Annotated in this window: 46 protein-coding genes; 36 read left to right on the top strand and 10 right to left on the bottom strand. The window is 71.3% G+C overall.

Annotated features, from left to right (window positions below; genetic code table 11):
- Nucleotides 1–89 precede the first annotated feature (89 nt).
- The 14 genes from uvrC (at nucleotide 90) to ABD347_RS23915 (ending at nucleotide 14,726) form a co-directional block, all read left to right on the top strand.
- A complete protein-coding gene (uvrC, locus tag ABD347_RS23980; protein WP_344364845.1) occupies nucleotides 90–2,087 on the top strand; it encodes an excinuclease ABC subunit UvrC in 1,998 nt (665 codons plus the stop codon).
- The gene (rapZ, locus tag ABD347_RS23975; protein ID WP_344364842.1) at nucleotides 2,080–3,048 is read left to right on the top strand and encodes an RNase adapter RapZ; all 969 of its coding nucleotides are present in this window, start codon (nucleotides 2,080–2,082) and stop codon (nucleotides 3,046–3,048) included. Before uvrC ends, rapZ begins: the two co-directional genes overlap by 8 nt.
- Nucleotides 3,045–4,064, top strand: coding sequence for a gluconeogenesis factor YvcK family protein (locus ABD347_RS23970; RefSeq protein ID WP_344364841.1), 1,020 nt, complete (start codon nucleotides 3,045–3,047; stop codon nucleotides 4,062–4,064). The genes rapZ and ABD347_RS23970 overlap by 4 nt, the downstream gene beginning before the upstream one ends.
- A complete protein-coding gene (gene whiA, locus ABD347_RS23965; RefSeq protein WP_344364839.1) occupies nucleotides 4,055–5,044 on the top strand; it encodes a DNA-binding protein WhiA in 990 nt (329 codons plus the stop codon). Before ABD347_RS23970 ends, whiA begins: the two co-directional genes overlap by 10 nt.
- Before the next feature lie 167 nt (nucleotides 5,045–5,211).
- The gene (locus ABD347_RS23960) at nucleotides 5,212–5,652 is read left to right on the top strand and encodes a hypothetical protein (RefSeq protein WP_344364837.1); all 441 of its coding nucleotides are present in this window, start codon (nucleotides 5,212–5,214) and stop codon (nucleotides 5,650–5,652) included.
- A gap of 148 nt (nucleotides 5,653–5,800) precedes the next feature.
- A complete protein-coding gene (gene gap / locus ABD347_RS23955; RefSeq protein WP_344364835.1) occupies nucleotides 5,801–6,805 on the top strand; it encodes a type I glyceraldehyde-3-phosphate dehydrogenase in 1,005 nt (334 codons plus the stop codon).
- Nucleotides 6,806–6,927: 122 nt separating this feature from the next.
- Nucleotides 6,928–8,139 carry a phosphoglycerate kinase gene (locus ABD347_RS23950; RefSeq protein ID WP_344364832.1) on the top strand — a complete coding sequence of 404 codons (1,212 nt, stop codon included), beginning with the start codon at nucleotides 6,928–6,930 and terminating at the stop codon, nucleotides 8,137–8,139.
- Between the two features lie 6 nt (nucleotides 8,140–8,145).
- A complete protein-coding gene (gene tpiA, locus ABD347_RS23945) occupies nucleotides 8,146–8,922 on the top strand; it encodes a triose-phosphate isomerase (RefSeq protein ID WP_344364830.1) in 777 nt (258 codons plus the stop codon).
- A gap of 258 nt (nucleotides 8,923–9,180) precedes the next feature.
- The gene (gene secG / locus ABD347_RS23940; protein WP_064073089.1) at nucleotides 9,181–9,411 is read left to right on the top strand and encodes a preprotein translocase subunit SecG; all 231 of its coding nucleotides are present in this window, start codon (nucleotides 9,181–9,183) and stop codon (nucleotides 9,409–9,411) included.
- 110 nt (nucleotides 9,412–9,521) lie between these two features.
- The gene (locus ABD347_RS23935; RefSeq protein ID WP_003957010.1) at nucleotides 9,522–9,857 is read left to right on the top strand and encodes an RNA polymerase-binding protein RbpA; all 336 of its coding nucleotides are present in this window, start codon (nucleotides 9,522–9,524) and stop codon (nucleotides 9,855–9,857) included.
- A gap of 187 nt (nucleotides 9,858–10,044) precedes the next feature.
- Nucleotides 10,045–11,697, top strand: coding sequence for a glucose-6-phosphate isomerase (gene pgi, locus ABD347_RS23930; protein ID WP_344365031.1), 1,653 nt, complete (start codon nucleotides 10,045–10,047; stop codon nucleotides 11,695–11,697).
- A 4-nt stretch (nucleotides 11,698–11,701) separates the two neighbouring features.
- Entirely contained in the window at nucleotides 11,702–12,202 is a 501-nt protein-coding gene (locus ABD347_RS23925) for a PH domain-containing protein (RefSeq protein ID WP_344364827.1), read from the top strand.
- A gap of 152 nt (nucleotides 12,203–12,354) precedes the next feature.
- Entirely contained in the window at nucleotides 12,355–13,821 is a 1,467-nt protein-coding gene (locus ABD347_RS23920; protein ID WP_425575753.1) for a PH domain-containing protein, read from the top strand.
- A 56-nt stretch (nucleotides 13,822–13,877) separates the two neighbouring features.
- A complete protein-coding gene (locus ABD347_RS23915) occupies nucleotides 13,878–14,726 on the top strand; it encodes a poly-gamma-glutamate hydrolase family protein (RefSeq protein ID WP_344364821.1) in 849 nt (282 codons plus the stop codon).
- A gap of 73 nt (nucleotides 14,727–14,799) precedes the next feature.
- On the opposite strand, the gene pgl is transcribed toward ABD347_RS23915, so the two are convergent.
- Genes pgl through tkt form a run of 5 tightly spaced genes read right to left on the bottom strand, consistent with a single transcriptional unit; the run spans nucleotide 14,800 to nucleotide 21,432 of the window.
- Nucleotides 14,800–15,582 (bottom strand): 6-phosphogluconolactonase, encoded by a 783-nt coding sequence (gene pgl, locus ABD347_RS23910; protein WP_344364818.1) that lies wholly within the window; start codon nucleotides 15,580–15,582, stop codon nucleotides 14,800–14,802.
- Complete coding sequence (gene opcA / locus ABD347_RS23905; RefSeq protein WP_344364816.1) at nucleotides 15,579–16,658, bottom strand: glucose-6-phosphate dehydrogenase assembly protein OpcA; 1,080 nt, start codon at nucleotides 16,656–16,658, stop codon at nucleotides 15,579–15,581. The genes pgl and opcA overlap by 4 nt, the downstream gene beginning before the upstream one ends.
- Nucleotides 16,655–18,187, bottom strand: a complete 1,533-nt coding sequence (gene zwf / locus ABD347_RS23900) for a glucose-6-phosphate dehydrogenase (RefSeq protein WP_344364813.1) — start codon at nucleotides 18,185–18,187, stop codon at nucleotides 16,655–16,657. Before zwf ends, opcA begins: the two co-directional genes overlap by 4 nt.
- 3 nt (nucleotides 18,188–18,190) lie before the next feature.
- On the bottom strand, nucleotides 18,191–19,309 hold the full coding sequence (gene tal / locus ABD347_RS23895; protein ID WP_344364810.1) for a transaldolase: 1,119 nt from the start codon (nucleotides 19,307–19,309) through the stop codon (nucleotides 18,191–18,193).
- A 35-nt stretch (nucleotides 19,310–19,344) separates the two neighbouring features.
- Entirely contained in the window at nucleotides 19,345–21,432 is a 2,088-nt protein-coding gene (tkt, locus tag ABD347_RS23890) for a transketolase (protein ID WP_344364808.1), read from the bottom strand.
- A gap of 356 nt (nucleotides 21,433–21,788) precedes the next feature.
- Here tkt and ABD347_RS23885 point away from each other — a divergent pair, with 356 nt between their 5' ends.
- The 3 genes from ABD347_RS23885 to ABD347_RS23875 all read left to right on the top strand — a co-directional run bounded on the left by ABD347_RS23885 (nucleotide 21,789) and on the right by ABD347_RS23875 (nucleotide 24,321).
- The gene (locus tag ABD347_RS23885) at nucleotides 21,789–22,730 is read left to right on the top strand and encodes a heme o synthase (protein WP_344364806.1); all 942 of its coding nucleotides are present in this window, start codon (nucleotides 21,789–21,791) and stop codon (nucleotides 22,728–22,730) included.
- A 94-nt stretch (nucleotides 22,731–22,824) separates the two neighbouring features.
- Complete coding sequence (locus tag ABD347_RS23880) at nucleotides 22,825–23,172, top strand: hypothetical protein (RefSeq protein ID WP_344364804.1); 348 nt, start codon at nucleotides 22,825–22,827, stop codon at nucleotides 23,170–23,172.
- A 69-nt stretch (nucleotides 23,173–23,241) separates the two neighbouring features.
- Nucleotides 23,242–24,321, top strand: a complete 1,080-nt coding sequence (locus tag ABD347_RS23875; RefSeq protein ID WP_344364801.1) for an amidohydrolase family protein — start codon at nucleotides 23,242–23,244, stop codon at nucleotides 24,319–24,321.
- A gap of 75 nt (nucleotides 24,322–24,396) precedes the next feature.
- Here the strand turns inward: ABD347_RS23875 and ABD347_RS23870 are convergent, their stop codons facing one another.
- Genes ABD347_RS23870 through ABD347_RS23860 form a run of 3 tightly spaced genes read right to left on the bottom strand, consistent with a single transcriptional unit; the run spans nucleotide 24,397 to nucleotide 27,102 of the window.
- Nucleotides 24,397–25,377: a COX15/CtaA family protein gene (locus ABD347_RS23870; RefSeq protein ID WP_344364799.1), complete on the bottom strand. Its 981-nt coding sequence runs from the start codon at nucleotides 25,375–25,377 to the stop codon at nucleotides 24,397–24,399.
- A 34-nt stretch (nucleotides 25,378–25,411) separates the two neighbouring features.
- Nucleotides 25,412–26,179 (bottom strand): ABC transporter permease, encoded by a 768-nt coding sequence (locus ABD347_RS23865; RefSeq protein WP_344364797.1) that lies wholly within the window; start codon nucleotides 26,177–26,179, stop codon nucleotides 25,412–25,414.
- Complete coding sequence (locus ABD347_RS23860) at nucleotides 26,176–27,102, bottom strand: ABC transporter ATP-binding protein (protein ID WP_344364794.1); 927 nt, start codon at nucleotides 27,100–27,102, stop codon at nucleotides 26,176–26,178. The genes ABD347_RS23865 and ABD347_RS23860 overlap by 4 nt, the downstream gene beginning before the upstream one ends.
- Before the next feature lie 294 nt (nucleotides 27,103–27,396).
- Here ABD347_RS23860 and ABD347_RS23855 point away from each other — a divergent pair, with 294 nt between their 5' ends.
- The 17 genes from ABD347_RS23855 to ABD347_RS23775 all read left to right on the top strand — a co-directional run bounded on the left by ABD347_RS23855 (nucleotide 27,397) and on the right by ABD347_RS23775 (nucleotide 39,452).
- Nucleotides 27,397–28,125 (top strand): helix-turn-helix transcriptional regulator, encoded by a 729-nt coding sequence (locus ABD347_RS23855; protein WP_344364792.1) that lies wholly within the window; start codon nucleotides 27,397–27,399, stop codon nucleotides 28,123–28,125.
- On the top strand, nucleotides 28,122–29,537 hold the full coding sequence (gene sufB / locus ABD347_RS23850; protein WP_344364789.1) for a Fe-S cluster assembly protein SufB: 1,416 nt from the start codon (nucleotides 28,122–28,124) through the stop codon (nucleotides 29,535–29,537). Before ABD347_RS23855 ends, sufB begins: the two co-directional genes overlap by 4 nt.
- Before the next feature lie 139 nt (nucleotides 29,538–29,676).
- On the top strand, nucleotides 29,677–30,858 hold the full coding sequence (gene sufD / locus ABD347_RS23845) for a Fe-S cluster assembly protein SufD (protein ID WP_344364786.1): 1,182 nt from the start codon (nucleotides 29,677–29,679) through the stop codon (nucleotides 30,856–30,858).
- Nucleotides 30,858–31,175, top strand: a complete 318-nt coding sequence (locus ABD347_RS23840) for a non-heme iron oxygenase ferredoxin subunit (RefSeq protein WP_344364785.1) — start codon at nucleotides 30,858–30,860, stop codon at nucleotides 31,173–31,175. Before sufD ends, ABD347_RS23840 begins: the two co-directional genes overlap by 1 nt.
- A 7-nt stretch (nucleotides 31,176–31,182) precedes the next feature.
- The gene (sufC, locus tag ABD347_RS23835; protein ID WP_344364784.1) at nucleotides 31,183–31,947 is read left to right on the top strand and encodes a Fe-S cluster assembly ATPase SufC; all 765 of its coding nucleotides are present in this window, start codon (nucleotides 31,183–31,185) and stop codon (nucleotides 31,945–31,947) included.
- Complete coding sequence (locus ABD347_RS23830) at nucleotides 31,944–33,200, top strand: cysteine desulfurase (protein WP_344364783.1); 1,257 nt, start codon at nucleotides 31,944–31,946, stop codon at nucleotides 33,198–33,200. The genes sufC and ABD347_RS23830 overlap by 4 nt, the downstream gene beginning before the upstream one ends.
- 8 nt (nucleotides 33,201–33,208) lie before the next feature.
- Complete coding sequence (gene sufU, locus ABD347_RS23825; RefSeq protein WP_344364782.1) at nucleotides 33,209–33,673, top strand: Fe-S cluster assembly sulfur transfer protein SufU; 465 nt, start codon at nucleotides 33,209–33,211, stop codon at nucleotides 33,671–33,673.
- On the top strand, nucleotides 33,670–34,008 hold the full coding sequence (locus ABD347_RS23820; RefSeq protein ID WP_344364780.1) for a metal-sulfur cluster assembly factor: 339 nt from the start codon (nucleotides 33,670–33,672) through the stop codon (nucleotides 34,006–34,008). Before sufU ends, ABD347_RS23820 begins: the two co-directional genes overlap by 4 nt.
- A gap of 340 nt (nucleotides 34,009–34,348) precedes the next feature.
- Nucleotides 34,349–34,669, top strand: coding sequence for a DMT family transporter (locus tag ABD347_RS23815; protein ID WP_344364777.1), 321 nt, complete (start codon nucleotides 34,349–34,351; stop codon nucleotides 34,667–34,669).
- Complete coding sequence (locus tag ABD347_RS23810) at nucleotides 34,669–35,208, top strand: TetR/AcrR family transcriptional regulator (protein ID WP_344364774.1); 540 nt, start codon at nucleotides 34,669–34,671, stop codon at nucleotides 35,206–35,208. The genes ABD347_RS23815 and ABD347_RS23810 overlap by 1 nt, the downstream gene beginning before the upstream one ends.
- 61 nt (nucleotides 35,209–35,269) lie before the next feature.
- Nucleotides 35,270–35,866: an RNA polymerase sigma factor gene (locus tag ABD347_RS23805; RefSeq protein ID WP_344364772.1), complete on the top strand. Its 597-nt coding sequence runs from the start codon at nucleotides 35,270–35,272 to the stop codon at nucleotides 35,864–35,866.
- Nucleotides 35,859–36,806, top strand: coding sequence for a hypothetical protein (locus ABD347_RS23800; protein ID WP_344364770.1), 948 nt, complete (start codon nucleotides 35,859–35,861; stop codon nucleotides 36,804–36,806). Before ABD347_RS23805 ends, ABD347_RS23800 begins: the two co-directional genes overlap by 8 nt.
- A gap of 145 nt (nucleotides 36,807–36,951) precedes the next feature.
- Complete coding sequence (gene dapD / locus ABD347_RS23795) at nucleotides 36,952–37,935, top strand: 2,3,4,5-tetrahydropyridine-2,6-dicarboxylate N-succinyltransferase (RefSeq protein ID WP_344364769.1); 984 nt, start codon at nucleotides 36,952–36,954, stop codon at nucleotides 37,933–37,935.
- A gap of 91 nt (nucleotides 37,936–38,026) precedes the next feature.
- Nucleotides 38,027–38,233: a hypothetical protein gene (locus ABD347_RS23790; protein ID WP_425575750.1), complete on the top strand. Its 207-nt coding sequence runs from the start codon at nucleotides 38,027–38,029 to the stop codon at nucleotides 38,231–38,233.
- A gap of 285 nt (nucleotides 38,234–38,518) precedes the next feature.
- Nucleotides 38,519–38,908, top strand: a complete 390-nt coding sequence (locus ABD347_RS23785; RefSeq protein ID WP_344364767.1) for a phage holin family protein — start codon at nucleotides 38,519–38,521, stop codon at nucleotides 38,906–38,908.
- Complete coding sequence (locus ABD347_RS23780; RefSeq protein ID WP_344364764.1) at nucleotides 38,905–39,162, top strand: DUF3618 domain-containing protein; 258 nt, start codon at nucleotides 38,905–38,907, stop codon at nucleotides 39,160–39,162. Before ABD347_RS23785 ends, ABD347_RS23780 begins: the two co-directional genes overlap by 4 nt.
- A gap of 8 nt (nucleotides 39,163–39,170) precedes the next feature.
- Nucleotides 39,171–39,452 carry a DUF4235 domain-containing protein gene (locus tag ABD347_RS23775; RefSeq protein WP_344364762.1) on the top strand — a complete coding sequence of 94 codons (282 nt, stop codon included), beginning with the start codon at nucleotides 39,171–39,173 and terminating at the stop codon, nucleotides 39,450–39,452.
- 10 nt (nucleotides 39,453–39,462) lie between these two features.
- On the opposite strand, the gene ABD347_RS23770 is transcribed toward ABD347_RS23775, so the two are convergent.
- Nucleotides 39,463–39,906, bottom strand: coding sequence for a GNAT family N-acetyltransferase (locus tag ABD347_RS23770; RefSeq protein WP_344364761.1), 444 nt, complete (start codon nucleotides 39,904–39,906; stop codon nucleotides 39,463–39,465).
- Nucleotides 39,907–40,018: 112 nt separating this feature from the next.
- Between ABD347_RS23770 and ABD347_RS23765 the strand changes: the two genes are divergently transcribed.
- Nucleotides 40,019–40,741: an antibiotic biosynthesis monooxygenase gene (locus ABD347_RS23765; protein WP_344364758.1), complete on the top strand. Its 723-nt coding sequence runs from the start codon at nucleotides 40,019–40,021 to the stop codon at nucleotides 40,739–40,741.
- Between the two features lie 5 nt (nucleotides 40,742–40,746).
- Here the strand turns inward: ABD347_RS23765 and ABD347_RS23760 are convergent, their stop codons facing one another.
- Complete coding sequence (locus ABD347_RS23760) at nucleotides 40,747–42,627, bottom strand: endonuclease/exonuclease/phosphatase family protein (RefSeq protein ID WP_344364756.1); 1,881 nt, start codon at nucleotides 42,625–42,627, stop codon at nucleotides 40,747–40,749.
- 194 nt (nucleotides 42,628–42,821) lie between these two features.
- On the opposite strand from ABD347_RS23760, the gene ABD347_RS23755 reads away from it, so the two are divergent.
- Nucleotides 42,822–44,282 (top strand): hypothetical protein, encoded by a 1,461-nt coding sequence (locus ABD347_RS23755; RefSeq protein WP_344364754.1) that lies wholly within the window; start codon nucleotides 42,822–42,824, stop codon nucleotides 44,280–44,282.
- Nucleotides 44,283–44,564 lie beyond the last annotated feature (282 nt).

Below are 44,564 nucleotides of genomic sequence, written 5' to 3'. Positions count from 1 at the left end.
GTCCCCACCGGAGGCGCTCCGCGGACGTCTCCTCCGGCCTCCCCGCGGTGACACCCGTGGTGTCAGTGGACGCCAGTAGGGTGTGAGGCATGGCAGACCCCTCCAGCTACCGCCCCAAGCCGGGACAGATCCCCGACTCGCCGGGGGTCTACAAGTTCCGCGACGAGCACCGCCGGGTGATCTACGTCGGGAAGGCGAAGTCCCTGCGCCAGCGGCTCGCCAGCTACTTCCAGGACCTGGCGGGCCTGCACCCGCGCACACGCACCATGGTCACGACGGCCGCCTCCGTCGAGTGGACGGTCGTCTCCACCGAAGTCGAGGCGCTCCAGCTGGAGTACTCCTGGATCAAGGAGTTCGATCCCCGGTTCAACGTCAAGTACCGCGACGACAAGAGCTACCCCTACCTGGCCGTCACCCTCAACGAGGACTTCCCGCGCGTCCAGGTCATGCGCGGCCAGAAGAAGAAGGGCGTGCGGTACTTCGGCCCGTACAGCCACGCCTGGGCCATCCGCGACACGGTCGACCTGCTGCTGCGCGTCTTCCCCGTGCGGACGTGCTCCGCCGGCGTGTTCAAGAACGCCGCGCGCACCGGCCGGCCCTGCCTCCTCGGGTACATCGGCAAGTGCTCGGCGCCGTGCGTCGGCCGGGTCGACCCGCAGGAACACCGGGAGCTGGCCGAGGAGTTCTGCGACTTCATGGCCGGTCGCACGGGCACCTACATCCGCCGCCTGGAGAAGGACATGACGCTGGCGGCCGAGGACATGGAGTACGAGAAGGCCGCCCGGCTCCGCGACGACATAGAGGCCCTCAGGCGGGCCATGGAGAAGAGCGCCGTCGTCCTCGCCGACGCCACCGACGCCGACCTGATCGCCGTAGCCGAGGACGAGCTGGAGGCGGCGGTGCAGATCTTCCACGTCCGCGGCGGCCGGGTCCGGGGCCAGCGAGGCTGGGTCACCGACAAGGTGGAGGCCGTCGACACCGCGGGCCTCGTCGAGCACGCGCTCCAGCAGTTGTACGGCGAGGAGAGCGGCGACGCCGTCCCCAAGGAGGTCCTCGTCCCGGCCCTGCCCGAGGACGTGGACGCCGTCACCCAGTGGCTGTCCGGCCGCCGCGGCGCCCAGGTGTCCCTGCGGATCCCGCAGCGCGGCGACAAGAAGGCGCTGATGGAGACCGTCGGCCGCAACGCCCAGCAGTCCCTCGTCCTGCACAAGACCAAGCGCGCCAGCGACCTCACCACCCGCTCGCGCGCCCTGGAGGAGATCGCCGGGGCACTGGACCTGGAGACGGCGCCGCTGCGCATCGAGTGCTTCGACATCTCGCACCTCCAGGGCGAGGACGTGGTCGCGTCCATGGTCGTCTTCGAGGACGGCCTGCCCCGCAAGAGCGAGTACCGCCGTTTCCAGATCAAGGGCTTCGAGGGCCAGGACGACGTCCGCTCCATGCACGAGGTGATCACCCGCCGCTTCAAGCGGTACCTCGCGGAGAAGGAGAAGACCGGCGAGTGGGCCCTGGAGGGGGCCGACGGCGAGGTCCCGGCGGAGGCGCCGGAGGACGACGGCCGGCCGAGGAAGTTCGCGTACCCGCCGCAGCTCGTCGTGGTCGACGGCGGACAGCCGCAGGTGGCCGCCGCCCAGCGGGCCCTCGACGAGCTCGGCATCGACGACGTGGCCGTCTGCGGCCTCGCCAAGCGCCTGGAGGAGGTCTGGCTGCCCGGCGACGACGACCCGGTCGTGCTGCCCCGCTCCAGCGAGGGCCTCTACCTCCTCCAGCGGGTCCGTGACACGGCGCACGACTTCGCCATCCGGTACCAGCGCACCAAGCGCCACAAGCGGATACGGACCAGCCCGCTGGACGCCGTCCCCGGTCTGGGCGACGCCCGCAAGCAGGCGCTGATCAAGTACTTCGGCTCGGTGAAACGGCTGAGGCAGGCGACCATCGAGCAGATCTGCGAGGTGCCGGGGTTCGGCCGGAAGACCGCCGAAGCCGTGGCCGTGGCCCTCGCCCAAGCGGCTCCGGCCGCCCCCGCCGTGAACACGGCGACAGGAGAGATCATGGAAGACGAGGACGGGGGAAACGGAAATGTCTGAGCACCACCCCACGGCGGAACCAGAGCCGACAGCGCGAGAAGACGGAGCGACACACGTGAGTACGGGCACGACGATCGAGGCCGGAGAGGCCGCCGAGGCGGTCATCCCCGAGCTGGTGATCATCTCCGGCATGTCCGGCGCCGGTCGCAGCACCGCCGCCAAGTGCCTGGAGGACCTCGGCTGGTTCGTCGTCGACAACCTGCCGCCCGCGCTGATCCCCACCATGGTGGAGCTCGGCGCCCGCTCCCAGGGCAATGTGGCGCGCATCGCCGTCGTCGTCGACGTGCGCGGCCGCCAGTTCTTCGAGAGCCTCCGCGAGTCGCTCGCGGTCCTCGACGCCAAGCAGGTCACCCGCCGGATCGTCTTCCTGGAGTCGTCCGAAGAGGCCCTGGTCCGCCGCTTCGAGTCGGTGCGCCGCCCGCACCCGCTCCAGGGCGACGGCCGGATCGTCGACGGCATCGCCGCCGAGCGCGACCTGCTGCGTGAGCTGCGCGGCGACGCCGACCTGGTGATCGACACCTCCAGCCTCAACGTCCACGAGCTGCGCGCCAAGATGGACGCCCAGTTCGCCGGCGACGAGGAGCCGGAGCTGCGGGCCACCGTCATGTCGTTCGGCTACAAGTACGGCCTGCCCGTCGACGCCGACCTGGTCGTGGACTGCCGCTTCCTGCCCAACCCGCACTGGGTGCCGGAGCTGCGCCCGTTCACGGGCCTCAACGAGGAGGTGTCGGGCTACGTGTTCAACCAGCCGGGCGCCAAGGAGTTCCTCGACCGGTACACCGAACTGCTCGAGCTGGTCGCCACCGGCTACCGCCGCGAGGGCAAGCGGTACGTGACGATCGCGGTCGGCTGCACGGGCGGCAAGCACCGCTCCGTCGCCATGTCCGAGAAGCTCGCCGCCCGGCTCGCCTCGGAAGGGGTCGAGACCGTCGTCGTCCACCGGGACATGGGGCGCGAGTGAAGCAGTACCGCCGGCGTACGACGCTGTCCGTTCGTACGCTCCGCAGACGCGGTGCCCAGCCCAAGGTCGTGGCCCTCGGCGGCGGCATGGGTCTGTCCGCGTCCCTCGCCGCGCTGCGCCGCATCACCGGTGACCTGACCGCCGTGGTCACGGTCGCCGACGACGGCGGGTCCAGCGGCCGGCTCCGGGAGGAGCTCGGTGTGCTGCCGCCCGGGGACCTGCGCAAGGCCCTGGCGGCGCTCTGCGGCGACGACGACTGGGGCCAGACGTGGTCCCGCGTCATCCAGCACCGGTTCCAGTCCCAGGGGGACCTCCACGAGCACGCGGTCGGCAACCTGCTGATCGTCGCCCTGTGGGAGCAGCTCGGCGACCACGTCCAGGCGCTGGACCTGGTCGGCAGGCTGCTCGGCGCGCACGGGCGCGTGCTGCCCATGTCGGCCGTGCCGCTGGAGCTCCAGGCACTGGTCAAGGGCCATGACCCCGGCCGCCCGGACGACGTGGACACCGTCCGCGGCCAGGCGACCGTGGCGCTCACCCCCGGCGAGGTGCAGTCCGTGCACCTGGTGCCGAACGACCCGCCCGCCGTGCCCGAGGCGGTCGCGGCCGTGCTCGACGCGGACTGGGTGGTGCTGGGTCCCGGTTCGTGGTTCTCCTCGGTGATCCCGCACCTCCTGGTGCCCGAGCTGCTGGAGGCGCTCGTCGAGACCAAGGCGCGCCGGGTCCTCTCGCTGAACCTCGCGCCGCAACCCGGAGAAACCGAGGGCTTCTCTCCGCAGCGTCATTTGGAGGTTTTGGGACGACACGCCCCTAAACTCGCCCTGGACGTGGTGCTGGCCGACGAGGCCGCCGTGCCCGACCGCGCCTCCCTCTCTGATGCCGCCAAGCGGCTCGGTGCCGCGGTCGAGCTGGCTCCGGTGGCGAGGAAGGACGGCTCGCCGAGGCACGACCCGGAGCTGCTGGCCGCCGCGTACGACCGTATTTTTCGGATGCATGGAAGGATCGGCCCATGGCGATGACGGCAGCGGTGAAGGACGAGATCTCCCGGCTTCCCGTCACCCGGACCTGCTGCAGAAAGGCGGAGGTCTCGTCGATCCTGCGGTTCGCCGGCGGGCTGCACCTGGTCAGCGGGCGGATCGTGATCGAGGCGGAGCTGGACACCGCGATGGCGGCGCGCCGTCTGAAGCGGGACATCGCGGAGATCTTCGGGCACGGTTCCGAACTGATCGTGATGGCGCCGGGCGGGCTGCGGCGCGGCTCGCGCTTCGTCGTGCGCGTGGTGGCGGGCGGTGACCAGCTGGCCCGCCAGACCGGGCTGGTGGACGGCCGGGGCCGCCCCATCCGGGGTCTGCCGCCGCAGGTCGTCTCGGGTGCCACCTGTGACGCGGAGGCCGCCTGGCGCGGTGCGTTCCTGGCGCACGGCTCGCTGACCGAGCCGGGCCGCTCGTCGTCCCTGGAGGTGACCTGCCCCGGTCCGGAGGCCGCGCTCGCGCTGGTCGGTGCGGCGCGACGGCTCTCCATCGCCGCCAAGGCCCGCGAGGTGCGGGGCGTGGACCGCGTGGTGGTACGGGACGGGGACGCGATCGGCGCGCTGCTGACCCGGCTCGGGGCGCACGAGTCGGTGCTGGCCTGGGAGGAGCGGCGGATGCGCCGTGAGGTCCGCGCCACCGCCAACCGGCTGGCCAACTTCGACGACGCCAACCTCCGCCGCTCGGCCCGTGCCGCGGTCGCGGCCGGCGCCCGGGTGCAGCGTGCCCTGGAGATCCTCGGCGAGGAGGTCCCCGAACACCTGGCGGCGGCCGGCCGGCTGCGGATGGAGCACAAGCAGGCCTCCCTGGAGGAGCTCGGCGCCCTCGCCGACCCGCCGCTGACCAAGGACGCGGTCGCGGGCCGGATCCGCCGGCTGCTGGCCATGGCCGACAAGCGGGCCCAGGACCTCGGCATCCCCGGTACGGAGTCGACCCTGACGGAGGAGATGGCCGACGGGCTCGTCGGCTGACGCCCCTCCCGCCGGCCTCGTCGGCCGACGCCGCTGCGCGCGCCGCCGCCCCGCCCGGGGCGGCGGCGTCCGGCCGGAAACCCCCGAGGCGGTGTTGACATGACCATGAAGCGTCGTGAGCCTGGCGCCTGTCCGCTTCCGTGGCGGACACCGCGAGGGGGAGGCGCATGGAACGCAGAACGAGACCGGTCCTCGCCGTGGCTCCACCGCCGGTGGCCGGACCGGTGGCGGCGCCCGTCGCCGGGGCGGAGCGGCGGGACGGCGGAACCGGCGGTGGCGGCGACAGCCTCTCCGTACGGCACGCGGAACCGGCCGAGGAGCCGGTTCCGCTCCTCCTCCACGCCGGTACCGACGGCCATGACGCGACCGGGCGCGGCCTCGCCCAGGAGCGGCGCAAGCACCTGCCCGGCGGCGACCGCGACGGCAGGACCGTCCCCGGCGGCGGCGTGGCCCCGACCGCGACCGCTCCCCCCCCGCCGGGCTCGCGACTGCCCGGCGCGGCGCTCGCGGCACTCCGCCGCCGACGAGCGCACCCCCGCACCAACGAGCGCTCCACGCTGACGCTTGGTAGCCGGGCGAACGCCCCGGTGGACCGTACTGTCCAGTAGGACAGGGGCCGTGGTGCACCGGGCGCGTCCGGGCGCGCTCGATGTCACTCCGCCGCCTATGGAGAGGTAGGGTCGTAAGCGGTCGGGGACATCCCTAATGAAACTCGCCGGCGTCGAAACCCGGCGTACCTAACGAGGAGATCGGTTCGTGACGATCCGCGTAGGCATCAACGGCTTTGGCCGCATCGGTCGTAACTACTTCCGCGCGCTGCTGGAGCAGGGTGCAGACATCGAGATCGTGGCTGTCAACGACCTGGGTGACACTGCGACCACGGCCCACCTGCTGAAGTACGACACCATCATGGGCCGCCTCAAGGCCGAGGTGACCCACACCGCCGACACCATCACGGTCGACGGCCACACCATCAAGGTGCTCTCCGAGCGCAACCCGGCCGACATCCCGTGGGGTGAGCTGGGCGTCGACATCGTCATCGAGTCGACCGGCATCTTCACGAAGAAGGCCGACGCCGAGAAGCACATCGCCGGTGGCGCGAAGAAGGTCCTCATCTCGGCTCCGGCCACCGACGAGGACATCACCATCGTCATGGGTGTCAACCAGGACAAGTACGACGCGGCCAACCACCACGTCATCTCCAACGCCTCCTGCACCACCAACTGTGTGGCGCCGATGGCCAAGGTTCTCGACGAGAACTTCGGCATCGTCAAGGGCATGATGACCACGGTCCACGCGTACACCAACGACCAGCGCATCCTGGACTTCCCGCACAAGGACCTCCGCCGCGCCCGCGCCGCCGCGGAGAACATCATTCCGACCTCGACGGGTGCCGCGAAGGCCACCGCCCTGGTCCTCCCGCAGCTGAAGGGCAAGCTGGACGGCATCGCCATGCGCGTCCCGGTCCCGACCGGCTCGGTCACCGACCTGGTCCTGGAGCTGGACCGCGAGGTCACCAGGGACGAGATCAACACCGCCTTCCAGAAGGCCGCCGAGGGCCAGCTGAAGGGCATCCTCGAGTACACCGAGGACCCGATCGTCTCCTCCGACATCGTCAACTGGCCGGCCTCCTGCACCTTCGACTCCCAGCTCACGATGGTCCAGGGCAAGCAGGTCAAGGTCGTCGGCTGGTACGACAACGAGTGGGGTTACTCCAACCGCCTCGTCGACCTCACCGTCTTCGTCGGCGACCAGCTCTAAGCAACTGGGTACCAGGGCAGGCACTTCGATGTGAGCGCAGGGCTCGGGCAGCGCAACGCCGCGCTGTACGAGCCCTGACGCTTGCGTCGATACTTCCAAGGAGTACGGAGCAACAGGGACAGATGAAGACGATCGACGAGCTTCTCCGCCAAGGGGTCGAGGGCAAGCGGGTATTCGTCCGCGCCGACCTCAACGTGCCGCAGGACGGCACCACCATCACCGACGACGGCCGCATCCGCGCCGTCCTGCCCACCGTCAAGGCGCTGACCGAAGCCGGTGCCAAGGTCGTCGTGGCCTCGCACCTCGGCCGCCCCAAGGGCGCGCCGGACCCCGCCTTCACCCTCCGGTTCGCCGCCTCCCGCCTCGGTGAACTGCTCGGCCGCCCCGTCGCCTTCGCCGGCGACACCATCGGCTCCGAGGCCCACTCCGCCGTCGCCGGCCTGGAGAGCGGCCAGGTCGCCGTGCTGGAGAACCTGCGCTTCAACGCCGGTGAGACGTCCAAGGACGACGCCGAGCGCGCCGAGTTCGCCGCCCGCCTCGCCGCCCTGGCGGACGTGTACGTCGGTGACGGCTTCGGTGCCGTGCACCGGGGCCACGCCTCCGTGTACGACCTGCCGCGCCTGCTGCCCTCGTACGCCGGCTACCTGATCGCCACCGAGGTCGGCGTCCTCAAGAAGCTCACCGACGACGTCCGGCGCCCCTACGTCGTCGTGCTGGGCGGCGCGAAGGTCTCCGACAAGCTGGGCGTCATCGACCACCTGCTGGAGAAGGCCGACCGCATCCTCATCGGCGGCGGCATGGCGTACACCTTCCTCAAGGCCAAGGGCCACGAGGTCGGCATCTCGCTCCTCCAGGAGGACCAGGTCCCGGCGTGCCTGGACTACCTGGCCCGTGCCGAGAAGAAGGGCGTGGAGTTCGTGCTCCCCGTCGACGTGCTGGTCTCGGGCGAGTTCCCGGACCTGAAGACCAAGGCTCCGGCCAACCCGACGCTGGTCGCGTCCCACGCCATCCCGGCCGACCAGGAGGGTCTGGACATCGGTCCCGAGACCCGCAAGCTGTACGCATCGAAGCTCGCCGACGCGGCCACCGTCTTCTGGAACGGCCCCATGGGCGTCTTCGAGCACCCCGACTACGCCGAGGGCACCAAGGCCGTCGCCCAGGCGCTCGTCGACTCCCCGGCCTTCACGGTCGTCGGCGGTGGCGACTCCGCCGCGGCCGTGCGGACCCTGGGCTTCGACGAGGACGCATTCGGCCACATCTCGACCGGCGGCGGCGCGAGCCTCGAGTACCTCGAAGGCAAGACGCTTCCCGGCCTCGCCGCACTGGAGGACTGACCCTCAATGACCGCCCGTACCCCGCTGATGGCGGGCAACTGGAAGATGAACCTCAACCACCTCGAGGCCATCGCCCACGTCCAGAAGCTCGCCTTCGCCCTCTCCGACAAGGACTACGACGCCGTAGAGGTCGCCGTCCTCGCGCCCTTCACCGACCTGCGGTCCGTGCAGACCCTGGTCGACGGCGACAAGCTGAAGATCAAGTACGGCGCCCAGGACATCTCGGCGCACGACTCCGGCGCCTACACCGGCGAGATCTCCGGCGTGATGCTCTCCAAGCTGAAGTGCGCCTACGTCGCCGTCGGCCACTCCGAGCGCCGGCAGTACCACGCCGAGACGGACGAGGTCTGCAACGTCAAGGTGAAGGCGGCCTTCCGCAACGGCCTGGTGCCGATCCTCTGCGTCGGCGAGGGTCTCGACATCCGCAAGGCCGGCGACCAGGTCTCCTACACGCTCGCCCAGCTCGACGGCGGCCTGAAGGACATCCCGGCCGAGCAGGCCGAGACCATCGTGATCGCCTACGAGCCGGTGTGGGCCATCGGCACCGGCGAGGTCGCCACCCCCGAGGACGCGCAGGAGGTCTGCGGGGCGATCCGCGGCCGGCTCGCCGAGCTGTACTCGGCAGAGCTGGCCGACAAGGTCCGCATCCAGTACGGCGGCTCCGTGAAGTCCTCGAACGTGGCTGCGATCATGGCGCAGCCCGACGTGGACGGCGCCCTCGTGGGCGGGGCCGCACTGGACGCGGACGAGTTCGTCAAGATCGTCCGGTTCCGCGACCAGTGAGCCGACGGGGCGCGGCCCGGGTCGAAAAGGAGAACGCGCGGAGGTCGCGAGGCACGAGCGACCGAGCACGCTCGACTGCCGGCACGGGCTTCGCGCGCCCCGGGAGTGAACCGGTAGGTGCGAGTATGCGGTAGGGCGGAATCGTCGTACCCTTGCGGGGGCCGAGGCTCTTCATCGGAGCCTGGGCCCCCGTCGCCCTTAGACGTCCGAAGTCCGTGTAGTCCGAGAATTGCCAGGAAGTAGGGTCCAGCCGTGGTTATGGGGTTCTCGATCGCCCTCATCGTCTTCAGCGCGCTGCTGATGCTGCTGGTGCTGATGCACAAGGGAAAGGGCGGCGGCCTCTCCGACATGTTCGGTGGCGGTATGCAGTCGTCCGTCGGTGGCTCCTCGGTCGCCGAGCGCAACCTGGACCGCATCACCGTGGTCGTCGGTCTGCTGTGGTTCGCGTGCATTGTCGTACTTGCTCTCCTGATCAAGCTGGACAACTGACGTCTCGGTTCCGCGTCCCGGGGAGGGGTGTAACTCCAATCACTGGACGCGCGTTGGGCCTTACGTAGACTGGGGCATCTTCGAGCACCATCACGCAGGGAGTTACAACCGTGGCAAGTGGCAACGCGATCCGGGGAAGCCGGGTCGGCGCGGGGCCGATGGGGGAGGCCGAGCGGGGCGAGTCCGCGCCGCGACTCCGCATCTCCTTCTGGTGCTCGAACGGGCACGAGACGCAGCCGAGCTTCGCGAGTGACGCGCAGGTCCCCGACACCTGGGACTGCCCGCGGTGCGGGTTCCCGGCCGGCCAGGACCGGGACAACCCGCCGGACCCGCCGCGCACCGAGCCGTACAAGACGCACCTCGCGTACGTACGGGAGCGGCGCAGCGACGCGGACGGCGAGGCGATCCTGGCCGAGGCACTGGCGAAACTCCGCGGCGAGATCTGAGCGGACGAGGGCCCTGTAGGTGGATTCCACCGACAGGGCCCGCTTCTGTTTGCCCGGGGCACGGGCCGTGCCCGGCTTCCCGCGCTCGCCGTCGCCTCGCCGTCGTCTCGCCGACGGCGCAGATCAATTAGGTTGGAGGAGCAGCGGGGCAAGCAGGCAGGTAGGAGAAAGTGGGCTGATGTCCGAGATGAATGCAGAAAGCCGCACGAGGCTCAACCGGATGCCCGAATGGACGGCGCTCGGCAAGCACCGGGAGCAGCTGGGCCAGACGCATCTGCGGGAACTGTTCGCCGCCGACCCGACGCGCGGGACCGCGTACACGCTGCGGGTCGGAGACCTCTATCTCGACTACTCCAAGCACCTGGTCACCGACGAGACGCTGCGGCTGCTGCGCGAGCTGGCCGCCGCGACCGGCGTGGCGGAGCTGCGGGACGCCATGTTCCGCGGGGACAGGATCAACACCACGGAGGACCGGGCGGTCCTGCACACGGCCCTGCGCGCCCCGCGCGACGCCGTGATCGAGGTGGACGGCGAGAACGTGGTGCCGGGCGTGCACGCCGTGCTCGACAGGATGGCCGCCTTCTCGGAGCGGATCCGCTCCGGCGAGTGGACCGGCCACACCGGCAGGCCCATCAAGAACATCGTCAACATCGGTATCGGCGGTTCCGACCTCGGTCCGGCGATGGCGTACGACGCGCTGCGCGCGTACACCCGCCGGGACCTGACCTTCCGTTTCGTCTCCAACGTGGACGGCGCCGACCTGCACGAGGCGATCCGGGACCTGGACCCCGCCGAGACGCTCTTCATCATCGCGTCCAAGACGTTCACCACCATCGAGACCATCACCAACGCCACCTCCGCCCGCGACTGGCTGCTCACCGGGCTGAGGGCCGACCAGGACGCCGTGGCCCGGCACTTCGTGGCCCTGTCCACCAACGCCGGGAAGGTCGAGCAGTTCGGCATCGACACGGCCAACATGTTCGAGTTCTGGGACTGGGTCGGCGGCCGGTACTCCTACGACTCCGCCATCGGCCTCTCCCTGATGATCGCCATCGGACCGGACCGGTTCCGGGAGATGCTCGACGGCTTCCACCTGGTCGACGAGCACTTCCGCACCGCCCGGCCGGAGGAGAACGCGCCGCTCCTGCTCGGCCTGCTGGGCGTGTGGTACGGGGCGTTCTTCGACGCCCAGTCCCACGCCGTCCTGCCGTACAGCCACTACCTGTCGAAGTTCACGGCGTACCTCCAGCAGCTCGACATGGAGTCCAACGGAAAGTCGGTCGACCGCGACGGCAACCCGGTCGACTGGCAGACCGGCCCCGTCGTCTGGGGCACGCCCGGGACGAACGGGCAGCACGCCTACTACCAGTTGATCCACCAGGGCACCAAGGTCATTCCCGCCGACTTCATCGGCTTCGCCGAGCCGATCACCGACCTGGAGCCCGGTCTCGTCGCCCAGCACGACCTGCTGATGGCCAACTTCTTCGCCCAGACGCAGGCGCTCGCCTTCGGCAAGACACCCGACGAGGTCCGCGCCGAGGGCGTGGCGGAGGAGCTGGTGCCGCACAAGACCTTCCGCGGCAACCACCCGACCACCACGATCCTCGCGGACGGGCTGACGCCCTCGGTGCTGGGCCAGCTGATCGCGCTGTACGAGCACAAGGTGTTCGTCCAGGGTGCCGTCTGGAACATCGACTCCTTCGACCAGTGGGGCGTCGAACTCGGCAAGGTGCTGGCCAAGAGGATCGAACCCGTGCTGACCGAGGGCGAGGGTGGCGAGCAGCTGGACAGCTCGACCGCCGCGCTGGCCGAGCGGTACCGGACGCTGCGCGGAAGGTGATCCGATGACGGGGGAGGACGTGGTGCGGCTGAGGCCGCCGACCGGCACGCTGAACGAGCGGGCCGTCGGCTGGTGGCGCACGCAGTGGCTGTTGCTGACCGGGGCACCCGTGCTCGTGCTGGCCGTGCTGGGCGCGCTGCTCGGGCCGGCCCGGTCCTGGCTGTGGGTTCCCGCCGGGATCCTCGCCGTGGCCGGGCTCGCCTGCGCCGCGTTCTTCCCCCGCTGGTGGTTCCGGGTCCACCGCTGGGAGGTCACGGACGACGCCGTCTACGTCCGCACCGGTGCCTTCTGGCAGGAGTGGCGTATCGCGCCGATGTCCCGGATCCAGACCGTGGACACCGTACGCGGGCCGCTGGAGCAGGCGTTCCGGCTCGCCACGGTCACCGTGACGACCGCGTCGGCCAGGGGCGCCATCCGGATCCAGGGCCTCGACCACGAGCTGGCGGCGGAGCTCGCCGAGCGGCTGACCCGGATCACCCGGGCCACCCCCGGGGACGCCACATGAGCGACCGGGGCGACGACCTCGACGGCACCGGTGGTCCAGGTGGTCCAGGTGGCTCTGGTGGCTCCGGTGGCACCGAGGGCCCCGGCACGGGGGACGGCACCGAGGGATGGCGGCGGCTCGACAAGCGGGCCGTCCTGGTGACCGCCCTCGTCATGGCCGGGGTCGCCTGTGGTGTCTGCGTACCGGTCCTGCTGGGGCTGAGCGGCGGCCCGTGGTCCGGTGACGGGCCGCGACGGGGCGCCGGCGTCCTCCTGCCGCTCGCCGTCGCCGTGGTGCTCGTGCTGGGCGGGGCGGTGGTGGAGTACGTGCGCTGGACCCGCACCCGCTACCGCGTCGGGCCCGAGCGCGCCGAACTCCACAGCGGGCTGCTGCTGGTCAAGCGCCGGTCGCTGGCCCGCGAACGCATCCGCAGCGTGGACCTGACGGCCCATCCGCTGCTGCGCGTCCTCGGCCTGGTGAAGGTCCGGATAGGTACCGGCGAGCACACCGGGGGCGACTCCACGCTGGAGCTCCACCCGGTGAGCCGGGCGGAGGGCGAACGGCTCCGCCGCGAACTGCTCTCCCGCCCCGCCGCACCGGCCGCGGACGGCCACCGGGACGGCGAGCTGGCCGCGCTGGACCCCCGCTGGATCCGGTACGCCCCCGTATCGTTCGTCGCCCCGCTGCTCGGAGGCGCGGCGGTGGGCGGCGTGATGCAGGTCAGTGACTGGGTCGGCGCCCAGGACGAGGTGATCGACTGGGTGGGCGACCGGTTCCGGGCCACGCCCGTCGTGTGGGCCGTCCTGGCCCTCGGCGCGGTCGCCCTCCTCGCGGGCGTCGTCGGCGCGCTCGGCCTCTGGGTCGAGATGTGGTGGAACTACCGCCTGGAGCGCGAGCCCGGCGGCACTCTGCGGGTGCGGCGGGGACTGCTCACCACCCGCTCGATCTCCCTCGAGGAACGGCGCCTGCGCGGCGTGGAGCTGGTCGAGCCGCTGGGCGCCCGGCTGACCGGCGCGGCGAGGGTCGACGCGGTCGCCACCGGCATCGCCGAGGCCGGGGACGAGCGGCACGCCGACCACAAGACGCTGCTGCCCGCCGTTCCCCGTGTCCTCGCGCACGACGTGGCGGCACATGTCCTCCGCCAGGCCGCGGCGCCGACCGGCGCGCCGCTCACCGCCCACCCCAGCGCGGCCCGCACCCGGCGGCTGAGGTGGGGGATGGGGGCCGCGCTGCTCCCCGTCCTGGCCCTCGCCGTCCCCGGCGTCGCCCTCGGCGGCGAGCTGCTCGCGGTGGCGGCGGGATGCGCCGTGGTGCTGCTGCCCCTCGGGGCGCTCCTCGCCCTCGACGCGTACCGCGGTCTGGGGCACGCCATCAGCGGGGACTACCTGGTCGCCCGCTCGGGCACCGCCCGCCGCGCCACCGTCGCCCTCCACCGGGGCGGCGTCATCGGGTGGACGGTCAGGCAGTCGTACTTCCAGCGCCGGGCGGGCCTCGTCACGCTGACCGCCACGACGGCGGCGGGAGCCGGCGCGTACCACGTCCACGACGCGGACCGGGCCGAAGTGCTGGCCTTCGCGGAGGCCGCCGTCCCCGGCCTGCTGGAGCCGTTCCTGGAGCGCGATGCCCCGCGGGGCGAGTGACGCACAGCACAGCGCCGCCGGTCTCTCCGCCCGGACAGCGCATTGATCATGAGGGTATGACAAACGCCAGCCGTCGCACGGTCCTCACCGCCCTCGCCACCGCAGCCGTCAGCGGCCCGCTCCTGGGCGCAGTGGCCGCCTCCCCGGCTTACGCCACCGACGAGTTCGACCTCTACACCTCCAACACCGACCTCTACACCAAGCTGGCCGGCAAGGAGGGCACCGAGTTCGCCCGCCGCTACAAGCGGCACGAGTACCTCGACACCAGCCTCGGGGAGAGATACCCGTACAACCGCACCACGATCATGGCCATGCACGGCGGCGGCATAGAGATGGGCACCTCCGAACTGTGTCTCGGCATCGCCGGGTACCACCCCGCCACCCTCGCGCCGCTCCAGGACGGGTACGGGGTGCACGACTACTGGATGTTCGAGGGCCTGCGCTCCTCCAACAACCGTGAACTGCACGTCACCGCCAAGAACAACGACGACCGCGTCGCCCTGTCCATGGCCGCCGGCAGCCTCAACGTCCTGAGCCTGCACGGCTGCACGGCGGCACAGGCGGGGACGGCCAACCCGCAGGCCGTGGTCGTCGGCGGACTCAACGAGCGGTTCAAGACCCTCCTGAAGGCGGAGTTCGGCAAGGCGGGCATCGCCTGGCGCGACGGCAACGACCCGGAGGTCCGCGACCTGGCCGGTATCAACCCGGACAACCCCTGCAACCGCACCATGCTCTCCAAGGGCGGGCAACTGGAACTCACCACCGAGCTGCGGGCGGCGATGTTCTCGGTCAACACCCGCGCGGGGCGGGCCGGCAGCACGACGGAGGTGTACGACCGGTTCGTCCGGGCCTGCCGCGCGGCGACAGCCGCACTGGAGAAGGACGCGGACCAGGTCATCCTCTGACCCCGCTCGACGCCGGAGGCCCGGCCCACCCCATGGGTGAACCGGGCCTCCGGCGCAACGGCCTGAGTGCCCGTCAGGCGCCCGCCGGCGGCTCCAGTGCCCCCGGCAGGCGCGCGGCCGCAGCCTGGTCCAGCAGCCACAGCGTCCGCGACCTGCCGTACGCGCCGGCCGCCGGGGCCTGCATCTCGCCCGCGCCCGACAGGGCGATCGCCACCGCCTGCGCCTTGTCCTCGCCCGCAGCCAGCAGCCACACCTCGCGTGCCGCCCGGATCGCCGGGAGGGTCAGCGAGACACGGGTCGGCGGCGGCTTGGGCGCGTCGTGCACGCCCACCACCGTGCGCTCGGCCTCCCGCACCGCCGGGAGCTCCGGGAAGAGCGAGGCGACGTGCGTGTCCGGCCCGACGCCCAGCATCAGGACGTCGAACGTCGGCACGGGGCCCTCGTCGTCGGGCCCCGCGGCGGCGGCCAGTTCCTTCGCGTACGCGGCGGCCGCGGCGTCCGCGTCGTCGCCGTACGCACCGCCCGCCACCGGCATGGTGTGCACCCGCGCCGGGTTCAGCGGCACGCTGTCGAGCAGCGCCTCGCGGGCCTGGGTGTCGTTCCGGTCGGGGTCCCCCTCCGGCAGGAACCGCTCGTCGCCCCACCACAGGTCGAGGCGCGACCAGTCGATCGCGTCCCGGGCGGGGGACGAGCTCAGGGCGGCCAGCAGACCGTTGCCGTTGCGTCCACCGGTCAGGACCACCGAGGCGAAGCCCCGGGCGGCCTGCGCGTCGACGACCGTCGTGACCAGCCGGGCAGACACGGCCTGGGCCATCAGCTCCTTGTCGCGGTGGACGACGAGCTGGGGAGCGCTCATGTGGTCGCCGCCTTCTTGGCCGACGACTTGGCCGCGGTCTTCTTCGCGGCGGCCTTCGCGGCGGGCTTCTCGTCGGCGGGCTCCTCGGCGGGCTTCTCGCCGGCCGGCCCCTCGGCGGGCTTCGGCGCGCCCTCCTCGGCGGCCCGGGCCGCCGCGCCCAGCCGCTCCACGCCGTACCGCAGCGCGGACGCGTAGGTGTCGTCCGGGTCGAGTCGCCGCAGCTCCTCGGCGATCAGCTCGGACGTCTCACGGCGCTTGAGCGCCACCGCGCGGTCCGGCTGCCCCTCGATGCACAGCGTGGCGAGCGAGGCGTCCGGCCGGTGCAGCTTGATGGGACCGCAGTTGGTCTCCATCCGTACCGCCGTCAGGCCGGGACCGGACGACGTCGCGCGCTTCACCTGGATCTTCAGCCGGTCCGCCAGCCACATGGCCAGCAGCTCGACGCTCGGGTTGAACTCCTCGCCCTCCACCTCGGCCGACGTGACCTCGCACGTGACCTGGTCCAGGGCCGCCGCCAGCATCGAACGCCACGGCGTGATCCGGGTCCAGGACAGGTCCGTGTCGCCCGGGGTGTAGGCCGTCGCGCGGGCGGCGAGCTCGCGCACCGGGTGCTCGGAGGCGTACGAGTCGGTGACGCGACGCTGCCCGAGGGCGCCCAGCGGGTCGTTGGCCGGGTCGGTCGGCGCGGCCACCGGCCACCAGACCACCACCGGGGCGTCCGGCAGCAGCAGCGGCAGGACGACCGACTGGGCGTGGTCGATGACCTCGCCGTACAGCCGCAGCACGACCGTCTCGCCGGTGGAGGCGTCCGCGCCCAGCCGAACCTCGGCGTCCAGGCGCGCGTTGGCCCGGTCACGCGGCGAGCGGGAGGGGCGCTTGATGACGACCAGGGTCCGCGAGGGGTGCTCGCGGGAGGCCTCGTTGGCCGCCTTCAGGGCGTCGTAGGCGTTCTCCTCGTCGGTGACGATGACCAGGGTGAGCACCATGCCTATGGCCGGTGTCCCGATGGCGCGCCGCCCCAGCACCAGCGCCTTGTTGATCTTGCTGGATGTGGTGTCCGTAAGGTCGGTCTTCATGGCCGGCGCCAGCTCCGTCCGTCTCGTGCGAGCATCTCGTCCGCCTCGACCGGTCCCCAGGTCCCGGACTCGTACCGCGCGGGCTTGCCGTGCCGGTCCCAGTACTGCTCGATCGGGTCGAGGATCCTCCAGGACAGCTCGACCTCCTCCGTGCGCGGGAAGAGGTTGGCGTCACCGAGCAGGACGTCGAGGATGAGCCGCTCGTACGCCTCGGGGCTGGACTCGGTGAAGGACTCGCCGTACGCGAAGTCCATCGAGACGTCCCGGACCTCCATCGAGGTGCCCGGTACCTTCGAGCCGAACCGCAGTGTCACTCCCTCGTCCGGCTGGACCCGGATGACCAGAGCGTTCTGCCCCAGTTCCTCCGTCGCCGTGTGGTCGAAGGGGGAGTGCGGGGCGCGCTGGAAGACGACCGCGATCTCGGTGACCCGGCGGCCGAGCCGCTTGCCGGTGCGCAGGTAGAAGGGGACGCCCGCCCAGCGGCGGTTGTCGATCTCCAGCTTGATCGCGGCGTAGGTGTCGGTCTTCGACTGCGGGTCGATCCCGTCCTCCTCCAGGTAGCCGACGGCCCTGGCACCGCCCTGCCACCCGGCGGCGTACTGCGCGCGCACGGTGGACTTGCCGAGGTCCTTGGGCAGCTTCACCGCGCCCAGCACCTTGGTCTTCTCGGCCGCGAGCGCGTCCGCGTCGAAGGAGGCCGGCTCCTCCATCGCGGTCAGCGCGAGCAGCTGGAGGAGGTGGTTCTGGATGACGTCACGGGCGGCGCCGATGCCGTCGTAGTAGCCGGCGCGGCCGCCGATGCCGATGTCCTCGGCCATGGTGATCTGCACGTGGTCGACGTACGACCGGTTCCAGATCGGCTCGAAGAGCGTGTTGGCGAACCGCAGCGCCATGATGTTCTGGACGGTTTCCTTGCCCAGGTAGTGGTCGATGCGGAAGACCTGGTCGGGCGAGAACACCTCGTGGACGATCTCGTTGAGGTCCTTGGCGGAGGCCAGGTCGTGCCCGAACGGCTTCTCGATGACCGCGCGCCGCCAGCAGTCGCCCTTCTCGTCGGCCAGCCCGTGCTTCTTCAGCTGCTGGACGACGACGGGGAAGAACTTGGGCGGCACGGAGAGGTAGAAAGCGAAGTTGCCGCCGGTGCCCTGCGCCTGGTCCAGCTCCTCCATCGTCTTCTTCAGGGTCTCGAACGCCTCGTCGTCGTCGAAGTCGCCCTGGACGAACCGCATTCCCTGGCTGAGCTGCTGCCACACCTCCTCACGGAAGGGGGTGCGCGCGTGCTGCTTGACGGCTTGGTACACCTCGTCGGCGAAGTCCTCGTCCTGCCACTCGCGCCGGGCGAACCCGATCAGCGAGAAACCCGGCGGGAGGAGGCCGCGGTTGGCGAGGTCGTAGACGGCAGGCATCAGCTTTTTACGGGACAAATCGCCCGTGACGCCGAAGATCACCAGGCCCGACGGCCCCGCGATGCGCGGGAGCCGTCGGTCTGCGGCGTCACGGAGCGGATTCGCTCCATGAACTGCGTTCAAGGTTTACGCCTCCGAAGGGGCGAGGCGCTTGAGCTCCGCCTCGGTCGACTTGAGCAGGTCGTTCCAGGACGCCTCGAACTTGTCGACGCCCTCGTCCTCCAGCAGCTGCACGACCTCGTCGTAGCCGATGCCGAGCTTCTCGAGAGCCGCGAGGTCGGCGCGCGCCTGGTCGTACGTACCCGCGATGGTGTTGCCGGTGATCTCACCGTGGTCGCCGGTGGCCTCCAGGGTGGCCTCCGGCATGGTGTTCACCGTGCCCGGCGCGACCAGCTCGTCGACGTACAGCGTGTCCTTGTACGCCGGGTCCTTGACACCCGTCGAGGCCCACAGCGGGCGCTGCCTGTTGGCCTGCGCCTTGTCCAGGGCCGCCCAGCGGTCGGAGGAGAAGACCTCCTCGTAGGCCTCGTACGCCAGACGGGCGTTGGCGAGGGCGGCCTTGCCGCGCAGCGCCTTTGCCTCGTCGGTGCCGATGCCGTCCAGCCGCTTGTCGATCTCGGTGTCCACGCGGGACACGAAGAAGGACGCCACCGAGTAGATCTTCGACAGGTCCAGACCGCGCTCCTTGGCCTTCTCCAGGCCGATGAGGTAGGCCTCCATCACCCGGCGGTAGCGCTCCAGCGAGAAGATCAGCGTGACGTTGACGCTGATGCCCAGGCCGATGACCTCGGCGATCGCCGGCAGGCCCGCCTCGGTGGCCGGGATCTTGATGAGCGTGTTCGGCCGGTCCACCAGCCACGCCAGCTGCTTCGCCTCGGCGACCGTCGCCTTGGTGTTGTGCGCCAGACGCGGGTCGACCTCGATCGACACCCGGCCGTCCTGGCCCTGCGTCGCGTCGAAGACCGGGCGCAGGATGTCGGCGGCGTCCCGCACGTCCGCCGTCGTGATCATGCGGATGGCTTCCTCGACGGTCACTTCACGGGCCGCCAGGTCCGACAGCTGGACGTCGTAGCCGTCGCCCTGCGAGATCGCCTTCTGGAAGATCGAGGGGTTGGTGGTGACACCCACCACGTGCTGCTGGTCGATGAGTTCGGCGAGGTTGCCGGACGTGATCCGCTTGCGGGACAGGTCGTCCAGCCAGATCGCGACGCCTTCGTCGGAGAGGCGCTTGAGTGCGTCTGTCATGAGAATTGCATCTCCTACTAGTTCGTGTACCGGCGTCAGCGTGCTGCGGCTTCGATGGATTCCCGGGCGGCCGCGGCGACCGCCTCGGGGGTGAAGCCGAACTCGCGGAAGAGCACCTTGCCGTCGGCCGAAGCGCCGAAGTGCTCCAGCGAGACGATGCGACCCGCGTCACCGACGTACCGATGCCAGGTCAGACCGATCCCGGCCTCGACCGCGACGCGTGCCTTCACGGAAGGCGGCAGCACCGCATCCCGGTACCCCTGGTCCTGCTCCTCGAACCATTCGACGGACGGCATCGAGACGACCCGGGCCGGGACGCCGTCGGCCTGGAGCTGCTCGCGCGCCTGGACGGCCAGGTGTACCTCGGAGCCCGTGGCGATCAGCACGACCTGCGGCTCGCCGCCCTCGGCGTCGAACAGCACATAGCCACCGCGGGCGGCGTCGTCGTTCCACTCGTACGTCGGCACACCCTGGCGGGTGAGCGCCAGACCGTGCGGGGCGCCCTTGCCGAACTCCTTGGTCCAGCGCCGGAGGATCTCGCGCCAGGCGATCGCCGTCTCGTTGGCGTCGGCCGGGCGGACGACGTTCAGGCCCGGGATGGCGCGCAGCGAGGCCAGGTGCTCGACCGGCTGGTGCGTCGGGCCGTCCTCACCGAGGCCGATGGAGTCGTGCGTCCACACGTACGTCACCGGCAGGTGCATCAGCGCGGAGAGCCGGACGGCGTTGCGCATGTAGTCGGAGAACACCAGGAAGGTGCCGCCGAAGACGCGGGTGTTGCCGTGCAGCGCGATGCCGTTCATCTCCGCGGCCATGGCGTGCTCACGGATGCCGAAGTGGATGGTCCGGCCGTACGGGTCGGCCTCCGGCAGCGGGTTGCCCTCGGGGAGGAACGACGACGTCTTGTCGATCGTCGTGTTGTTCGAGCCGGCCAGGTCGGCGGAGCCGCCCCACAGCTCCGGGATGACCGCGCCCAGGGCCTGGAGCACCTTGCCGGAGGCGGCACGGGTGGCGACGCCCTTGCCGGTCTCGAAGACCGGGAGCTTCTCCTCCCAGCCGACGGGCAGCTCGCCCGCGGCGACACGGTCGAACTCGGCGGCGCGCTCCGGGTTGGCGGCGCGCCACTCCTGGAACTGCTTCTCCCACTTCTCGCGGGCCTCACGGCCTCGGTCGAGGGCCTGGCGGGTGTGGCCGATGACGTCGTCCGGGACCTCGAAGGACTTCTCGGGGTCGAAGCCCAGGACGCGCTTGGTGGCCGCGACCTCCTCGTCGCCGAGCGCCGAGCCGTGGGCGGCCTCGGTGTTCTGCGCGTTCGGCGCGGGCCAGGCGATGATCGAACGCATCGCGATGAACGACGGGCGCGAGGTCTCGGCCTTGGCGGCCTCCAGGGCACGGAAGAGGGCCTCGGGGTCGAGGTCGCCGTTCTCCTTGGGCTCCACGCGCTGGACGTGCCAGCCGTAGGCCTCGTACCGCTTCATCGTGTCTTCGGAGACGGCCGTCTCGGTGTCGCCCTCGATCGAGATGTGGTTGTCGTCCCACAGCAGGACCAGGTTGCCGAGCTTCTGGTGGCCCGCCGTCGAGGACGCCTCCGCGGAGATGCCCTCCTGGAGGCAGCCGTCACCGGCGATGCAGTAGACGAAGTGGTCGAACGGCGAGGTGCCGGGGGCGGCCTCCGGGTCGAACAGACCGCGCTCGTAGCGGGCGGCCATGGCCATGCCCACGGCGTTGGCGACACCCTGGCCCAGCGGCCCGGTGGTCGTCTCGACGCCGACCGTGTGGCCGTACTCCGGGTGGCCCGGGGTCTTCGAGCCCCAGGTCCGGAAGGCCTTCAGGTCGTCCAGCTCCAGGCCGAAGCCGGCCAGGTAGAGCTGCGTGTACAGCGTCAGGGACGAGTGTCCGGCGGACAGCACGAAACGGTCGCGCCCGGTCCAGTCGGCGTCCGCCGGGTCGTGCCGCATCACCTTCTGGAAGAGGGTGTACGCGGCCGGGGCCAGGCTCATGGCCGTACCGGGATGGCCGTTGCCGACCTTCTGTACGGCATCGGCGGCCAGGATGCGGGCGGTGTCGACGGCCCGCTGGTCCAGCTCGGTCCACTCGAGGTCTGTGGTGGTCGGCTTGGTGCTCACCCTGGGTCAGGGCTCCTCTCCACATGTCGAATACCGGTGACGTGGATCGCACCGGGCGTTGTCGAGCCTACCCCCGTGAGAACGTGCATTTTTTCGAGTCATTCCAGAGTGCCGGGATCGGCCGGGATCCGCCTCCTGACTGGGCCCTACGGCATTCGGCAAGTGAATACGGAGGCGCTCATCCGATCGCTCATCCGAGCGCGGAAACCACCCTTTGCGGTGCCCTCTCCAACACGACCCACCCCCGCGAAGAGCGAGGTATGGGCAACGTCTAGAGTGGCGTGGTACGCGCGAGTCTTTACCGGGCCTTCACGCCCAGGAGTCGACTCGCTGGGATGTCTCTGTCAGGGGTGTGCGTGACGGCCGTCGAATCCCGTCCGGCGGGTGTGCTCGACAGGAGCACGGGGAAGCGGCCATTCGGGGCCCGCGTCAAGGCCTTCGTGGCACTGACCAAGCCGCGGATCATCGAGCTGCTCCTGATCACCACGGTCCCCGTGATGTTCCTGGCCGAGCAGGGAGTGCCCGATCTGTGGCTGGTGCTCGCCACCTGCCTCGGCGGCTACCTGTCGGCCGGCGGCGCCAACGCGCTGAACATGTACATCGACCGCGACATCGACGCCCTGATGGACCGCACGTCGCAGCGGCCGCTGGTCACCGGCATGGTCTCGCCGCGCGAGGGGCTGGTCTTCGGGCTCACCCTCGCCGTCGTCTCCACGCTCTGGTTCGGGCTGCTCGTCAACTGGCTGTCCGCCTGGCTGTCGCTGGGCGCGCTCCTCTTCTACGTCGTCGTCTACACGATGATCCTCAAGCGGCGCACCGCGCAGAACATCGTGTGGGGCGGCATCGCGGGCTGCATGCCGGTCCTGATCGGCTGGTCGTCGGTCACGAACTCGGTCTCCTGGGCCGCCGTCGTGCTCTTCCTCGTCATCTTCTTCTGGACGCCGCCGCACTACTGGCCGCTGTCGATGAAGGTGAAGGAGGACTACGCGCGCGTGGGCGTCCCCATGCTGCCCGTCGTCGCCTCCAACAAGGTGGTCGCCCGCCAGATCGTCCTCTACAGCTGGGTGATGGTCGCCGTCTCCCTGCTGCTGACGCCGCTCGGCTACACCGGCTGGTTCTACACGGTGGTGGCGCTGGTGACCGGCGGCTGGTGGCTCTGGGAGGCCCACGCCCTGCAGAACCGCGCCAAGGCGGGCGAGACGGGCGGCAAGCTCAAGGAGATGCGGCTGTTCCACTGGTCGATCACCTATGTGTCGCTGCTGTTCGTGGCGGTCGCGGTGGACCCCTTCCTGCGGTAACCGCCCCCCTGCTCCGCCGACGGGCGGGCCGCGTGGTCAAGGCCACGTGGCCCGCCCGTCGCCAGTCGATCTACCCGCGAGTAGCATCCTGTCCATGGCAGACACCAAGCAGGGCGACACCAAGCAGGCGGAGGCCAGGGCCGAGCGCACGGCCGCGAAGCTCGCCAAGCGGATCCAGACGTTCTCCAAGGAGCACGGCGGCGCCGAGGGCCAGCTCGCCTACCTCGGCCAGATGGGCACCCGGATCGTGCTCGTCGGTGAGGACGGCGGCTGGGGCGACCTCGTCGCGCCCACCCACGAGGTCGCGAGGAGCGCCGCCGAGAAGGCGGGCATCACCCTCCACGAGTCCTTCGACGGCGACTTCGCGGCGAAGGTCCGCACCGGCCCGTACGAGTGGACCCGCATGGCGGGCATCCAGGTCGGCGGCCCCTCGAACGACTGAGGCAACACCTTGGGCGGGGTTCACCCGTTAGGACCTGTGACGGTTCAGCCATCGCAGGGAGCCCCCGCAATGATCGACACCCCGACGCTGGTGGACCAGTACTGCCACGGGGTGCTCCGCACCGAGCTGGGCCTCGGCACCTTCGAGACCCTGCTCGGCCGGTCCGCCGGTCCGCCCGCGGCCGGCACCACCTTCTTCGACACCCAGACCGGCTTCGCCGTACGGCGCTGGTGCCCGCCCCTGCTCGGGCTGGAACCGCACTGCCCGCCCGCGCTCTACCTGGCCCGCCGCCGCGAGCTCGGCGTCCTGGAATCGGGGCGCCGGCTGCTCCGCGCCACCGGGATCTCCACCTACCTGGTGGAGACCGGCCCGCCCGGCGACCTCACCGGACCGGTCGAGATCGCCGCCGCCGGCGATGCCCGGGCCCACGAGATCGTCCGGCTGGAGCTCCTCGCGGAGCAGGTCGCCGACACGTCCGGCACCGTGGACGCCCTGCTCGCCAACCTCGCCGAGGCGGTCCACGGGGCGGCCCTGTCCGCCGTCGCCTTCACCTCCGTCGCGGCGGTACGGCACGGGCTCGCCCTCGCGCCCGCGCCCCCCGGGCCCGGCGAGGTGCGGGGCGCGGCGGGGCGCTGGCTGGCCGGCCGCCGCGTCGGCGGGGCGCTCACCGACCCGGTCCTGCTGCGGCACCTGCTGTGGATCGCCGTCTCGTCCGGGCGGCCCCTCCAGCTGCACGTGGGCGACGAGGACCCCATGACGCTCGGTGAGTTCGCGGCGGCCACCGCCGGGCTCGGCACCGACCTGGTGCTGCTCCACGGCTACCCGTACCACCGGCAGGCCGCGCACCTGACGAGCGTGTTCCCGCACGTGTACGCCGATCTGGGACCGGCGCTCGCGCGGACGGGCGCACGGGCGGCGGCCGTGCTGGCGGAGACCCTCGAGCTGGCGCCGTTCGGCAAGCTGCTGTTCTCCAGCGGCGCGCGGGGGCTGCCCGAGCTGCACGTGGTGGGCGCGCGGGTGTTCCGCGAGGCGCTCACCCGGGTGCTGGCCGACTGGGTCCGGGACGGCGCGTGGTCCGGCCGCGACGCCCAGCGGGTCGCCCACATGATCGCGTCGGGCAACGCCCGTCGGGTGTACCGGCTCGGTTAGGCGCCGGGGCCCCGGGCGCCCGGTCAGGCGGCGGGCCGGGTCAGGCGGCGGCCCGGCTAGGCGGCAGGCGCCCGGTCAGGCGGTGGGGCTCAGCGCCGCGTCCGGCGCCTGCGCGGGGATCCCGGCGGCAGGTGCCTCGACCGGCCGCTCGCGCAGGCTCAGCGCCAGGCGCAGCACCGCGACCCACATCAGCGACGAGCCCAGCATGTGCAGGCCCACCAGGACCTCCGGCACACCGGTGAAGTACTGCACGTACCCGATCCCGCCCTGCGCCACCAGCACCACCAGCAGGTCACGGGCGCGCGCCCGGACGTCGTCGGGGGCGTCCACCACGCGGAGCGCGAAGAACACGGCCAGCGCCAGCGCGCACACCGCCCAGGCGAACAGCGCGTGGACCTGGGCCACCGAGGCGTAGTCGAACGGCATACGCGGTACGTCGCTGCTGTCACCCGCGTGCTCGCCGGAGCCCGTCACCGTCGTACCCGCCGCGACGAGCAGACCCGCCACGACCACCAGCGCCCAGCCGAGCTTCCGTACCGGCCCCGGCACCCGCGGGCGGGCCGCGCCGTCGCCCTCCCCGGCGCGCACCCAGGTGAGCGTGGTCACCGTCAGCAGGGCGTTGGCGGCGAGGAAGTGGACGGCGACGGTCCACGGGTTGAGCTCCAGCCGTACCGTGATGCCGCCGATGACGGCGTTGAGCACCACGATCCAGAACTGCAGCCAGCCCAGCCGGCTCAGCTCCCGTCGCCACGGCTTGGCCGAGCGGGCCGCGACGATGACCCAGCCGACGGCCGCGGACACCACGTACGTCAGCATCCGGTTGCCGAACTCGATGGCGCCGTGGATGCCCTGCTCGGACGTGGTGAACAGGCTGTCGTCCGTGCACTTGGGCCAGGTGTCGCAGCCGAGGCCGGAGCCGGTCAGCCGGACCGCGCCTCCCGTCACGATGATGACGACGGTCATGACGACGGCGGAGAGCGCGGCGCGCCGGACCGTCTTGGGGGAGGGTGTCCAGCGCTGGGCGATATAGGCGAGGGGGGTCAACACGGACTCCATCGTAGGCGGGCGCTTGTGCATGCGTTCACGAGGGTCACTCCCAGCGGAAGAACCTCGCGGCCGCGCCGAGCCCGAGCACCGCCCACACCGCCAGGATCGCCGCCGCGCCCCACGGCATCGACGCCCCGTCCTGGAGCACGTCCCGCAACCCGTCCGACAGGGCCGAGATCGGCAGCAGCTCCAGCACCGCGCGTGCCTCGCCGGGGAACTTCTCCAGCGGCACGACCACCCCGCCGCCCACCAGGAGCAGCAGGAACACCAGGTTCGCGGCGGCCAGCGTCGCCTCGGCCCTCAGCGTGCCCGCCATCAGCAGGCCGAGCCCGGAGAAGGCCGCCGTACCGAGCAGCAGGAGCAGGAACACGGCGAACGGGTTGCCCCGCGGCGACCAGCCCAGCGCCAGGGCGATCACCGTCAGCAGTGCGACCTGGAGCACCTCGGTGACGAGCACCGAGAGCGTCTTTGCCGTCATCAGCGCCCAGCGCGGCAGCGGAGACGCGCCGAGGCGCTTGAGCACCCCGTACCGCCGCTCGAAGCCGGTCCCGATGGCCTGTCCGGTGAAGGCGGTGGACATCACGGCGAGCGCGAGGACGCCGGGGGCCAGGAAGTCCACGGCCTCGCCGCTGCCCGTGTCCACGATGTCGACCGTCGAGAACAGCACCAGCAGCAGCGACGGGATGATCACGGTGAGCAGCAACTGCTCCCCATTGCGCAGCAGCATCCTCGTCTCGAAGGCGGCCTGCGCGGCGATCATCCGCCCGATCGGCGCCGCACCGGGCCGGGGGGTGTAGGTCCCGGCGCTCATGAACGCAGCTCCTTGCCGGTCAGTTCCAGGAAGACGTCTTCGAGGGTGTGCCGTTCGACCGCGATGCCGTCGGGCATCACCCCGTGCTGCGCGCACCAGGTGGTGACCGTGGCGAGCAGCTGCGGGTCGACCGTGCCGCTGATGCGGTACGCGCCCGGCGTGAGCTCGGCGGCCGCGGTGCCGTCCGGCAGCGCCTTCAGCAGCGAGCCGAGGTCGAGGCCGGGGCGGCCGGTGAAGCGGAGGGTGTTCTCGGCGCCGCCGCGGCACAGCTCCTCGGGGCTGCCCTGGGCGGCGACCCGGCCGGCGTCGATGATGGCGACGTCGTCGGCGAGCTCCTCGGCCTCGTCCATGAAGTGGGTGGTCAGGACGGTGGTGACGCCGTCGGCGCGCAGTTCGCGGATCAGCTCCCAGGTGGAGCGGCGGGCCTGCGGGTCGAGGCCGGCGGTCGGCTCGTCCAGGAAGACCAGCTCGGGGCGCCCGACGACGGCCATGGCGAGGGCCAGACGCTGCTGCTGGCCGCCGGAGAGCCGCCGGTAGGTGGTCCGGCCGCAGGACCCGAGGCCGAGGCGCTCGACCAGCGCGTCCACGTCCAGGGGGTGGGCGTGGAGTCTCGCCATGTGGGTGAGCATCTCGTCGGCGCGGGCGCCGGAGTAGACGCCGCCGGACTGGAGCATCACCCCGACGCGGGGCCTCAGGCGGGCGGCGTCGGCGACCGGGTCGAGGCCGAGGACGCGGACGGTGCCGGCGTCGGCGCGGCGGTAGCCCTCGCAGGTCTCCACGGTGGTGGTCTTGCCGGCCCCGTTGGGTCCGAGGACGGCGGTGACGGTGCCCGCCCGGACGTCGAGGTCGAGGCCGTTCACCGCGGTCTTGGTCCCGTACCGCTTGACCAGGCCACGGACCTGGACGACGGACTCGTATCGCATGGCAACGAAGTCTAGAGAGCGGGGCGGGGTACCCCGTCCGGCGGGTGGGGCGGGGAACGGGGCCGGGCCCGGGCGCGGACCCCGCCGGACGGCTGCGCCCGCCCTGCCGCCGGGGGTGCTCATGACCGCGATCGGGCAAAACGGGCAGGTCAGGCAGGTGGTCGGAGAGCGGCCGCGTTCGGAACGCTGATCGTTTCCGCAGGTCAGGTTAGGTTTCCCTTAGTGATGTACGGCACCGTCCACCCGTCGGGACGTCGCTTGTCAGGCTCTGAGGAATTACGCAACAATGGCGTTGTGAAAAACGTCGGTGAGGCTCCCGCGGCTCCAGCGGAGGAACTCGCGACCGGGGAGCGCTCCACGCGCAACCGGGTCGCGCGGTCCATCCTGGACCACGGCCCGTCCACCGTGGCCGAGCTCGCCAAGCGGCTCGGCCTGACGCAGGCCGCCGTCCGCCGCCACCTCGACGCCCTGGTGGCCGACGACGTCGTCACCCCCCGCGAGCAGCGCGTCTACGGCGCCCGCACCCGTGGCCGCCCGGCCAAGGTGTTCGCCCTGACCGACTGCGGCAGGGACGCCTTCGACCAGTCCTACGACTCGCTCGCCGTCGACGCCCTGCGTTGGATCGAGCGGAACGCGGGCGGCGAAGCCGCCGTCGCCGCGTTCGCCCGGGACCGGATCGAGTCCCAGGCGGAGGCCTACCGCGAGGCGGTCGAGGCGGCGCCGCCCGAGGAGCGCGCCGAGGCGCTCGCCAGGGCCCTGAGCGCGGACGGGTACGCTGCCACGGCGCGCAACGCGCCGGTCGGACAGCAGCTCTGCCAGCACCACTGCCCGGTGGCCCACGTCGCCGAGCAGTACCCGCAGCTGTGCGAGGCTGAGACGGAGATCTTCAGCCGTCTGCTCGGAACCCACGTGCAGAGACTGGCGACCATCGCCCACGGCGACGGGGTCTGCACGACGTACATCCCGCACACCACACCATCCGCATCTGCATCTGCAAGCACGGCCGGGAGGAACCCCGCATGACCACCGAGATCAGCCACCCCGAGCTCGAGGGCCTGGGTCGGTACGAGTACGGCTGGGCCGACTCGGACGCGGCCGGTGCCGCCGCCAAGCGCGGTCTCTCGGAGGACGTCGTCCGCGACATCTCCGGGAAGAAGAACGAGCCGGAGTGGATGCTGAAGCTGCGGCTGAAGGGTCTGCGCCTCTTCGACAAGAAGCCCATGCCGAACTGGGGCTCCGACCTGTCGGGCATCGACTTCGACAACATCAAGTACTTCGTCCGCTCCACGGAGAAGCAGGCGGCCTCCTGGGAGGACCTGCCCGAGGACATCAAGAACACCTACGACAAGCTCGGCATCCCCGAGGCGGAGAAGCAGCGCCTCGTCGCCGGTGTCGCGGCCCAGTACGAGTCCGAGGTCGTCTACCACCAGATCCGCGAGGACCTGGAGGAGCAGGGCGTCATCTTCCTCGACACCGACACCGCGCTCAAGGAGCACCCTGAGCTCTTCCAGGAGTACTTCGGCACGGTCATCCCGGTCGGCGACAACAAGTTCGCGTCGCTGAACACGGCGGTGTGGTCCGGCGGCTCGTTCATCTACGTCCCCAAGGGCGTGCACGTCGAGATCCCGCTGCAGGCCTACTTCCGTATCAACACGGAGAACATGGGCCAGTTCGAGCGGACGCTGATCATCGTCGACGAGGACGCCTACGTCCACTACGTCGAGGGCTGCACCGCCCCGATCTACTCCTCGGACTCCCTCCACTCCGCGGTGGTCGAGATCATCGTGAAGAAGGGCGCCCGCTGCCGCTACACGACGATCCAGAACTGGTCGAACAACGTCTACAACCTGGTCACCAAGCGTGCCGTGGCCTACGAGGGCGCGACCATGGAGTGGGTCGACGGCAACATCGGCTCCAAGGTGACGATGAAGTACCCGGCCGTCTACCTGATGGGCGAGCACGCCAAGGGTGAGACCCTGTCCATCGCCTTCGCGGGCGAGGGTCAGCACCAGGACGCCGGCGCCAAGATGGTCCACATGGCTCCCAACACCTCCTCCAACATCGTCTCCAAGTCGGTGGCGCGAGGCGGCGGCCGCACCTCCTACCGCGGTCTCATCGAGATCGGCGAGGGCGCCCCGGGCTCCAAGTCGAACGTCCTGTGCGACGCCCTGCTCGTCGACACGATCTCCCGCTCCGACACGTACCCGTACGTCGACGTCCGTGAGGACGACGTGTCCATGGGCCACGAGGCGACCGTCTCCAAGGTCTCCGAGGACCAGCTCTTCTACCTGATGAGCCGCGGCCTGTCGGAGGACGAGGCGATGGCGATGATCGTGCGCGGCTTCGTCGAGCCGATCGCCAAGGAGCTGCCCATGGAGTACGCCCTCGAGCTCAACCGGCTGATCGAGCTGCAGATGGAAGGCGCGGTGGGCTGACCCCCCGGCCGTATCGATCACGTCCCCGGGCTCACCCGGTGTGAGCCCGGTGAGCCGCCCGAGGGGCGACCGGCCCCGGCCGGCCCCGCCCCACGGGCAGCGACCGCACCGAACGCAGAAAGCGAGCAGACCGACAGCCATGGCTGAGGCTCAGAATCTCCCGGCGGGCTCCACCACCGCCGGCTCCATCGCGGTGGCCGCCGAGTCCACCGTCGCGACGCGCATGAGCGCCCCCCCGTCCTTCGACGTCGCGGACTTCCCCGTCCCGCACGGCCGTGAGGAGGAGTGGCGGTTCACGCCGCTGGAGCGGCTGCGCGGCCTGCACGACGGCACCGCGATCGCCACCGGTGACGGTGTGCGCGTCGAGGTGGAGGCGCCCGAGGGCGTCACCGTCGAGACCGTCGGCCGTGACGACGCGCGGCTCGGCAAGGCCGGAACTCCGGTGGACCGGGTCGCCGCCCAGGCGTACTCCGCCTTCGAGAAGGCCTCGGTCGTCACCGTGCCCAAGGAGACCGTGCTCACCGAGCCGATCCGGATCGCCGTGCACGGCGAGGGCGGCACCGCCTTCGGCCACCAGGTCGTCGAGCTGGGTGCGTTCGCCGAGGCCGTCGTGGTCCTCGACCACACCGGTGACGCGGTCCTCGCGGCCAACGTCGACTACGTCCTCGGCGACGGCGCCAAGCTCACCGTCGTCTCCATCCAGGACTGGGACGAGAAGGCCGTCCACGTCGCCCAGCACAACGCGCTGATCGGCCGGGACGCCTCCTTCAAGTCGGTCGTCGTCACCTTCGGCGGTGACGTCGTCCGCCTCCACCCGCGCGTGACGTACGCCGCGTCCGGCGGCGAGGCCGAGCTGTTCGGCCTGTACTTCACGGAGAAGGGCCAGCACCAGGAGCACCGCCTCCTCGTCGACCACAACACCCCGCACTGCAAGTCGAACGTCGCCTACAAGGGCGCGCTCCAGGGCGAGGACGCCCACGCCGTGTGGATCGGTGACGTGCTCATCCAGGCCGCGGCCGAGGGCACCGACACGTACGAGATGAACCGCAACCTGGTTCTCACCGACGGCGCCCGCGTCGACTCGGTGCCGAACCTGGAGATCGAGACCGGCGAGATCGCCGGCGCCGGTCACGCCTCGGCCACCGGTCGCTTCGACGACGAGCAGCTCTTCTACCTGATGGCGCGCGGCATCCCGGAGATCGAGGCCCGCCGCCTCGTCGTCCGCGGCTTCTTCGCCGAGCTGGTCCAGCAGATCGGGCTGCCCGACGTCGAGGAGCGCCTCATGGCCAAGATCGAGGCCGAGCTGGAGGCGTCGGTCTGATGCCCTTCGTCCGAGCCTGTGGGCTGAGCGAGCTGGAGGAGGACACCCCCAAGCGGGTGGAACTCGACGGCACGCCCGTCTCCCTCGTCCGGACCGAGGGCGAGGTGTTCGCGATCCACGACATCTGCTCGCACGCGAACGTCTCGCTGTCGGAGGGCGAGGTCGAGGACTGCCAGATCGAGTGCTGGCTGCACGGGTCCGCCTTCGACCTCCGTACCGGCAAGCCGTCCGGCCTTCCCGCGACGCGCCCCGTCCCCGTATACCCCGTAAAGATCGAAGGGGACGATGTGCTCGTCTCCGTCACCCAGGAGTCCTGAGTCACCCATGGCAACGCTTGAAATCCGCGACCTGCACGTCTCCGTCGAGGCCGACAACGCCACGAAGGAGATCCTCAAGGGCGTCGACCTGACCGTGAAGCAGGGCGAGACCCACGCCATCATGGGCCCCAACGGCTCCGGCAAGTCGACGCTCGCCTACTCGCTGGCCGGTCACCCCAAGTACACGATCACCAGCGGCACCGTCACCCTCGACGGCGAGGACGTCCTGGAGATGTCCGTCGACGAGCGCGCCCGCGCCGGCCTCTTCCTCGCCATGCAGTACCCGGTGGAGGTCCCCGGCGTCTCGGTGAGCAACTTCCTGCGCACCTCCGCCACTGCCATCCGCGGCGAGGCCCCCAAGCTGCGCACCTGGGTGAAGGAGGTCAAGGAGGCCATGCAGCGCCTCAACATGGACCCCGCCTTCGCCGAGCGGAACGTCAACGAGGGCTTCTCCGGCGGTGAGAAGAAGCGCCACGAGATCCTCCAGCTGGAGCTGCTCAAGCCGAAGGTCGCGATCCTCGACGAGACCGACTCCGGTCTGGACGTCGACGCGCTGCGCATCGTCTCCGAGGGTGTCAACCGCGTCCGCGAGAGCGGCGAGGTCGGCACCATGCTGATCACGCACTACACCCGCATCCTGCGTTACATCAAGCCGGACTTCGTCCACGTCTTCTCCGCCGGCCGGATCGTCGAGTCGGGCGGCCCCGAGCTCGCCGACAAGCTGGAGAACGAGGGCTACGAGTCCTACACGAAGGGTGGCGTATCCGCGTGACACAGCTGCCGGGCCTCCTCGACACCGAGGCGCTCCGCAAGGACTTCCCGATCCTCGACCGGGTGCTCCACGACGGCAAGAAGCTCGTGTACCTGGACAACGCGGCGACCTCGCAGACGCCGCGCCAGGTCATCGACGCGGTCAGCGAGTACTACGAGCGGCACAACGCCAATGTGCACCGCGGCGTGCATGTGCTGGCCGAGGAGGCCACGGCGCTGTACGAGGGGGCGCGTGACAAGGTCGCCGCCTTCATCAACGCGCCCAGCCGGGACGAGGTGATCTTCACCAAGAACGCCTCGGAGTCGCTCAACCTCGTCGCCAACATGCTGGGCTGGGCCGACGAGCCCTACCGGGTCGACCAGGACACCGAGATCGTCATCACGGAGATGGAGCACCACTCCAACATCGTTCCGTGGCAGCTGCTGTCGCAGCGCACCGGCGCGAAGCTGAAGTGGTTCGGTCTCACCGACGACGGCCGCCTCGACCTGTCGAAGATCGACGAGATCATCACCGAGAAGACGAAGATCGTCTCCTTCACGCTGGTCTCCAACATCATGGGCACCGTCAACCCGGTCGAGGCGATAGTCCGCCGCGCCCAGGACGTCGGCGCCCTGGTGCTGATCGACGCCTCGCAGGCCGCCCCCCACATGCCGCTGGACGTGCAGGCCCTCCAGGCCGACTTCGTCGCCTTCACCGGCCACAAGATGTGCGGCCCGACCGGCATCGGCGTGCTGTGGGGCCGCCAGGAGCTGCTGGAGGACCTCCCGCCGTTCCTCGGTGGCGGCGAGATGATCGAGACCGTTTCGATGAGCTCGTCGACGTACGCCCCGGCACCGCACAAGTTCGAGGCGGGTACGCCCCCGATCGCGCAGGCCGTCGGCCTCGGCGCGGCGGTGGACTACCTCACCTCGATCGGCATGGAGAACATCGCGCGCCACGAGCACGCGATCACCGAGTACGCGGTCCGCCGTCTCCAGGAGGTCCCGGGCCTGCGGATCATCGGCCCGGTGACGGCCGAGGACCGCGGCGCGGCGATCTCCTTCGTCCTCGGCGACATCCACCCGCACGACGTGGGCCAGGTCCTCGACGAACAGGGCATCGCCGTCCGGGTCGGCCACCACTGCGCACGGCCGGTCTGCCTCCGGTACGGAATTCCTGCGACCACGCGGGCGTCGTTCTATCTGTACTCCACTCCGGCCGAGGTCGACGCCCTGGTCGAGGGTCTGGAGCACGTCCGGAACTTCTTCGGCTAGGAGCGGGTGTGAAGCTGGATTCGATGTACCAGGACGTCATCCTGGATCACTACAAGCACCCCCACGGGCGGGGCTTGCGGGACGGCGACGCCGAGGTGCACCACGTCAACCCGACGTGCGGCGACGAGATCACGCTGCGCGTGAAGTACGACGGATCGCGGATCGCGGACGTGTCGTACGAGGGTCAGGGCTGTTCGATCAGCCAGGCGTCCGCCTCCGTCCTGAATGAACTCCTCGTCGGCAAGGAACTCGCCGAGGCGCAGCAGATCCAGGCCACGTTCCTGGAGCTGATGCAGTCCAAGGGCAGGATCGAGCCCGACGACGCGATGGAGGAGGTGCTGGAGGACGCGGTCGCGTTCGCCGGCGTCTCCAAGTACCCGGCCCGGGTCAAGTGCGCCCTGCTGAGCTGGATGGCCTGGAAGGACGCGACGGCCCAGGCGATGGGTGACGGCGCGGAGAGGAAGACGGCATGAGCGAGAACCAGACGGCCCAGATGAAGCCGGCGTCCGAGGAGGAGGTCCGCGAGGCGCTGTACGACGTCGTCGACCCCGAGCTGGGCATCGACGTCGTCAACCTCGGCCTCATCTACGGCATCCACATCGACGACTCCAACATCGCGACGCTGGACATGACGCTGACGTCGGCGGCCTGCCCGCTGACCGACGTGATCGAGGACCAGGCGAAGGCCGCGACGGACGGCATCGTCAACGAGCTGAAGATCAACTGGGTCTGGATGCCGCCGTGGGGCCCGGACAAGATCACGGACGACGGTCGCGAGCAGCTGCGCGCGCTCGGCTTCAACGTCTGAGGTCACCCGCGCCGGGACTCCCCGTACCGCGTAAGACGGCCATGCCCTCCCCCGAGCTCTTCGAGCAGGGGGAGGGCATGGCCGTCTCCTCCTGCCGGCACCCGTGCCGTGCGGAGCCGGCCCGCTTCCGGGCGGGCCCGGTCCTCCTCCCCGTACCGGAGAGGAGGACCACGGCCGCCGTGAGCGCGGCCGGCGGGGTGATGCCGGACGTCCGCCGCCGGGCGCCCCGTACCGGGTGCGAGGAGCGGCGCGGCGACGGACGCCCGGCAGAGGCGGCCGGGGCGAAGCCGAGCCTCCCCGTGGCGGACACGCCACCCGGCGGATATGTACGCTCGTACACATGGGATACGGACTGCTCGCCGCGGCGATCGCGGCGGAGGTGGCCGGTACGACGGCCATGAAGTACAGCGAGGGTTTCACCCGGCTGTGGCCCTCGCTGCTCACCGTCGCCGGCTATCTGCTCGCCTTCGGCCTGCTCGCGCAGACACTCAAGACCCTCTCCATGAGCAGCGCGTACGCCATCTGGGCCGGCGTCGGCACCGCGGCCGTCGCCGCGATCGGAATGCTGTTCATGCACGAGCCGGCCGGCCCGGTGAAACTCGTCGGCATCGCGCTGATCGTCGTCGGTGTGGTCGTCCTCAACCTCGGCGGGGCGCACTGATGGCACGGCGCCGGTACGATCCTGACCGGCGCCGCCGCATCATCGACGCGGCGATCCGGGTCGTTGGGCGCGGCGGCATCGCGGGCCTGAGCCACCGCACGGTGGCGGCGGAGGCGGACGTGCCGCTCGGCTCCACGACGTACCACTTCGCCTCCCTCGACGAGCTCCTGGTCGCCGCACTGCGCCAGGCGGGCGAGGGCTTCGCCGCGGCCGTCGGGGAGAGCGAGGCGCTCAGCGACCCCGGCACCGATCTCGCGGCGGAACTCGCCCGCCTGATGGGGCAGTGGCTGGGCGGCGAGCGCACCGGCGTGGAGCTGGAGTACGAGCTGTACCTCGCCGCCCTCCGGCGCCCGGCGCTCCGGCCGGTGGCCGCCGAGTGGACGGACGACGTGGCGACCGCCCTGTCGGCCAGGACGGACCCGGCCACCGCCCGCGCGCTCGTCGCCCTGATGGACGGCATCTGCCTCCAGGTGCTGCTGACGGACGCGGCGTACGACGAGGAGTACGCGCGCGAGATGCTGGGCCGGCTGCTCGCGTGAACCCGGCCGGGCCCTGCGGGGAACAGAGGGTGTGACCACACCCGCCAGAGACGGAGACCCCGTGAACGGCCCACCGGGCGACGACGCGACCGTCATAGCCCAATCGCTGGACCGCCCCGAGGCCTTCGCCGAGCTGTACAACCGGTACGCCGCCGACATCCACCGGTACGCCACCCGGCGTCTCGGGGACGCGGCCGCCGACGACATCACGGCCGACACGTTCCTCGCCGCGTTCCGCGCCCGAGCCCGTTACGACCAGGGGCGCGCCAACGCCCGCCCCTGGCTGTACGGCATCGCCGCCAACCTGATCGGCAAGCAGCGCCGCACCGAGGTCCGCGCGCTCCACGCGCTGGCCCGTACCGGGCGCGACCCGGTCGCCGAGTCCTGGGTCGACCACGCCGACGACCGGGTCACCGCCCAGGCCGCCCACGGGCCCCTGGCCGGAGCGCTCGCGTCCCTCTCGGGCGGCGACCGGCACGTGCTGCTGCTGGTCGCCTGGGCGGACCTGACGTACCAGGAAGTCGCCGAGGCGCTCTCCATACCGGTCGGCACCGTCCGCTCACGGCTCAACCGGGCGCGCCGGAAGGTACGGGCCGCGCTCGGCGACAGTGACCCCACCCTCGTACACGACTTCGCCCCGGAGGTCACCCATGGATGAGATGCGGACGCTTCAGGACTTCCGCGCGGACGCCCCCGACGCCGATCGCGCCCGCCTCGCCCCCGGCCGCCAACGCCTCCTCGACGAGATCGGCCGCCCCCGCCGCCGCCTCCGGGGCGGATGGCTCCTCGCGGTGGCCGGCGCGGTGTCGGGCGTCGTGGTCGCCGCGGTGCTCGTGACCCACGTCGTGCCGCCGTCCGACGGGCCACGGGTGAAGGCCGAGTACGCCACACCTCCCGAACCGCGCGACGGGCAGTGGCTCTACCGGAAGGTGCTCACCCGGCAGTCGACGCTGAACTTCCGCGACGACAACAACCCCGTGACAGAGAAGGGGCCCGGCTGGAAGCCGTACTGGACGCACGCCGCCGAGACCTGGACACAGTACGGAAGCGGAAAGACGCGAAAGGCGCTGCCCGCGGGAGGAATGGAATCCGTCGTCGGCACGTCGCCATTGGGTGCGCCGAAAGACACCCGGGCCAAGCTCGCGAGAATGCCGAACGAGCCGCTCGAACTGATGCGGGCGCTGCGCGACATCATCACGATGCCCAAGGGCGACCCGGCCGCGCTGGACATCGCCGACTACCGGCGGATCAGGTTCGCCTTCACCGAACTGGACGCCATTCCGCCGAAGGTCCGCCTGTCGCTCTTCCGAACGCTCCGGATGATCCCCGGCGTCACGGTCCGCCAGGAGCCGGCCGAAGACGCCCTGGGCAGGCCCGCGATCGCCGTGCACTGGTCGGACGACAACGAGTTCACCCAGGACACCCACCGGCGCGACGAACTGCTCCTGGACCCGGAGACCTACGAGTTCCTCGGCGAACGGACGCTGCTGCTCGCGGGCGGCATGATCGACTCCAAGGTGACGACGAAGGACACCCTGATCCAGGTCACCGCGGTGGAGAAGACCGCCGTAGTGGACAAGTCCGGCACACGCCCCTGACCCGTCCCGCGTCGCCCGCCCCGGCACGGGGGTGCGGGGCGGGCGACCGCGGCCGGGGGGTGGCGCCGGGGTTCGGCGGGGCGACCGGCGACCGGGAGGTGAGACCGGTTCGCCCGGGTGGCGGGGCGCCGGTTAGGTTTCTGGCATGACTTCTGCACCTCGTACCACCGGCGCCGTCGCCGCCGGTCTCGCCACCATCGCCGGTGACGGCACCGTTCTCGACACCTGGTTCCCGGCCCCCGAGCTCGTCGCCGAGCCGGGGCCCGCGGGAACCGAGCGCCTCACCCCCGACCAGGCGGTCAACCTCCTCGGTGACGGCGCCGCCAAGGCCCTCGGCGTCGACGCCCGGCGCGGTGTCGAGATCGTCGCCGTCCGCACCGTCATCGCCTCGCTCGACGAGAAGCCGCTGGACGCCCACGACGCCTACCTGCGCCTGCACCTGCTCAGCCACCGGCTCGTCAAGCCGCACGGGCAGAGCCTGGACGGCGTCTTCGGGTTGCTCGCCAACGTCGCCTGGACGTCCCTCGGTCCGGTCGCCGTCGACGACGTCGAGAAGGTCCGGCTGAACGCCCGCGCCGAGGGCCTGCACCTCCAGGTGACCAGCGTCGACAAGTTCCCGCGCATGACGGACTACGTCGTGCCCAAGGGCGTCCGCATCGCCGACGCCGACCGCGTCCGGCTCGGCGCGCACCTCGCCGCCGGAACGACCGTCATGCACGAGGGCTTCGTCAACTTCAACGCCGGAACGCTCGGCACGTCGATGGTCGAGGGTCGCATCTCCGCGGGCGTCGTCATCGGCGACGGCAGCGACATCGGCGGCGGCGCCTCCACCATGGGGACCCTCTCCGGCGGCGGCAACGTCATCATCTCCGTCGGCGAGCGCTGCCTGATCGGCGCCGAAGCGGGCGTCGGCATCGCGCTCGGTGACGAGTGCGTCGTCGAGGCCGGCCTCTACATCACCGCCGGGACGCGCATCACGATGCCCGACGGGCAGATCGTCAAGGCTCGCGAGCTCTCCGGCGCCTCGAACATCCTCTTCCGCCGCAACTCGGTCACCGGCACCGTCGAGGCCCGGCCGAACAACGCGGTGTGGGGCGGGCTCAACGACGTCCTCCACAGCCACAACTGATTCGTGTGATCATGCGTGACCTTTCCGCCGCTCGGGTGGATAAACAGGTCGCAGGCAGTCACATGATTCGGCGAGGCGAGGGACGGCTCATATGAACATCCGCAGGTTTATCGTCATGGGTGCCTTGGCGGCGGCGGTCCTCGCCGTGCCCGGCGTCGCCCACGCCGACGAGACTCACAGCGGTCCGGACCAGGGCCACCGGGTGGCGCTGGTGTCGATCGGCCAGATCGACGACCCCATGGAGGACGTGCTGGAGCACGTCGCCATCCTGGGCCACAACTCGGTCGTCGGGTCCTGAGCCAGTCCCTCGTACGCCGCCCCGCAGCCCGTCGACCGCCTCCCGGTCGGCGGGCTGCGGCGGTTCACGGACGGCCCGCGTCCAGCAGCGCCGGTGGCGCCGTCCAGGACCGGGCCGTCGCACCCTTGGGCCACCAGGTCGGAGGCGCAGCCCGGGGCGCACAATGGTGTAGGTGTACTTAGTGCTGCTGGCCGGCATGAGTAAGCGTTGCTGAAGAACGCGTTGATTGCGGGACCGCTCGGCGGGGTACCCGAAGCTTCCCGTACGAGATGGGAGGCGATCCGCGTGGCCGGAGAACCGTCGGTCGGCGAGCTGGTGAAGCAGGCGTCTGAGCAGCTCTCCGACCTGGTCAGGACCGAAATGCGCACCGCGCAGGCCGAGATGATGCAGAAGGGGAAGCGCGCCGGCAAGGGCGGCGGAATGCTGGGGGCCGCTGCGGCCGTCGGCTACGTCGGCCTCATCGGGGTGTGGGCCTCCGTCGCCGCCGCGCTGGCGGTGGCACTCGACGTGTGGGCCGCCGTCCTCATCGCGACCGTACTGTTCCTCGCCCTGGCCGGGGTCCTCGCCGTGCTGGGCCGCGCGCAGCTGAAGCGCGCCGCGCCGCCGAAACCGGAGCGGGCGATCGACGGTGTGCGCTCGGACGTCCACGAGATCAAGGAGAGGGTCCACCGATGACACGGGATACGCACCACACCCCTGGACCTGACGAACTCCGCCTCCAGGCGGCACGCAAACGGCAGGAACTGGGCGAGACCATCGACCAGCTCATGGCCAGGACGGACGTGAAGGCGCGCGCCGCCCACCTGGTACACGACAAGACCCCGGAGCCGGTGCGTGAACATTCACGCCCGCTCCTCGCGGCGGTCGCCGCCGTCGTGGTCGCGGGTGTGGTGCTGTGGCAGCTCCGACGCACGGGAAAGTGGGGATGAGGACGGGAATGGCGAAGAAGAAGAAGAAGCACAAGCAGAAGTTGCTCTACCGGCCGGTGGGCATCCTCCTCGGCATGGCGAGCGGTGCCGTGGCCAGCACCCTGTTCGCCAAGGCGTGGGCCGCGATCGGCGACGGTGACGCCCCGGACGCCATGGACGAGGAGCGCCAGTGGAAGGAGATCCTCCTGGCCTCCGCCGTGCAAGGGGCGATCTTCGCGGTGGTCAAGGCGGCGGTGGACCGGTCCGGCGCGGTGGGGGTCCGGCGCCTCACCGGCACCTGGCCGGGCTGATCCCCGTGGGTCACAGGCCCAGCTTGAAGCCGTCGTGGCTCCGGGTGAAGCCCAAAGAAGCGTAGAACCGGTGCGCGGCTGTGCGCTCCTTGTTGCTCGTCAACTGGACCAGCGCGCAGCCGCGCGACCGTGCCCGCTCCACCGCGCGGGACACCAGCTCCCGGCCCAGACCCTCACCGCGCCGGTCGGGCCTGACACGGACGGCCTCGAGCAGCGCCCGCTCGGCCCCGTGCTTCCCGAGGCCGGGAATGTACGTCGCCTGCAGGCAGCCGAGGACCTCCTCGCCCTCCACCAGCACCAGGACCTCGTTGCGCGGGTCCGCCTCGATCGCCGCGAAGGCCCGCTCGTACGCCCCGTCGACAACGGCCTCGTCGGCGGAGGCGGCCGATGCGGCCCCGGTGATCAGCGCGATGACGGCGGGCAGTTCGGCCCGGGTGGCGGGGCGGAGGATCATGCCGCAGAGTCTGGCATCCGGCCCTGTTGACCTCAACCGCGCTTGACCTTCGATCATGGTCATGCGACCGCGCCACACGGGTGGGGCGGCGCCCGTCCGAGGAGGACACGACATGACCGTGACCCTGGCCAGTGGGCCCGACGCACGTCCCGATTTCCACCGGCCCGGCGTCGGTGCCGTCACGGTCAGCACGTGGCGCGTCGGGACGCCGGAGCGGCAGCGGGCCGCCGTCGACGCCATCGCCGCGGCGTGGCGGAGCCGGGACTGGCCGGATGTGGGGCTGCTCTCGTACAGCGTGTACACCGGCGAGGACGGGGACACGCTCCTGCACTACTCGCAGTGGACCAGCGAGGAGGCGTACCTGGAGTTCGTCCGGACCCACCGGGACGGGAGGAACGCCGAGATCGACGCCGCCGTCCCCGGTATCGAGCGGGTCGCCCTGCACTCGTACGAGCGGTACCGTGGCGGCGCCCTCAGCTCCGCCGAGTCCCGCGTACCCGGCTGCGTGGTGATCGTCGACGTCGAGTTCGACGGGCCGGACGCCGACCGGCAACGCGACTGGGTGGACACGGTGTTCGAGGCTCTCCGGACCGATCCGCGCCCGCACCCGGGCGGGATCTCCGCGCACTTCCACATCGGCCTCGACGGCACCCGGGTGCTCAACTACGCCGAGTGGGAGAGCGCCGAGGCCCACGCCGAGGCGCTCGCCGGGCCCGGCGACGGGATCGGCACCGCCACCCCGCAGTGGCACAAGGTGCGGACGTACCCCGGTGTCGTCGGGGGCGGTGTGCGGCGGTACACGCCCGCGCTGGCCCTCAGCGCGGGCGTGTCCTGAACGGGTCACGGACGGAAGCGCAGCACCTGCGGGTCGTGGTCGCTGTTCTGCTCGGCGAACTCGGCGTTGATGTGCACGCTGTCGTACGTGAACCGGCGGATCGAGGGGCTGGTCAGGATCTGGTCCAGCACCTGGCTGTTGCCCTGGTAGACGTACGAGTAGCGCTCGCTGCGCGGCAGTGAGGTGATCGCGGCGCGCAGCGCCCCGCCGTCCGTCAGCGCCTTCGTGGTCTCGGAGAACTCGAAGTCGTTGATGTCGCCGAGGACGACGACGTCGGCGGTGTGCTGCACCTTCAGGATGTCCTTGACGAAGGTGTTGACCACCCGCGCCTGCTGGAGGCGCTGGGCTTCGGAGGAACGATTCGGCGGCTGGTGGTGCGAGACCAGCGACTCGTCGCCGCCCTTCGAACCGAAGTGGTTGGCGACGACGAAGACCGTCCGGCCCCGGAAGGTGAACTCGCCGGCCAGCGGCTTGCGGCTGTTCTCCCACGCCGTGTTCGCCGGGTCGATCCGGCCGGGGGAGTGGGTCAGGGCCGCCCGCCCCTTCTCCCGCACGACGCCGGTCGCCGTCGTCGCGTCACCGGCCGCGCGGTCGGTGAACGACACGCGCTCGGGGTTGAAGAGGAAGACCTGGCGGATGTTGCCGCCCGGCTGGCCGCCGTCCTTGTTGTTGACCGGGTCGACGGTGCGCCACTCGTACGCCGGACCGCCGGCCGCGACGATCGCGTCCGTGAACTTCTTCAGCGTCTGGTCGGCGGCGACCGTACCGTCGTTCCTGGCCCCGTTGTTGTCCTGGATCTCCTCCAGGGCGAGGATGTCCGGCGAGGCCAGGTTCTCCACGACGGCCTTCGCCAGCGCGTCGAACTTCTCCTGGGCGTCGGTCGGGTCGAGGTTCTCGACGTTGTACGTCGCCACCGCCAGCTCGCCGCGGTGCTGCTTACGGGTCCGCTCGCGCTCCAGGCCGCGGTCGGAGACCGTGCCGAGCGTACGGGCGGTGAGGGTGTAGCCGCCGAACCGGTTGAAGTCCAGCGGCCCCTCCGTCGTGCCGGTCAGCCAGTCGCCCACGTTCGCCTTCGGGAACGGCTGCTGGGCGAGCGGGATGAGCGACTGGATCTGGAGCCGGCCGGTGTTCTGCGAGGTGTACGAGCCGTAGACCGTGCCGCCGCGCCGGTTGTCGTTCTCGTGCGGCTTCACCGTCACCCAGAGCTCGTTGTACGGGTCGGTCGCGCCGACGACCCGGGAGGAGCCGACGCGGATGTTCATGCCCTCCAGGGACTCGTAGTAGTCCAGGGCGTAACGGCCCGGTTCGAGGGTCCGGCCGTTGATGGACCCGCCGGCCGCCGGGTCGCCCTCGGGGGCGTACACGGAGGGCACGGACCCGGCCGTGACGGTGGTGGGAGCGGGGACCGGGTTGCCGGAGGAGGTGACGGTGACGGTGGGCCCGGTGATCTGCGTCAGCGACTGGTTGCCGGAGGACGCGCCGCCCGGGACGTACTCGGTGACCGTGCCGGAGACGGTGACCGCGTCACCGACGGCGACGGTCGGGACGGAGCCGGTGAAGACGAAGACGCCCTCACTGGTGGCGGGGTTGTCGTCGGTCCGCGTGTCCTGGAACCAGAAGCCGCGCGAGCCGTACGTCCGTACGCCGGTGACGACACCGGTCACGCCGCTGACCTGCTGCCCGGCGAGCGGGGATATCCGGGTGGTGCCCTGGATGTCGTGGACGCGCACCGTGTCGTCGGTGCCGGCGGCGGTCGCCGGCCCCGTGGCGAGCAGGCCCGCGGCCAGCGCGGCGGCGACGGCGGCCGAGACGGCGGCGGTGCGCGGCGCGGTGCGCGGCGGGGTCGTCGGGTTTCTCCGCGCGGTTCTCGGCAGGGAGGAAGGCATCACGGGCTCCGTGGGGTGGTGGGAGGTACTGGGCGGTAGCTCTACGCGCGTCAATGTCTGGTCTGGGGCCTGTACTTGTCAAGGGTTCGCGGGTGGACGGCTCTTGACCGGTACATGAACTGCCGGGCAGGGGCCCGGATACGTCTACGCTGGGGGCCGCCCGACCCCACGTACGTGCCGAGGAGAAACCGCTGATGTCGTCGGATCGCCCCACCCTGCCGCCGGTGCGGCTGCCCTCGGACGCGGAGCTGGCGCGGGACGCGCTCGTCGCCCCGCTGCTGGCCAGGGCCGTCCGGCTCGCCCGCTGGGCGGGGCCGGAGACCCGGGTCGGCGCCGGCGGCGAACTGGTCGAGGAGCAGCTGCCGGCCGCCGCCGAGGCGCTCGGGCTCACACCGGACGACGACGGGGCGGCCTACGCCAGCGAGGCGTGGCGGGTCGCCGTCGACACCGGGCTCGTGGTGGTCGAGGAGCCGCAGGACGACGAGGGCGGCGGCGAGGACGGCGCCGTCGAGGCGGGCGGACAGCTCGCGCTCGTTACCGGCGGGGCACCGCAGGACATTCTGGCGCTGTGGCTCGACGCCCTGGAGACGGCCCTCGCCGACGCGACCGCGCCGCTCCTCGACGACCTCGCGGACCTCCTCGGTGAGGACGGCGACCTCGACCTGGACGCGCTGGACTGGGACCCGCAGCGCGAGGCCGAGTTCCTCGACGGCGTCCTCGGCAACCTGTACCTCCTCACCGTCACGGAGGGCGGCTCCGGGGACGCGCCCGTGCCGCTGCCGGCGCTCGCCGCGTCGATGCTGGTGCCCGACGACATGGGCGAGCCGACCGACGACATCCTGGAGCAGGTGTCGGACGCGATGATGCGGCTGGACGACCAGTTCCGCGTGCTGGAGCCGATCGGGCTCGTCGAGTACCAGCCGGTCGACGAGGCGCTCATGGCGGAGGAGGACGAGGAGCCCGCGCCGGCCGCCGACGACGAGGACGTGTCCCGGTACGGCATGGTGAAGCTCACCCCGCTCGGGCTCTACGGCGTCCGCGCCCGGATGCTGGAGGCGGGCATGGACGCCCCCGCCGTCGGCGACCTGGCCGACAAGGGCGCCGACGTGCTGCTGGACGGGCTCGCCCGCTACCCGGAGGCGTCGGCGCGCGCCGAGACACACGCGTGGCTCGCCCGCCGGGAGGCGCTCGCGGCGGCGCGCGACCTGCTCGCGGCGGCGAAGGGCGTGGACGCCGGCTCGCCGCTGCGCCGGCTCCACTGCCAGCAGGCCCTGTCGCTGGTGGGCGCGGAGGCGGAACCCGCGGTACGGGAGGTCCTCGACGACCCCGAGCTGGGCGGCCTCGCACGCGTCTGGCTCGCGGAGCACGGCGCGGCGGACGTGCCGGCGCCGCCGGAGGCGATGATCTTCTGGCTCGCCGTCGACACGCTCGCCGCGCAGCTGGACGCGGTCGGCGGCGGCGACCTGGAGGAACTCCAGGAGCTGGTGGAAGGGCTGACGAGCCAGCACAGCGGGTTCTTCGACGCGGCGTGGCGGGTGGAGCACCCGGCCACACCGGAGGTCCTGGAGGCGATGGGCCGGCTGCACCGTGACAAGCGGGTGGCGAAGGAGGCGCGCAAGGCCGCCTTCAAGGCCCGGTCCCGGGCGGGTGACTGACGGGGCGCCGCGTCTGCCGGAGGCGCGGTGCCCGGCGGGGCCGTCCTGCCGGGTGCGCCGCGCGTGGCGCGGCCGTCTCGTCGGGGGCGCCGTCCTGCGGGGTGCGCCGTGTGGCGGGGACGCCCCGTCGGGGGCGCCGTCCTGCCGGTGGCACGGGGCGCCGCGTCTGGTGGGGGCGTTGCCGTGGGGCCGTACCCCTTCCGCGCGCGTCTCCTCGGCGGCCGGCGGCAGGCGGCCCCGGGCACCGGTGAGGGAGCCGGGCCGATGCCGCCGGCCCCGCGG

This window comes from Streptomyces gobitricini (assembly GCF_039532985.1).
Taxonomy (GTDB): Bacteria; Actinomycetota; Actinomycetes; order Streptomycetales; family Streptomycetaceae; genus Streptomyces; species Streptomyces gobitricini.
The sequence above is the reverse complement of the archived record's forward strand: the minus strand, read 5'-3'. Positions and strand labels throughout refer to the sequence as shown.

Coding starts and splice junctions, on each gene's coding strand:
- opcA (WP_344364816.1), bottom strand. CDS start 16,658: ATGAAGACCGACCTTACGGACACCACATCCAGCAAGATCAACAAGGCG.
- tpiA (WP_344364830.1), top strand. CDS start 8,146: ATGACCGCCCGTACCCCGCTGATGGCGGGCAACTGGAAGATGAACCTC.
- sufC (WP_344364784.1), top strand. CDS start 31,183: ATGGCAACGCTTGAAATCCGCGACCTGCACGTCTCCGTCGAGGCCGAC.
- ABD347_RS23820 (WP_344364780.1), top strand. CDS start 33,670: ATGAGCGAGAACCAGACGGCCCAGATGAAGCCGGCGTCCGAGGAGGAG.
- dapD (WP_344364769.1), top strand. CDS start 36,952: ATGACTTCTGCACCTCGTACCACCGGCGCCGTCGCCGCCGGTCTCGCC.
- rapZ (WP_344364842.1), top strand. CDS start 2,080: ATGTCTGAGCACCACCCCACGGCGGAACCAGAGCCGACAGCGCGAGAA.
- ABD347_RS23810 (WP_344364774.1), top strand. CDS start 34,669: ATGGCACGGCGCCGGTACGATCCTGACCGGCGCCGCCGCATCATCGAC.
- secG (WP_064073089.1), top strand. CDS start 9,181: ATGGGGTTCTCGATCGCCCTCATCGTCTTCAGCGCGCTGCTGATGCTG.
- ABD347_RS23880 (WP_344364804.1), top strand. CDS start 22,825: ATGGCAGACACCAAGCAGGGCGACACCAAGCAGGCGGAGGCCAGGGCC.
- ABD347_RS23865 (WP_344364797.1), bottom strand. CDS start 26,179: ATGAGCGCCGGGACCTACACCCCCCGGCCCGGTGCGGCGCCGATCGGG.
- ABD347_RS23920 (WP_425575753.1), top strand. CDS start 12,355: ATGGCCGGGGTCGCCTGTGGTGTCTGCGTACCGGTCCTGCTGGGGCTG.
- ABD347_RS23860 (WP_344364794.1), bottom strand. CDS start 27,102: ATGCGATACGAGTCCGTCGTCCAGGTCCGTGGCCTGGTCAAGCGGTAC.
- ABD347_RS23800 (WP_344364770.1), top strand. CDS start 35,859: ATGGATGAGATGCGGACGCTTCAGGACTTCCGCGCGGACGCCCCCGAC.
- ABD347_RS23760 (WP_344364756.1), bottom strand. CDS start 42,627: ATGCCTTCCTCCCTGCCGAGAACCGCGCGGAGAAACCCGACGACCCCG.
- ABD347_RS23780 (WP_344364764.1), top strand. CDS start 38,905: ATGACACGGGATACGCACCACACCCCTGGACCTGACGAACTCCGCCTC.
- ABD347_RS23790 (WP_425575750.1), top strand. CDS start 38,027: ATGAACATCCGCAGGTTTATCGTCATGGGTGCCTTGGCGGCGGCGGTC.
- ABD347_RS23770 (WP_344364761.1), bottom strand. CDS start 39,906: ATGATCCTCCGCCCCGCCACCCGGGCCGAACTGCCCGCCGTCATCGCG.
- sufB (WP_344364789.1), top strand. CDS start 28,122: ATGACCACCGAGATCAGCCACCCCGAGCTCGAGGGCCTGGGTCGGTAC.
- pgl (WP_344364818.1), bottom strand. CDS start 15,582: ATGAGCGCTCCCCAGCTCGTCGTCCACCGCGACAAGGAGCTGATGGCC.
- ABD347_RS23875 (WP_344364801.1), top strand. CDS start 23,242: ATGATCGACACCCCGACGCTGGTGGACCAGTACTGCCACGGGGTGCTC.
- ABD347_RS23915 (WP_344364821.1), top strand. CDS start 13,878: ATGACAAACGCCAGCCGTCGCACGGTCCTCACCGCCCTCGCCACCGCA.
- ABD347_RS23950 (WP_344364832.1), top strand. CDS start 6,928: ATGAAGACGATCGACGAGCTTCTCCGCCAAGGGGTCGAGGGCAAGCGG.
- uvrC (WP_344364845.1), top strand. CDS start 90: ATGGCAGACCCCTCCAGCTACCGCCCCAAGCCGGGACAGATCCCCGAC.
- ABD347_RS23755 (WP_344364754.1), top strand. CDS start 42,822: ATGTCGTCGGATCGCCCCACCCTGCCGCCGGTGCGGCTGCCCTCGGAC.
- ABD347_RS23815 (WP_344364777.1), top strand. CDS start 34,349: ATGGGATACGGACTGCTCGCCGCGGCGATCGCGGCGGAGGTGGCCGGT.
- whiA (WP_344364839.1), top strand. CDS start 4,055: ATGGCGATGACGGCAGCGGTGAAGGACGAGATCTCCCGGCTTCCCGTC.
- ABD347_RS23960 (WP_344364837.1), top strand. CDS start 5,212: ATGGAACGCAGAACGAGACCGGTCCTCGCCGTGGCTCCACCGCCGGTG.
- sufD (WP_344364786.1), top strand. CDS start 29,677: ATGGCTGAGGCTCAGAATCTCCCGGCGGGCTCCACCACCGCCGGCTCC.
- ABD347_RS23765 (WP_344364758.1), top strand. CDS start 40,019: ATGACCGTGACCCTGGCCAGTGGGCCCGACGCACGTCCCGATTTCCAC.
- ABD347_RS23840 (WP_344364785.1), top strand. CDS start 30,858: ATGCCCTTCGTCCGAGCCTGTGGGCTGAGCGAGCTGGAGGAGGACACC.
- ABD347_RS23775 (WP_344364762.1), top strand. CDS start 39,171: ATGGCGAAGAAGAAGAAGAAGCACAAGCAGAAGTTGCTCTACCGGCCG.
- ABD347_RS23870 (WP_344364799.1), bottom strand. CDS start 25,377: ATGGAGTCCGTGTTGACCCCCCTCGCCTATATCGCCCAGCGCTGGACA.
- ABD347_RS23925 (WP_344364827.1), top strand. CDS start 11,702: ATGACGGGGGAGGACGTGGTGCGGCTGAGGCCGCCGACCGGCACGCTG.
- pgi (WP_344365031.1), top strand. CDS start 10,045: ATGAATGCAGAAAGCCGCACGAGGCTCAACCGGATGCCCGAATGGACG.
- tal (WP_344364810.1), bottom strand. CDS start 19,309: ATGACAGACGCACTCAAGCGCCTCTCCGACGAAGGCGTCGCGATCTGG.